This is a genomic window from Allobosea sp. TBD101, from assembly GCF_059817965.1.
The window spans coordinates 2,435,545-2,489,702 of the sequence record NZ_CM187543.1 but is presented as its reverse complement, the minus strand read 5'-3'; the positions used below and the strand labels follow the sequence as shown (position 1 = coordinate 2,489,702).

Sequence of the window (54,158 nt, the reverse complement as noted above, 5' to 3'; positions counted from 1 at the left end):
GAACCACAAGGGCCGCTTCTTCCAGGTCGAAGGCCCGCTCAACATCCAGCGATCGCCGCAGGGCCAGCCGGTGCTGTTCCAGGCCGGCGCCTCGGAAGCCGGTATCGGGCTCGCCGGGCGCCATGCCGACGCGGTCTTCGCCAACCATGTTCCGATCGAAGAGGCGCAGGCCCTCTATCGCGCGATCAAGACCAGCGCCGTCGCCCATGGCCGCAGCACCGATGACGTGAAGTTGTTCCCCGGCGCCGGCCCGATCGTCGGACGCACCGCCGCCGAGGCCGAGGAGAAGTACCAGGCGATCCGCAACCTCGTCTCGATCGAAGACGCACTCGCCTATATCGGCCGCTTCTTCGACCATCACGATTTCAGCGCCTACCCGCTGGACGCAGCCTTCCCGGAGCTCGGTGATATCGGCAAGAACAGCTTCCGCTCGACCACCGACCGCATCAAGCGCAACGCCGCTCTGAAGGGCCAGACGCTGCGCGAGGCGGCACTCGAGGCCGCCACGCCCCGCACGGACCTGATCGGCTCGGCCGAGGAGATCGCCGGCAGGCTGATCGAGCGTGTCGAGGCGCAGGCCGCCGACGGCTTCGTGCTCGGCTTCCCGGTGATCGGCCAGGGGCTCGACGATTTCGTCGAGCTGGTGATCCCGGTGCTGGAAGAGCGCGGCGTCTACGACCGCAATCTGCCCGGCACGACGCTGCGCGACCATCTCGGCCTCCCCCGCCGCACAAGCCGCTACGCCACCCCGTCGGACGCAGAGCCCGCGCGCCGCGCGAGCTGAGCCTCACGCCCGCCCCCTGTCACGGAAAGGCTCGCCCCATGGCCGATGAGTTCTTCTACACCACTCCGCTGCACCCTCTCGCCCAGCCATTGGTCGAGCAGCTCACCTGGGAATATGCCACCCGCTACGGCAGCCAATTCGGCGAGCCGCCCGGCGCCGAGATGAGCCGCTATCCGGCCGAGCTCTTCGCCCCGCCGGACGGCAATTTCGTGCTGCTGCTGCGCGATGGCCGCCCCATCGCCGGCGGCGCCTTCAAGCGATATGACGAACGCACAGCCGAGATGAAGCGGATCTGGACCCATAGCGATTTCCGCCGTCAGGGCCTGGCCCGGCGCATCGTTGCCGAGGTCGAAGCGCAGGCCGTCCGACAAGGTTACGGCAAGATCTACCTGACCACCGGCTTCCGCCAACCCGAGGCCAAGGGGCTCTATCTGGAGACCGGCTACACCCCGCTCTTCGACGTCTCGGCCGATCCTGCGTTCTACCGGAAACTGCCCTTCGAAAAAGAGCTGGTCGCCATCCCGGCTTCGGCGACCCGGCCGCCCGACGCTCACGCCGCGCGCAGCACCGCCTGACGAGCCGCTTTCCCCTTTTCCATAACAAGAAGAGCCAGCCATGACCCTCGCCAGCGATTTCGCGGGCTTGCCGACGCATGCTCAGAATCCAGCCCCGCATCGCGATTTCAGCCGTTATCGCATCGTCCCCGCCCGCTATCCTGGGCGGACCATCGGCACGGTCTTCGCCGCCATCGTGATCTTCGCGATCGTGAATTCGGTGCTCTCCAATCCGCGCTGGGGCTGGGATGTCTTCGCCGAGTGGTTCTTCGCCGAACCCGTACTGGTCGGGCTCGGCCGCACGCTGTTCCTGACGCTGCTCGGCACGGTCTTCGGCTTCCTGTTCGGTACCTTGCTGGCGCTGGCGCGGGTCTCCGGCTCGCCGCTGCTCGCCTCGCTGTCCTGGGGCTATGTCTGGCTCTTCCGCTCGATCCCGCTGATCGTGCTGCTGCTGATCCTGAACAATCTCGGCTATCTCTACAGCACGATCTGGCTCGGCATCCCCTTCACCGATATCGGCTTCGGCTCATGGTCGACCACGCAGCTGATCACGCCCTTCTTCGCGGCGGTGCTGGGTCTCACCCTCAACGCTGCCGCCTTCTCCTCGGAGATCGTGCGCGGCGGCATCCTCGCCGTCGACCAGGGCCAGCATGAGGCCGCCGCCGCGCTCGGCCTGCCGAAGCACCGCCAGGTCTCGCGGATCGTGCTGCCGCAGGCGATGCGCTCGATCCTGCCGACCGCGTTCAACGAGATCATCAGCCTCGCGAAGGGCACGAGCCAAGTCTACATCCTCGCCCTGCCGGAGCTGTTCTACACGATCCAGGTCATCTACCGGCGCAATCTCGAGGTAATCCCGCTGCTGATGGTGGCGACGGTCTGGTACCTCGTCATCCTCAGCGTCCTCTCCTTCTTCCAGCGCCATATCGAGCGGCACTATGCCCGTGGCGCCCTGCGCAACCCGCCTCCGTCGGCTATCGACACGGCCCTGCGCTGGCTCGGCCGGAATCGTGTCGCCCCGGCAACCGCCGGCGCCGGCTTCACCGCCCCGGCACAGGCCCCTGCCGCGCCGCGCACGGCCTCGCTCGCCACGCTCTCCCCGCGCAGCGGCGGCGAGATCCGCATCAGCCATGTCTCGAAGAGCTTCGGCCCGCTCAAGGTGCTGGACGATGTCAGCCTGTCGCTGCGCCCCGGCAGCGTCACCGCGATCATCGGCCAGTCCGGCTCCGGCAAATCGACCCTGCTGCGCTCGATCAACCATCTGGAGCGCGTCGACGAGGGCTTCATCGCCATCGACGGTGAATTGATCGGCTACCGGCAGGACGGCGAAACGCTCTACGAATTGAAGGAGAAGGACATCCTGGCCCGGCGCGTCGATGTCGGCATGGTCTTCCAGAACTTCAATCTCTTCCCGCATCTCACCGCGATCGAGAACATTGCCAAGGCGCCGGTCACCGTGCGCGGCCTCTCCCGCGAGCAGGCCCTGGCCGAGGCGCAGGAACTGCTCGCCCGCGTCGGCCTCGCCGAGAAGGCGAACGCCTATCCGCGCCAGCTCTCCGGCGGCCAGCAGCAGCGCGTCGCCATCGCCCGCGCCCTCGCCCTCAAGCCGAAGGTCCTGCTCTTCGACGAGCCGACCTCGGCGCTCGATCCCGAGCTCGTCGGCGAAGTCCTCGACGTCATCAAGGAGCTCGCCCGCTCCGGCACGACGCTGGTCATCGTCACCCACGAGATCGGCTTCGCCCGCGAGGTCGCCGACCACATCGTCTTCATGGAGGCAGGGCGCATCGTCGAGAGCGGCGCCCCGGCCGACGTGCTCGGCAATCCCAGTCACAGCCGCACCCGCGAATTCCTCGCCAAGGTGCTCTGAATTCCCCGCCACACCCCACAAGGAATCCGACCATGATCACGCGACGCAATTCTCTGAGCCTTCTCGTCGGCGCCGCATCGGCCGCGCTCATCCCCGCCGGCGCCTTCGCCCAGCAGGTCGTCGACCTCTCGCCAGAGCAGCCTGGCCGCCCCCGCGCCGAGCGCGATGAGGAGGCGATCAGGCTCATCGCCAAGGACGCCAAATTCGCCAAGGATGGCGTCTTCACCGTGGGCAACAACACCGGCCGCTTTCCGTTCAGCGGCTTTGCGAACGACAACAAGACGGTCATCGGCGGCGAGGCCGAGATCGCGCAACTTGTCGCGGACGCGCTGGGCCGCAAGCTGGAGGTCGTCACGACCGCCTGGGCGGACTGGCCGCTCGGCGTCGTCTCCGGCAAGTTCGACGCGGTGATCTCCAACGTCACCGTCACCGAGCAGCGCAAGGAGAAGTTCGACTTCTCGACTTATCGCAAGGACCTGCTCGGCTTCTACGTGAAGAAGGGCAACGAGATCGACATTCGCGAGCCCCGCGATGTGGCGGGCCTCAAGGTCATCGTCGGCGCCGGAACCAATCAGGAGCAGATCCTGCTGCGCTGGAACGAGGCCAATCTCAAGGCCGGGCTGAAGCCGGTCGACATCCAGTACTACGACGACGATGTCGTGCTCTATCTCGCGCTCGAATCCGGCCGTGCGGACGCCTATCTCGGCCCCAATGCGCTGCTGAGCTTCAAGGCCGCGCAGGAGGGCAAGACCCGGCTCGCCGGCAATTTCTCCGGCGGCTGGCCGGTTCTGGCCGAGATCGCTGTGACCACCCGCAAGGGCGCTGGGCTCGCCGAGGCCATCACCCAGGCGCTCAACACCCAGATCAAGAACGGCAACTACGCCAAGGTGCTGGCCCGCTGGAACCTCTCGGCCGAGGCGATCGAGGCATCGCGCACCAACCCGCCCGGCCTGCCGAAGGCGTGAAGTCTTCGAAACCGTTCGAACCCCCTCAGCCCTCGTCCTGAGGAGCGGACGAAGTCCGCGTCTCGAAGGGCGCTCCAGGTATCTCTGGAGCCTCCTGGAACATCCTTCGAGACGCCATTCCCAGGGAATGGCTCCTCAGGATGAGGGCTCTGAGAAGTCCTGACGAAGACCAACCGCATACCCTCTGAAGAACTGGAGATCATCATGATCCCGCGACGGACACTCCTGTCGCTGCTCGTCGGCGTGCTCAGCGCCACGAGCCTGCCCGCCCTCGCCCAGCAAGCGCCCTTCGACCTCGGCCCCGAGCAGCCTGGCCGCATCCGCGCCGACAAGGACCCGGCCGCCATCGCCGCCGTGCCGAAGGGTTTCAAATTCGTCGAGCCCGGCCTCTTCACCGTCGGCATCAGCCCCGGCGGGCCCCCGCTCACGACCTATGCCACGGACGCCAAGACCGTGATCGGCGCCGATCCCGACTTCGCCCAGCTCATCGCCGACAGCCTCGGCCTCAGGCTCAACCTCGTGCCGCTCGCCTGGGCCGACTGGCCGCTCGGCCTGACCTCCGGGAAGTACGACGCCGTCATCTCCAATGTCGGCGTCACCGAGCAGCGCAAGGAGAAGTTCGACTTCTCGACCTATCGCCTCGGCCTGCACGGCTTCTTCGTCAAGGCCGACAGCAAGGTCACGAGCATCAAGGAGCCGAAGGACGCAGCCGGCCTGAGCTTCAGCGTCGGCGGCGGCACCAACCAGGAACGCATCCTGCTGGAATGGAGCAAGCAGAACGTCGCAGCCGGCCTGAAGCCGCTCGAACTGCAGCTCTTCGACGACGAAGCCGCCCGGCTCGTTGCCTTGCGGGGCGGCCGCGTCGATGTCGTCGTGCAACCCCATGCCCAGCTCGTCTTCATCGCGGCCCGCGACAAGGACATCAAGCGCATAGGTACGCTCAGCGCCGGCTGGCCGCTGAAATCCGATGTCGCGATCACCACGCGCAAGGGCAGCGGCCTCGTCGATGCCCTGACGCTCGCCACCAACAACCTGATCAGGTCGGGCCAATATCGGCAGGCGCTGGCCCGCTGGGGCATCGAGGAGGAGGCGGTCGAGCGCTCCGAGACCAACCCGCCCGGCCTGCCCAAGTACTGATATCGAGAACCGGCTGACATGACTGAGCTTTCGATCCGGCACATCGCCTTCCTCACCCCCGGCAATTACGACGATGCCGATCCGCGCCGCGGGCTCGAAGACACGCTCTCGCTCTTCGAGCATGGCGAGGCCATCGGCTTCGACAGCGCCTGGATACGCCAGCGCCATCTCGAGCCCGGCGTCTCCTCGGCGGCGACCTTCCTCGCCGCCGCGACCCAGCGCACGCGCCGGATCGGGCTCGGCACGGCGGTCATCCAGATGGGTTACGAGAACCCGTTCCGGCTGGCGGAGGACCTCTCGCTGGTCGACGTACTTTCGGGCGGGCGTTTGAACATCGGCCTCAGCGCCGGACCACCGCCCTTCGGCAAACTGCTGGGCGAGCGCCTCTTCGACGGCGATCCCGCCGCGATCGATTTTTCGCATGCCCGCGTCGCCCGTCTGGCGAAGAACATCGCAGGCGAATGGCTCGGCGATGCCGATACGCGCATCACCTCGGCCGCCGGCGAACACCGCCCGCGCCTGCGTCCGCATGCGCCGGGCCTGCGGCAGCGGCTCTGGTATGGTGGCGGCTCCCTGCGCTCGGCCCGCTGGGCGGCGGAGAACGGCTTTCACCTGCTCGTCGGCAACATCAATACGGCCGAGGAGACCGACGGCTTCTTCGAAGTGCAGCGGAGCCATATCGAGACCTTCCGCGCCCACTGGAAGGGCGAAGGCCAACCGCGCATCGCCGTCGGCCGCGTCATCGTCCCGCTCGACGGTGCCGCCCCGACGACGCGCCAGCGCTATCGCGACTATGCCGCGAGCCGGCACGCCCGCACGCTTGGCCCCCAGGGCGAGCGACGGACCCAGTTCGCATCGGATCTCGTCGGGACCGCCGCCGAGCTGATCGAACGCCTCGCGGCGGACCCGATCCTGCCGCTGGTCGACACGCTGCGGCTGGAACTGCCCTATAATTTCAGCATCGACGACTACCGCCAGATCACGACCGATTTCGCGAGGCTTATCGCCCCCGCGCTCGGCTGGCGCGACAGCGTCGCGCTGAAGGGCGCGGCCTGAACGGCCAACGTCCATCAGCCCTTGATCATAGCGACTTCACACCACCCCTTGTCATTCCGGGGCTTCGCGCAGCGAAGAACCCGGAACCCACGACCGGGTGCGCCATTTGCAGCCGAGGAAGACATGTCCCACCCGGTCGTGGGTTCCGGGTTCGCGCCTACGCGCGCCCCGGAATGACAAGGGTAGTGCCGGATCAAATTGCCCGACCGCCTACCGCTCCTCGATCGCCAGCACCGCGAAACTCGCAAGCCAGTGCTCGCCCATATAGTCGCCGGCGATATGCGGCAGCCCGGTTTCGAGATGCAGCCTTGCAGCGTCCGCGATGACCGGGCGCCGCACATCCCAATCCGGCAGCGCCGCAGCCAGCGCGCTCCAGCACCAGGCGCGGCTGAGATTGAGCCCGTCGAGATGCGCGATCTTGCCGTCGGTCCGGTCGGTCACGGTCGCCGGCTTGAACAGGATCGCCGGCTGCTGCTGCGCGATCCGTGGCAGGAAACGCTCGAACCAGGGCAGGAACTGTTCGGCCGGCAGCAGGCGGCGCATGCATTCGGCCTCGATCAGCGCCGATGACTGGAAATCGTCGCCGCTGGGCTCGCCCCAGGCCGGGCAGTCCTCGTCGGCGCCATACCAGCGCAGCGCCGTCTCGCGCAGCAGCGTCAGGAAGGCGCCGTCCCCGGTCGCGTCGGCATAATCGGCCGCCATCCGCAGGCCGAACGCCGTGTTGAAATGCGTGCCGACCCGCACCGGATAGGTCGCGATCGGCAGGAAATCGCGGAAGCGCTGGGCGAAGGCCTCGGCGAGCGGTTCCAGCGCCCGGCTCCAGCGCCCGTCATCGAGCCCATTCAGCTCTGAGGCAAGCTTCAGCAGCCAGCCCCAGCCATAGGGCCGCTTGAAGCCGCGCGCCGTCGGCTGAGCGAGATAGGCGCATTCGATCGCGATCTTCTCCGGGACGAGCTGCGCATCGAACAGCGCGACGATATCGGCAGCCGCCTCCATCGTCGGATAGCGCCGCAACAAACGCGCCAGCATCCAGTAGCTGTGCACGCAGGAATGCCAGTCGTAGCTGCCATAGAACACCGGATGCAGCTGGCTCGGCGTCTGCGCGTCCTGCGGCCCGGCCAGCGTATGGTCCGGCTTGTTCGGGTATTCGCGGCGGACATGGCCGAGCGCGATGCGGGCAAAACGCTGGGCGATCTCTTCGGTCAGCTTGGGGGTGGTCATGAAGTGGCTTTCTCCGGCGTGGCCCAGCGTATCAGGAATGCGATCAGGCGGGGGGTCATGTAGATCGGAAACTGCGTTGCGGCGAAGAAAAGTGCGATGGTCGGCGAGGTCGAGGCGCCGAGCGCCGACCAGACCAGCCCGACATTGCGATTGCCCAGGATCAGGCCGATGCCGAGCCGCTCAGCTAAGGTGCCTGGCAACAGCGCCGCGCCGAGCCCCTGCAGGGCGAGATTGCAGGCGAAGGCGAGCGCGATACAGGCAAGGGCGACCATGGGCTCCGCCTCGATCTGGGCGCGCACACCCGCCATCGTCGATGTCGCGAAGATCAGGAGCGCGGCCAGGACCAGTCCGTCGATGGCATCGGCATGGCGTTTCAAGGTTCCTGCCGCGCGGCTCCTCAGGGTCAGCGCGACGCCGCCCGCTCCGGCAGTCAACACGAACAGCCGCAGCGCCAGTTCGACCGGTTCAAACGCAATCCCGGCGAACCATGACGCCAGCAGCGGTACGCTCAGTGGCGCCAGCGCCATCGACAGCAGGGTGACCGCAAGCGGGATCGTCGCATCGAGCCCCAACATGCGTGCCACGGCGGCCGTGCCACCCGATGGCGGCGCGCAGACCGCGAGCACCATGGCAAGGGCCAACTCAGGACCCACGCCTGTGAGGTGAGCGGCCATCCCGACCAAGACAGGGCAGACCAGCATCACCACGACCGGCAACAGAGCCGAGAAGCGCGGCTGCTGCAGCGTCCGCATGAAATCGGCCGCATTTACCCGGAGCAGCGTGCCGAGCACGATGACGAAGATCGACACCGCCATTGCCGGACGAACGGCTTCGGCCAGAGCCGGAAAGGCAAGCCCGGCGAGCACGCCGACGATCAGCAGGGTCGGCCCGCGCGGCATAAGGCGCAGAAGGGTACTCGTCATGCGGCGTCCGGCCCATTGATCGTGTCGGGCGTACGCTAGGTCGAGCGATTCCATTATTGAAATCGATTTTTGATATCTGCATCATTGTTCAAATGAATTTAGCCGCCATCGATCTCAACCTGCTGGTGGCCTTCGAGGCCTTGATGGAGGAGCGCCACGTCACGCGCGCGGCGAGCCGCATCGGGCTGGCGCAGCCCTCGATGAGCAGCGCACTCAGACGGCTGCGTGATCTGTTCGGCGACGAGCTCTTCCTGCGCGGCCCCGGCGGCATGCAGCCGACCGACAAGGCGCTGGCTCTGGCACAGCCGATCGGCGCGGCGCTGGAGCAGATCCGCGGCGCGCTCGCGCCCGGACAGGGCTTCGACCCGTCCACCTCGCGGCGGCGCTTCACGATTGCCGTGACGGATTATGGCGACCTCGTCATCGTTCCGGCCCTCGTCGCGCTGCTGCGCCGGGAAGCGCCGGGCGTCGATCTTGCGGTACGTCCGATCACGGACGCCGCGGCGGCTTTGGCGAAGCTTGAACGCGGCGAACTCGACGCCTTGATCGGCGGCCATCTCCCGGATTCATCGACGAGCCTGCGCCAACAGTTGTTCGAGGAGCGCTTCGTCTGCATCCGCGATCGGAACCATGCCGCCGGCTCGGCCGCTCTCGACATCGGCGAATATGCCGCCCTGCCCCACGCCTTGTTCTCGGCGGCCGGCGGTGACGGTTTGCCGAGCGCGATCGACGACAGGCTGGCGCGCCAAGGCCTGAAGCGGCGCGTGGCGGTCACGCTCCCCCATGTCGTCGCGGTGCCCTTCACTGTCGCCGGCACCGATCTCGTGGCGACCATGGCCGAACGTGTGGCCCGGCGCTTCGCGGAGAGTGCCGGGGTTGCGGTACTGCCATTGCCGTTCGAGAGTCAGGCCTTCGCCATCGATCTCGTCCACGCCCGGCGCGCGCTGGCCGACCCTGCTCTGCGCTGGCTCGTCGAAGCCATCGCGAGAGTGGCCGTCTGATCCGCCATGGAACTGCAACCCCGCCATCTCCTGCCGTCGGGTCTCCTCGCCCGTTCGGCATGATCTAACCAAGCTAGCGCGTTCCCGCAGGCTTTGGCCGGCCGGGCAGCGCCGCCAAGACAATCCGTCAAAGGGGAAACGCCGTGGATCTGCCCGCCAACGCCTTCAAAGCCGCGCTGAAGCGCGGCGAGCTTCAGATCGGATTGTGGAGCAGCCTGTGCAGCCCGATCGTCTCCGAGATCATCAGCCAGAGCGGCTTCGACTGGATTCTGGTCGATACCGAGCATTCCCCCAACGAGCCGCCCGACGTTCTCGCCCAGTTGCAGGCCCTGAAGGGCGGCACCGCGACCCCGATCGTCCGGCCCGCCTGGAACGACGCGGTTCTGTTGAAGCGCCTGCTCGACATCGGCGTGCAGGCCGTGCTCGTGCCCTTCGTCCAGAACGCCAAGGAAGCGCGCAAGGCCGTCGCCGCCTGCCGTTATCCGCCCGCCGGCATCCGCGGCATCACGGTCAGCGGCCGCGGCAGCCATTACGGGCGCGTGCCGGACTATCTCAAGCGCGCCGATGGCGAGATCTGCGTGCTGGTGCAGGTCGAGACCGGCGAGGCGCTCGCCCGCATCGAGGAGATCGCCTCGGTCGACGGCGTCGACGGCGTCTTCATCGGCCCGGCCGATCTCTCGGCCTCGCTCGGCCATATCGGCAATCCCGGCCATCCCGAGGTTCAAGCCGCGATCCAGGACGCCGTGAAGCGCCTGACCGCGATCGGCAAGCCGGCCGGCATCCTGACGCCGTCCGAGCCCGATGCGCGCCGCTATATCGAATGGGGCTATCGCTTCGTCGCCGTCGGCTCCGACCTCGGCCTCATGACCAAGCATGCCGACGCGCTGGCCAAGGCTTTCGCCGGTCAGCGCTGATCGACACGCTGGGCTGTGTGAACACCGAGCAAAAGCGTTCTCGCCCCCTTGTCATTCCGGGGCGCGCCAAAGGCGCGAACCCGGAACCCACGACTGGGCAGGGCATCGCAAAGCCGGTTGTGAAGGGCTCACCCGGTCGTGGGTTCCGGGTTCTCCGCTGCGCGAAGCCCCGGAATGACAAAGGTGGTTCTCAGCGGCCTAGGCAGGCGCCCGCCTCAGCCCTCACTCGATCTTCACATTCGCCTTCTGCGCGACCTCGGCCCAGCGCTTGGTCTCGGAGGCGATATGGGCGGCGAACTGCTCCTGGCTCGACCCGACCGGATCGACGCCGAGCTTCTTCAACTGCTCGATCACCGCCGGCTCGCGCATGATCGCCTGTGTCTCGTTCGAGAGCTTGGCGACGATCTCCTTCGGAACGCCGGACGGCGCGAAGAACCCGTGCCAGGAGCTGGCATCGTAGCCCGGAATGAACTCCGACAGGGCCGGCAGGTCAGGGGCGACCGCGAGCCGCTTCGGCGTCGCTGTGGCGAGCGCGCGGATCTTGCCAGCCTGCACATGCGGCCAGGCGATGGTGATGTTGTCGAAGGTGATCTGGATCTGGCCGGAGAGCAGGTCCTGCGTCACCTGCCCGCTCGAGCGATAGGGCACATGCACCATGTCGGTGCCGGTCGAGACCTTGAACAGCTCGGCCGCCATATGGGTCGAGGTGCCCGCCCCCGACGAGCCGAAGGAGTACTTGTTCGGATTCTTTTTCAGGAGGTCGATGAGCTCCGGCACTGTCTTCGCCGGCAGATCGATATTGACCATTAGGATGTTGGGCACACTCGCTACCTGCGAGATCGGCGCGAAATCCTTGATGTGGTCAAATGGCAGCTTCGCATAGACGGCAGGGTTGATCGCGTGGCTCGACACCGTGCCCATGGTCAGCGTGTAGCCGTCTGCCGGAGCCCGGGCGACCGCGGCGACGCCGGTATTGCCGCCCGCGCCCGGCCGGTTCTCGACGATGAACTTGCCGCCGAGACGCTGTCCCAGCCGGTCGGCCAGGACGCGCCCGAGCAGGTCGGTGGTGCCACCGGCCGCGAAGGGCACGACGATGGTGACGACCTTGCTGCCGGGATAGTCGCCCTGCGCGAAGGCGGGCCCTGCTGCAGCCAGGCAGGCGGCGGCGATGATGGTCCTGCGCGTGATGCTCATCGGTTCGTCTCCCCATCGCGGACAATTCCGCCTGCACCTCATGACGGGCGCTTACCCAAGCGATAACACAGGATCGCAGATTTGAAATCTGAAATTTCAGATTGCTGGACACGCGGCTTTATGCTGTTTGATGGCCATGGCGCATGAGCCGGCAACCGCGGTGGAGCGGCTTCGGCAACGCGCCCCCGGAAGAACCATGTTGCAGCCTGCCGTAGAACCCGTCGCGCCCGATCTCCTGCGCTCTCTGCGCGAGCATGTCCACGAGCGCCTGCGCCGTGCCATCGTCGCCGGCCGCTTCCGCAATGGCGAGCGCCTGAACGAGCGCCATCTCGCCGAGATGCTCGGCGTCAGCACGACGCCGGTGAAGGACGCGATCCGCAAGCTCGAAAGCGAGGGGCTGGTTCGGACGGAGGCGCGCCGCGGCGTCTTCGTCGAGTTCTCGCCCCGGCAGGCGCTGGAGATGGCTCTCGGCCGCGCGGCGCTCGAAAGCGTCATGGCCCACATCGCCGCCAATCATCTGACCGAGGATGGCGCAGCCGAGCTCGGTCAACTGATCGCCGAGATGGAGCAGGCGACCGAACATGGCGATCTCGAAGACCTCGTCGCGCTGAACGAGACCTATCACCGCGCGATCCATCGCATCTCCGGCTGCACCTATCTTGAGCGCCGCCTCGACGGCCAGCGCATGTACGACCATGCCCAGCGCATTGCGCTGCATTCCGAACCGGACGAGCGCCGGAGGGGCTTCGAGGAACATCGCGACATCTTCGAAGCGCTCCTGGCGCGCGATCCCGCGCGCGCCGAACTCAGGATGCGCCGTCACATCGTCCGCTCGGCGAAGGCCCATGTCAGGCTGGTTTTCGGCGCGGATGCGGAGGGACTGGATTATGACGAATGACAAGGTCCGCCGCGCGCTGCGCGGCATTTCCGGCGTCCATGTCACCGCCTGGAAGGCGGATGGCGAGGCCGATTGGGCGCTGACCGGCAGGATCGTCCGGCGCATCGCGGAAGCCGGCATCCACAACATCGTCTCGGCCGGCAATACCGGCGAGTTCTACCCGATGACGACGGCGGAGGTGGAGCGCTCGCACGCAACCGCCGCCGAAGCCGCCGCCGGCAAGGCGCTGGTCACCGCCGGCATCGGGAGGTCTTTGCGAGAAGCGGTCGCGACCGGCAAGCTCGCCGCCAAGGCCGGCTGCGATGCCGCGATGGTGCATCACCCGCTGGATCCCTTCGCCGCGCCGCAATCGCAGGCCGATTACATCCTCGCCATCGCCGAGGCGCTGACGATTCCGCTTGTCGCCTATATCCGCTCGGACGCCATCGGCGTGAAGGACCTGATCCGCGTCGCGACCCATCCGAACGTTGCCGGGGTGAAATTCGCCTCGAACAACATGATGCTGCTAGCCGACTGCGTGCGCGAGACGGAAGGCTCCTCCGCCAACTGGATCTGCGGCCTCGCCGAGGGCTGGGCGGCACCCTTCTATGCGCTGGGTGCCCGCGGCTTCACCTCCGGCCTGATCAATGTCGCGCCGGAGCGCTCGCTCGCCGTCTGGCGCGCGCTGGAAGCCGGCGACTACGAAACCGCCCGCAGCGAGGTCGATGCCATCGCCGGCTTCGAGAAGCTGCGCACCAAATACGGCAACGGCGCCAACGTCACCGTGGTGAAGGAGGCGCTCGGCCTGCTCGGCACCGATGTCGGCCCGGTCCGCCTCCCCGGCCTGCCCGAACTGAACGAGGCCGAGCGGGCAGAGCTGCGCGGCATCGTGTCGAGCTGGGGTAGCCAGCGCGTCGCGGCGGAATAACCTCTGTCATTCCGGGGCATCGCGCAGCGATGAACCCGGAACCCACGACGGGGCGAGCCCTTCACAGCAGACGGACACCGTCTGACCCAGTCATGGGTTCCGGGTTCGGCTCTTCGAGCCGCCCCGGAATGACAAACCGTCGAACCAACGAAAAATCACCGAGGAAACGCCCATGTCCGCCCGCCCCCGCAAGACGCCCGAGACCCTGCGCAGCTGGCGCTGGTTCGGGGCGAGCGACCTGCGCTCCTTCGGGCATCGTTCGCGAGCCTTGCAGATGGGCTTCGGCCACGAGGAGTTCATGGGCAAGCCGGTCATCGGCATCATCAACACCTGGTCTGAGATCAACCCCTGTCACACCCATCTGCGCGACCGCGCGGAGGCCGTGAAGCGCGCGGTCTGGGCGGCCGGCGGCTTTCCGATCGAAATCCCGGTTATGTCGGTTTCCGAGCAATATCAGAAACCTACGACCATGCTCTATCGCAACTTCCTGGCGATGGAGACCGAGGAATCGATCCGCTCCCATCCGCTCGACGGCGCCGTGCTGCTCGGCGGCTGCGACAAGTCCACACCGGCCCTGATCATGGGTGCCTGCAGTGCCGGCCTGCCCTTCATCTTCGTGCCGGCCGGGCCGATGCTGCGCGGCAACTGGGCCGGCAAGGTGCTGGGCTCGGGGGCCGATGTCTGGAAATACTGGGCCGAGAAGGAAGCCGGCAACATCACCGACGACCAGTGGAAGGACATGGAGAGCGGCATCGCCCGCTCATACGGCACCTGCATGGTGATGGGCACCGCCGCCACGATGATGAGCCATGCTGAAGTGCTCGGCCTCACTTTGCCCGGCGCCTCCGCCATCCCCGCCGCCGACGCCGCCCATCCGCGCATGGCCGCGATGGCAGGCAAGCGCATCGTCGAGATGGTCTGGGAAGACCTGACGCCCGACCGGATCCTGACCCGCAAGAGCTTCGAGAACGCGCTGACCGTGCATATGGCCGTCGCCGGCTCGACCAACGCGATCATCCATCTCGTCGCCATGGCTGGCCGCGCCGGCGTGCCGCTGACGCCGGACGATTTCGACGCCTTCTCGCGCAATGTTCCCGTCGTCGCAAACCTGCGCCCCTCCGGCGATTTCCTGATGGAGGATTTCTTCTATGCCGGCGGCCTGCCTGCCCTGCTGAAGCAGCTCGAAAGCAAGCTCCACACCGACGCGATGACAGTGACCGGCAAGCCGATCGCCGAGACCATCGCACTCGCCCAAGTCTATGACGACAACGTCATCCGCCCGCTCGACAAGCCCGTCTCGACCGCGAACGGCCTCGCCGTCCTCAAGGGCAACCTCGCGCCAGACGGTTGCGTCATCAAGCCCTCGGCCGCCGAGCCGCGCCTGCTCAAGCATTCAGGCCCGGCGCTGGTCTTCGAGCATTACGATGCGATGATGCAGGCCGTAAACGACGAGAACCTCGACGTGACCGCCGACCACATCATGGTCCTCAAGAACTGCGGCCCGGTCGGCGGCCCCGGCATGCCGGAATGGGGCATGCTGCCGATCCCGAAGAAGCTCTTGAAGCAGGGCGTGCGCGACATGCTGCGCATCTCGGATGCCCGCATGTCCGGCACCAGCTACGGCGCCTGCATCCTCCATGTCGCGCCGGAGGCCTATATCAAGGGCCCGCTCGCGGCGGTGCAGACCGGCGACATCATCAGCGTCGATGTCGAGGCGCGCAGCATCTCGGTTAACCTGACCGAAGCCGAAATCGCCGCCCGCCTCGCCGTCTGGACGCCGCCGGACCGCGACTATCCGCGCGGCTGGGGCAAGATGTCGGCGGCCCACATCCGCCAGGCCGACAAGGGCTGCGATTTCGATTATCTGGAGGGGACGGCAAAGGTGCCGGAACCCGAGATCCACTGATGCAGGATATCCGCGACATCGAGCGCGTCGCCATCATCGGCGCCGGGCTGATTGGCAGCTCATGGGCTGCGCTCGCCATGGGCCACGGCCTGAACGTCTCAGCCTATGATCCAGCCCCCGGCGCGGAGGAACGGTTCCGCCATGCCGTCGAGCGTGCCCGCGGGCAGCTCGCCGAGCTCGGCTTGGCCAATACCGGCCAATACGAGTTCACCACCGATCTCGACGAAGCTCTGCAAGGCGTTGATTTCGTTCAGGAGAATGGACCAGAAAACGAAGGCGCCAAGCGTGAACTCCTCGCCCGGCTCGATGCGGCGTTGCCGCCTGAAGTGATCATTGCCAGCAGTACCTCGGCCCTGCTGCGCAGCGCGATCGTCGCCGATTGCCGGGACAAGCGCCGGGTGATCGTCGCGCATCCCTTCAACCCGCCGCATCTCGTGCCGCTGGTCGAGATCGTCGGCGAAGACGAGGCGGTGGTCGCAAAGGCTGCCGCATTCTATCGCAGCCTCGACCGGCGCCCGGTCATCCTCCAGCGCGAGATGCCCGGCCATGTCGCCAACCGGCTGGCCTCAGCGCTCTATCGCGAGGCCGTCCATCTGGTCGAGCAGGGCGTCGCCAGCGTCGCCGAGATCGACGCCGCGCTCTGCAACGGCCCCGGCCTGCGCTGGGCGCTGATGGGTCCGCACATGACCTATCATCTCGGCGGTGGCGAAGGCGGCATCGCCGGCTATCTCGCCCATCTCGGGCCGAGCCAGGTGCGGCGCTGGCAATCGCTCGGCACGCCCTCGCTGGACGAAAACGTCCAGCACAAGATCATCGAAGGTGTTGCCGAGGAAGCGGCCGGGCGCACGATCGCACAGCTCGAGGAACGTCGCGACGAAGGGCTCCTTGCCCTGCTGCGCGCCCGCAAGCTCGTCAGCGAGTGAGCCTCACAATTCCGCGTCGAAGGTGATGGCATCGAAAGCCGCCCTCACCCGTCCGAGCGCCTGCGCGGTGACATAGGCATAGGCCCGCTCGGGCGACTGCGCGACGACGCCCCGGTCGGTGCCCTGTACATTGATCTCCAGCGAGACCGTGGCCGTCACGCTCGGCGTCGCCCGCATCGGCACCGGCAGGGCAAAGCTCTGCCGGCTCGCTGCCGCTGCGGCCTGATAGGCGTCGATCAGCACCTGCCCGTCCTGCTTCAGGTAGTAGCGCCAGCACAGCATCTGCTCGACAGAGAGCGGCCGTGCCGCCCAGTTCGTGGCAATCCGCCCACGCTCCAGCTTGATCCGTGCGAAGTTGACCGCGCCCGCGCTCGGCGAGAGCCGCACCGACAGCACGCCGGTGTCGCCCACAGCGGGCGTCAGCGTCACCGAGCGGCGCCCCACCCCCGCTGTGATCGTACCGGACTGGCTACCGATGGTGACTGCGAGGCTGCCGCCGCTGAGATCATCGACCGAGAGCGTCAACGGCAGCCCGGCGAATGAAGCGAGCCCCCAGCACGCCGGCTCGACCGGCTGGATAATGGCTCCAGAGGTCAGGGTGATCGTGAAACCACTGAGAGAGAGATTGGCGCCGCCGGTCGCCGCCTTCCAGCGATCGAAGCCGTAGACGCCGGCCGCCAGCGCACCGCCCGCAAAGCCGCGCTGGTTGATCGCCATGTCGCCATTGACCAGCAGGTCGGCTCCCGCTGCCCAGGGCGAGCCCGGCAAGGCGACGTCCCCCGACGCGCGATCGATGGCCAGCGCATCATGCCAGGCCGAGCCGTCTGCGCTGACCTTCAACCGGAAGTCGTCGTCGCCGGCGAGGCCGAACTCGGCCCGGCCCGACCAGTTGCTCTGGAACAGCAGGCTCGCGGTGTTGCCGGCCGCGTTCTTGTTGATCTTCAGGCGGTGATCGCCGCCGGCATGGTTGAACAGGCTGGCATCCGAGGACAGGGCAAGGCGATTGGTCGTATCCGCGGTCGCGTTCACGCCCCAGCGCTCGGCGCCGAGGCCGCTGAGCGGGCTGTCACGGCGCCACTCCGTGCCGGTCCAGAGATTGTGCTCGGCCTCGTCGACCACCCAGGCCTGCCAGCCGGCGCGCGGCACGAGAAAGGTCCAGCCGCCATCCTCGAACAGCGCGACCTGATTGGTACGGCCGGCGAAGGCGCCGCTGCCACCGGCCGGCACGATATAGGCCGAGAGCACGGTCGGCGAAGCCGGCGGCGCGGCCAGCGTCCGGCTATCGACCGTGAGGTGGATCAGCCCGTCCAGCCGGATCAGGGCATCGTTATGGGTGACATGTTTCTGTGCCTGCCCGGCAGCGAGCAGCGGCAGCGAAAGACGGGGCGTATCGGTCATGGGGCCTCGCGGAAGGGAACGCAGCGCTTGGCTGCCGCGAGGCGATGATGCGGCCGGTCCGGGTCACCGGGGATAAGTTGCTCGAATGCGCATCCGGCGCGGTCTACCCGCGCGACTGTCATTGCGAGCGCAGCGAAGCAATCCAGGGGGGACTGGGCCGAAGCATTCCACCCAGTCCCCCTGGATTGCTTCGTCGCTACGCTCCTCGCAATGACGGCCCGGTCAAGCCGGGAGCGTCAACCAAAGCGACGCGGCCTCAAGCCAGCGTGGAACCAGTTGATCAGCGAATAGATGTCGTGGACCGGAAGCCCGGTCGCCGCCTGCACATCGGCCGCATAGGGCGGCATGTTCGTGCATTCCAGCACGATCGCGCCGACATCGGGATGGCGGGCGACGAGATCGAGCGCCGCCTGCACCACGTCCTGCCGGGCGAGCTCGACATCCATGTCGTCCTTCTCGGCCTTGATCAGGACGCGGAAGAACTCCCTGCCGTTCTCGGTGCCTGTAACGGGGGTATCGAGCGGCACGCCGGCCGCTTCCAGATGCTTCGGCGTCAGCGTCGCCGCCGAGACCGTGACGACGCCGACGCGCTTGCCCGGCGGCAGCGTCGCCTGCACCCAGGGCACCTGCATCAGCGAGGAGGTCGCGACCGGCACGCCGACGGCGGCCGCAAGCTCGCGCTGGAACAGCGAGAGGAAGCCGCAATTGGTGGTGATCGCCTCGGCGCCGAGCCGGACGAGATCGCGCGCGGCCTCGATGAAATCCGGCAGCAGCCCGGCCGCACCCTTGAGCACCACCTTCTCGGGGCTGGCGCCGCCGACCACACGATACAGCACCGGGAACGGCCAGGTCGTGCCATTGCCCATATCGCCGGGAATCCGCGGAAACCGCGCCTCCAGCATCAGGATACCCAGCGGAACGCCATAGATCGCCTTCCCGCCACGCGCGATCCGCGCCGCCTGGGGCGCTGCGAGAATATCGGTCATCATCTCTCCCGTCTGCCGGTGCATCGCCATGCTAGCCGCAGAATCGACGCTCCGTCACCGGACAGCATGTCGGCATGGACGAAGATGAAAAGAAACTTCATCGACTTCGGTCAAAACTCTCGTTGCTGCCATTGCCTCGTCGTTTTTGCATCGCCATAAGACCGGCTTCCGTCCTGCTCTCGTGCGATTTCGCCGGCGCTGGTCCGCATCTTGCCTGCACGCCTTGCCCTTCGCCCGGAGTCCCCCTTGAAGCTGTCGCTCGAAAAGCTGCGCCGTATCGCCGTGCTGCTCGGTTGGGCCTTCGTCCTGGTGATTGCCGTCGCGACGCTCTCGCCGATCGAGGCGCGCCCGCATGTCCCGATGCTGGGCGCCAATGCCGAGCGCTTCCTGTCCTATTTCGCCGCGGGAGCGGCGCTGGCCTTCGCCTATCCCCGCCGGCGCTGGCTGGTCCTGGCCGGCATCATCGCCTTCGCGATCGGGCTGGAATGGCTCCAGACCTGGGAAGCCACGCGCCACGGCCTGCCGCGCGACGCGATGGTGAAGATCGCCGGCGCCGCGCTGGGCAGCGGCTTCTCCGTCTGGTTCGATCTGGTGATGCAGCGCTTCCGCAAGCCGGCCTGACTCAATCCGGCACAATGCCTGCCGACGCCTGTCCGCGAGGCGTCTCTTTTCCTCCCGCCGCCCCTGCCGCCGCGCCGAATTGACCCCGGCGACGCCGGCACGCGGCTTGCCACTCTGCTCCCGATGATGGTCCGGCGCCGGCGCAATGTGCCGAAACGGAACGTGCGCCAGCCGGCTGGGGGAAGAGATGAGCGTCAACGACATGAGCGGCCTGCCGCAAGCCCTGCCCGACAGCGGTTCGGGACTCTGGCGCCTCTGGCTTGGCCCTCTGACGGCAGCGAGCGATGCGGTCGTGGTCGCCGCCCTCGTCTATCTCGTCGCCTTTGCCTATTATCTCGGAGGCGGCACGGGCGCGCCGGGCATCGACCGCTCGACGCCGGAACTGGCTGCGATGCTGGCGACCCTGTTCGTCTTCGTCAATCTGATGCGTGGCCGCTATCAGATCGGGAACTATCTCTCGATCCGGGGGCAGATCGGCTCGGCCTTCGCCGTCTGGAACATCACGATGGTCGCCTTCCTGGCCGTGCTTTTCCTCGCGAAGATCGCAGACCATTATTCGCGGGCCGTCATCGTCGCGACCTATCTCTCCGGCATCCCGGTCATCGCCCTCTCCCGTTCGGCGGTCGTCAGGCTGGTCGCAGCCGGCAGCCACGCCGGCCGGATCACGGCCGAGCGCGCCTTCCTGATCGGGCGCGAGGCGAACATCATGTCCTTCGTGTCGCGTCACAAGCCCTGGCATATGGGCTTCGCTGTCACCGATGTCGCATTCCTGAAATCGTCGGGCGAAACCGGCTCGACCGCGCTGGCCGCCGATCTGGCCGCCGCCGTGGCGAATTGCCGGGCGAAGCGGCCGGATGCCGTCTTCATCGCCGTTCCCTGGGCCGAGCAGGAGACCATCTCGGCTTGCGTCGATGCCTTCATGAACCTGCCGGTCGCGATCCATCTCGCGCCGGAACCGATCATGGAACGCTTCAGCGGGACACATGTCGTCCATACCGGCACCCTGTCGAGCCTGCGCTTGACCCGCCAGCCGCTTTCCACGGCAGAGATCGCGATCAAGCGTGCCTTCGACATCGTGGCTGCCTCCTGCGGCATCGTCCTGACCCTGCCGCTTCTGCTTCTGGTCGCGGCGTTGATCCGGCTCGATTCCCCCGGTCCGGTGCTGTTTCGCCAACGACGCTACGGCTTCAACCAGCAGGCTTTCCGGATCTTCAAGTTCCGCACGATGACCACGACCGATGACGGCCAGGTCGTCATCCAGGCCAAGCGCAACGATCCCCGGATCACGCGCCTCGGCCACCTGCTGCGACGCTACAATCTCGACGAGCTGCCGCAGCTCCTGAACGTTATCGCCGGTGACATGTCGCTCGTGGGACCGCGTCCGCATGCGCTGGCACATGATATCGAGTTCGAGCGCAAGATCGCCAATTATGCCCGCCGCCACAACGTCAAGCCCGGCATCACCGGCTGGGCCCAGGTCAACGGCCTGCGCGGCGAGACCGATACCGACGACAAGATGGCCCGGCGCGTCGCCTACGATCACTGGTATATCGACAACTGGTCGTTCTGGCTGGATATCACGATCCTGTTCCGGACCGTTCTGAGCCGGAAGGCCTTTTCCAACGCGCGCTAAGGTCTGCGATCAGCGCTTGCCGCTGCGGCCCCGCGGGATCGCCGGGTCGCGCGCGGCTCGGCCCGGCGCAGGCTCTGCCCCAGGACGATACGGGCGAATTGCAGGCCGGCCTTTGCCGCAGCGCCGAACCCGCGCAGCCGCGCCGGAACGAACAGGCCGCGCAGGCTCCGCCTCGAGCCTGAGGCGAAATCGGCAAAGCTTCCCGGCAGGTTGAACCGCCTCCCGTAAATGCCCGTCACCACGCATTGCGCGCAGAACAGCCGGAAGCGCGCGTCCGGGAGATCGCTGACGATCGCATCCGCGTCCGCCGCTGCGATATGGTTGAGAACGGCGCGGTCGATCGGCCCGGCAAAGTCGGCATCGCAGATGCCGGCGATCCGCAGGCCCGGAAAGGTCGACGCGATCCGCTCCCGCAGCGCATAGACCGTGCGGCTGTCGCCGCCGAACAGGAAAATGCTGCAGTCGCGTTCGGCGCAGTCACGCAGGAGGCCGGCCATCCCGACGGCCTCGCCCGCCCGCCCGGGCGCAGCGCGATCGCCGATCTTGCCGTGAATGATGCCCGACTGCACGCTCGCCCCGAGATGGCTACGGTTGGCGTCCCGATGCGACCGAGGCGCAACGCATCAAGATGCCTGCTTCCCTCCGCAGGCACCTGGCACGATGTGACAAATTTTAACGATGCCTACCGTTGCGTCAATGCACTCCGCCGGCGGCTTCGCAGAGGCCAGCCGACGGGACCGACCCAGCCTGCGTCCGATCAGACAAAATGGCGCCAGAGCGCCCGGCCGAGCCAGAGGCTCCATCCGACGACGATGGTCACGGCCAGCAGCGACGCCCCGACGATCAGGGAACGGCCGATCAGGATGCTGGCGACGCTCTCCTCGAGGTCCGGCTTGTTGTCGTTCGCCGCCTGCAGGCGACGACCGAGGCTGGAAGCCTGAACAGGCGCCGGGAACTGTCGCACGCGCTCGGGCCGCATGGAACTCTCTCGTAAAGTTACGCAGGCATTAAACGCACGCCCTTATCAATGATCGAATTCGCAACAAAATAAAAGCACAAGATGCGAGCCCTCCCCAGCCTGGAGAGGCCATCACCGCGACGGCCCGTACCCTAGCCGCCATATTGCGTGTCGGAGACCTGTTCCATCCAGTCGACGACCTTGCCGTCCTGAACCTCCTGGATCGCGATATGCGTCATCGCCGTGGCCGGAGAAGCGCCGTGCCAGTGCTTCTCCCCAGGCGGGAACCAGACGACGTCGCCCGGCCGGATCTCCATGATCGGCCCGCCCCAGCATTGCGCGCGGCCGAGGCCGGCCGTCACGATCACCGTTTGGCCGAGCGGATGCGTATGCCAGGCCGTGCGGGCGCCGGGCTCGAAGGTGACACTCGCACCCTGAACGCGTTCGGCCGCATGGGGATTGCAGAGCGGGTCGATTCGGACGGCTCCGGTAAACCAGTCCGACGGCCCCTTCCCGGAAGGCCGTGATCCGGCGCGCGTGATATCCAAGGGAACTCTCCTCGCTTCTGTTCGAGCTTTCGGAAAGCATGCCGCCGCGGAGGCCGGGAATCCAGTGCGTTACCCTTGCCCCACGCCTGCGTCGACCGACCTTCCTGCTCGAGGCGCAGGGTCGGCCGCAGGGACGTCGAGCCGCGCCCGCGCCGAAAGCGACAATCCCCGGCGCGAAGGACGACCTCCCAGGGCGAGCATGCCCGCCGCTTCCTGCGTCTCGCCGATGTCGGGTTGGTCGCCTGTGCTCCCTGAGAGCGCATCCGTGGCATCGCCATGCATCCTCGTCGCTGCTTCGGCAGGGCGACGCAAAGCCGCAGATCCAGGCCGGCAAGTACGCGCGACAATGGCTGAAACAGGCTTGACCTTACCATGGAGGGAAGGTGCAGGCTGCGCTCATCGACAGTCAGGAACGACACGCCATGTGCTCTTGCCAACAGCATGCGACCACCACCTCGACGGAGGCCCAGCCCTCCGCCGATACCGTCAGCCTCCGGGTCGACGACATGACCTGCGGCCATTGCGCCGGCAGGATCGAACAGGCCATCAAGGGCGCGTTTCCGGGCGCGACCGTCAGCGCGGATCCGGCTTCGAAGCTGGTCACGGTGCAGGGGGGCGGCGATTTTGCCAGTATCGGCACAGTCATCGCCGCCGCCGGCTATACGCCCGCTGCGGTCCCGGCCCGCTGAGATCACGACCCAGGAGGTCATTTTGACAACTGAACGCTTCCTCTCCCGCCGCAAGCTCATCGCGGGAGCCGCGCAAGCCGCGACGGCGTTCGCCCTCGCGCCGTCGGCGCTGGCCGCCGAGACGTTCCCGAAGATGATCGTCACGCGCGACCCGAACTGCGGCTGCTGCGGCAGCTGGGTCACGCATGCGAGGGCGGCGGGCTTTGCAGTCGAGGTGGTCGAGGTGCCCGATGTCGCGCCGCTGAAGGCGCGGCTCGGCGTGCCTGATCCGCTGGCCTCCTGCCACACGGCCGAAATCGGCGGCTATGTCGTGGAAGGCCATGTTCCGGCCGAAGCGATCAAGCGCCTGCTCGCCGAGCGCCCCAAGGCGACGGGTCTCGCGGTCGCCGGCATGCCCGTCGGCTCGCCCGGCATGGAAGTGGCCGGGCAGCAGCCCGACACCTATGACGTCATAATCTTCTCGGCCGGCCGGCAGAACGTCTTCGCGCGCTATCGCGGGCTGCAGCAGGTCTGAACCTGCCGCAGCGCGGCTCACTCAGGCCGGGCGCGGATGGCTTCCGCGCCCATCCGGCGAGACTCCGGGAAAGCGCCCGAGCTTCGCGACGTGCTTCTGGACAAGCGTCTCGCCGAAAGCGGTCGGCCGCATGGCCGGTGCGCGGTCGTGGATCGCGATGCCCGCCCGCGCGCCGAAGACGCGCTTGCCGTAGCAGATCAGACTCTCCAGCGACTGCATGATGAAGACGACAGCCGGCAGCGCGTCGCGATAGGCGAGATCGGCCGCCGCCTCGTCCCCAGCCTTGAAGCTCTCATAGGCGTGGACCATGAAGTCGATGACGTCGGGCGCCAGGATCATGCCGACGCAGCCGGCGCGCAGGTTCTCGATCAATTCCAGCCCGCCGCGCCCGTTCATGATCGGCAGCCGGTTCTCGGTCGTCTCGATCAGTTGCGCGATATCCGTCGCCGGCCCCTCGCCCTTCACAAGCGCGATGTTGGGATGCTGCGCGACGAGATCGCGGATATCGCCCGCCGACAGGCCCCGCCCCATATAGGCCGGCGCGTTCTGGATCGCGACGGGCAGGCTCGTGGCCTCGGCCACCCGCCCGAAGAAGCGGATGTATTCGGCCGCGCCGAAGCTGCCGACCATCGGCGGCTGGAGGATGACCCAGTCGGCCTTCACGGCCTCGGCCGCCCGCACCTGCTCGATCTGCTCGCCAACGGATGAGCCGTAGATCGTGAAGGCCAGCGGCCTGCGCCCGGCGACATCCTCCGAGGCCCATTCCATCACGGTCCGCCGCTCAGTGACGGTGAGTTTCGAGACCTCGGTCGCGAGCCCGAGCGCTGCAATGCCGTGAACGCCGAGCCCAAGGCAGACCTCCACCTGTCGCCGCATGGCCTGCCGGTCCAGACGCTCCCCGGCGTCGAACAGCGCGTAGAGAATCGCATGGATCCCGGTGAAGGCCGTCGTCATGGTCGCTTTCCCCAGCGTCTCAATGATCTGATGTTAAACATCAGATGAATGGTTGCACGCAAGCGGCGACCGTGACAATCTTGTCGTCGCGGAAGGGCGCGAAACATGCAGAAGCGCAGCAAACCTGGAAAGATCGGAGCGATGGTCCAGGCTCTCGGAGCCGCGATCGTGCGCGGCGAGATCGCCTCGGGAACCGTGCTGCCGCCGGAATTCGAGCTGGCGGAGCGCTATGGCGCCGGCCGCAGCGTCGTCCGCGAAGCCGTGAAGATTCTGACGGCCAAGGGCCTCCTGAGCGTACGGCCGCGCCATGGCACACAGGTGCGCCCGCTCCACGAATGGACCCTGCTCGATCCCGACGTGCTCGGCTGGATGCGCAGCGAGGACGGGCTCGACCACAACCTCCTGCTCGCACTCGAAGAGACCCGCGCGATCATCGAGCCCGAGGCTGCGGCGCTGGCGGCCGTGCGTGCGACGCCCGACGATCTCGCCCGCATTCGCGCCGCCCTGACCGCGATGGAAGCGGACCAGAACAGCCCGCAGGCTGCGATCGCCGCCGACAAGCGCTTCCATCTCGCGATCCTCGACGCGACCAACAACCCGATCCTGCGCAGCTTCCGCGGCGCGATCGAAGCGATCCTCAGCGCCATGTTCGACTTCACCGTCGATGTCTTCGCCGGAAACCTGGCGAACCACTCAGCCGTGCTCGACGCGATCGCGGCCGGCGAGGCCGACCGGGCGCGTGAGGCGATGCGGCAGGTGCTCGGCTACACGCGCGGCCACATGCTTTCCAGCCCGATGCTCGCGGGCGGAGAAAAACCAAGAAAATCAGAACCGGGAGAAACGTCATGAAGATCAGAACGATGCTGCTTGCCGCCACCGTTGCGGCTCTCGCCTTCCCCGCTTCCGCCGCTTGGCCCGAGCGGCCGCTGACCCTGGTCGTGCCCTGGGCTGCCGGCGGCGGCACGGATGCGGTCGCGCGCATCCTGGCGGCGGGTCTTGAGAAGGAGCTCGGCAAGCCGGTGAACGTCGTCAACCGGACGGGCGGCGGCGGCGTTGTCGGCCATACCGAGATGGTCAATGCCAAGCCCGACGGCTACACGATCGGCCTCGCGACGGCCGAGGTCACGACCTATTACTGGTCGAACACCGCGCCCTTCACCTACGAGAAGCTGACCCCGCTCGCGCTGGTGAATTTCGACTCGGCTGCCTTCAACGTCGCTGCCAATTCGCCCTGGGGCGACCTGCGTGCCGCGCTGGACGACATCAAGAAGCAGCCCGTCGGCCACTACAAGCTCTCGGGCATGGCTGCGGGTGCCGCCTATCACCTCGCCTTCGCCGGCCTGCTCCAGCTCGAGGGCATCAACCCCAAGAGCGTCGCGGTCGTCCCGAGCCAGGGCGCGGCGCCCGGCTTCCAGGAGCTGGCCTCGGGCGGCGTGCAGATCGTCCCATCCTCGCTGCCGGAAGGCAAGGCGATGTTCGATGCCGGCCGCGTCAAGGCGCTCGCCGTGATGTCGAAGGAGGTGATCTCGGCCTTCCCGAAGGTGCCGACCGTCAAGCAGGCGATCGGCAAGGAATACGAGGGCGGCACCTGGCGCGGCCTCGCGGCTCCCGCCGGCCTGCCGGCAGACATCACCGCTCGCCTCGTCGAGGCGACGGACAAGGTCGCCAATTCCGACGCCTACAAGAACTTCCTCGCCGAGCGCGGCTTCGGTTACGCCTTCGCCAAGGGCCCGGCCTTCGGCACCTTCCTCGCGACCCAGCACAAGAACAACGGCGAGATCATGGGCGCGCTCGGCCTGCGCCTGCGCCAGTAGACGCAAGCCGATCACCGCCTGATCGGGGCGCGGCGGCCGCCGCCGCGCCCGCCATCGCCGCAACACCGGACGCATCATGAAGTTCAACGATCTCTTCGCGGGGCTCGTCGTCCTCGCCTTGTCAGGCCTCGTGGCCTTCGCCTCGTGGAACCTGCCCAACCCCTCCGAGCAGCCGCTCGGCCCCTCGGCCTTTCCGCTGATCCTCGCGGGATTGCTGGCGCTCTGCGCCGCGATCCTCGCTGTCAACGGCGCTCGCGCGACCAATGCCGGCCCTCTGGTCGGCCTCGCCGACTGGGCCCGCAGCGGCACGGCGGTGCTGCGCCTGCTGCTCGTTCCGGCCGCGGTGATCTTCTACATGCTCTGCGCCGAGCCGCTCGGCTTCCTGATGGCGGCGGCGGCGATCCTGGTCGTGCTCTTCGTCGTCGGCGGCACGAAGCCGCTCCAGGCGATCGGCTTCGCGCTTGCGACCGCGCTCGCCATCCACTCGATCTTCTATCTCGGCCTCGGCGTGCAATTGCCCTGGGGACCGCTCGAACCCTTCCGCTGGTGACCCGCCATGCTTGACGCCTATGTCACCGCGCTCGGGATGGTGCTCGATCCCTATGTTCTCTTCGTCATCACCGCCTCGGCGATCTATGGCCTCGTCGTCGGCTGTATCCCCGGCCTCTCCGCCACCATGGCGACCGCCCTGCTGGTGCCGCTGACCTTCTTCATGCCGCCGGTTCCGGCCATCGCCGCCATCGTCACCACCTCGACCATGGCGATCTTCTCCGGCGACATCCCAGGCTGCCTGCTGCGCATCCCCGGCACGCCGGCCTCGGCGGCCTATGTCGATGATTCCTACAAGATGACGCTGCAGGGCAAGCCTGAGCTCGCGCTCGGCATCGGCCTATGGTTCTCGGTGCTGGGCGGCTTGTTCGGCACGGCGGTGATGATGGTCGCCTCCCCCGCCATCGCCGATTTCGCATTGGGCTTCGGCTCGGTCGAGTTCTTCTGGATCGTCATGCTCGGTTTGGGCGGCGCCGTCTTCATCGGCTCGTCGACACCGTTGAAAGCCTGCATCTCGCTGCTCATCGGCCTGATGATCGCGATGATCGGCATGAACAACCCGGCCGGCCAGCCGCGTTTCACCTTCGATTCCACCGAGATGCTCGGCGGCGTCTCGCTGATCCCGATGATGGTCGGCATGTTCGCCTGCTCGGAGGTGATGCGCCACATGATCTCGGACAGCAGCGCACCGCAGGTCGTGGTCAAGAAGATCGGCCCGATCTTCGCCAATATGTGGCGGCTGACCAAGCAATATCCCTGGCAGCTCATCCGCGGCAGCGCGCTCGGCACGGTCATCGGCATCCAGCCGGGCAGCGGCGCCGACATGGCGGCCTGGATGTCCTATGCGATGAGCAAGCGCTTCTCGAAGGAGCCGGAGAAATTCGGCACCGGCCATCCCGAGGGGCTGATCGAGGCCGGCGCCTCCAACAACTCCTCGCTGGCAGGCGCCTGGATTCCGGCGCTGGTCTTCGGCATCCCCGGCGACTCGATCACCGCCATCGCCATCGGCGTGCTGATGATGAAGAACATGGCGCCGGGGCCGACGATCTTCGTCAACGCCCCCGAGAACGTCTATGCGCTCTTCCTGGTCTTCGTGATCGCGAACCTGCTGATGCTGCCGCTCGGCTGGGCGATCATCAAGATCGCGACGCGGGTGCTCTCCGTGCCCCGGCGCGTGCTGATGCCGATCATCCTCGTCTTCGCGATCGTCGGCTCCTACGCGATCAACAACGCGCTCTTCGACGTCGGCGTCATGCTCGCCTTCGGCTTGCTGGCCTTCGTGCTGGAGGAGAACGACTTCCCGGTCGCGCCGGTGATCCTCGGCGTCGTGCTGGGCCCGTTGCTGGAGGAATACTTCATCAACTCGATGATCAAGTCCGACGGCCGATTGATCGGGCTGGTCGACCGGCCGATCGCCGCGGTGCTGGCGGCGATCACGATCGGCATCATCGGCTGGACGGTCATCGCTTCGATGCGGGCGGGCAAGCACGACAAGGAAACGGCGCGGAGCTGAACCGGCCCGCCGGATCAGGCCGCGGCCACCTTGGGCGCGGTGCCGAGTGCCGCTTCCGGCTGGCGCATCTCGTTCGCAGCCCGGACGGCGGCCAGCACGCGTCAGCTACCGCTTCTGAACAGCGGGATCTGATCGATCTTCCAGAAAGGGCGGAATCGCTAGGGGCTCCGCCCTTTCCGCGTTCGGCAGGCGTCATCGGTCGAATGGAGGAAGCCGGACATCAGCCGTCGCGGGCGGAACCGCCCTGCCGGTCGGCCGTGCATCCGGACCGATAAGTGGTTTACGGCCCGGCCGAACTCAAGCAAGGGTGTGGCAGCCGTTTCGAACGAGGATAGCACTCAGCCATGTCGAGTGAGGCGCCGAAGATCACGATCGATTTCCTGATCGGGATGCTCAAGCAGGTCATCGAGGAGAACCCCTCGCGCGACCAGGGCAAGGCTGTCGATGCCACCTGGGGGCCGGAGACCTTGCTGGAGGATACCGGCTTCAATTCCTATGATTTCGTCGAGATCATCTTCAAGCTGGAAGATCATTTCGGCATCGAGATCGACTACAATGCGAATAACAGCATCAACGACGTGAAGACGATCGGCGAGCTCTGCAACGAGATCGCCAAACTGCTGGCCAAGAAGCAGGTGGCATGACGCGGATCGTCGTTTCGGGCCTCGGCATCGTCTCCCCGATCGGCAGCGATACCCAGAGCTTCTGGCAGGCCTTGCTGGCTGGTCACAGCATTTTCGGGCATGCCTCCGTCTTGCCGGAAAAGGGCGTCCGCGTGGCGGAAGTCCACGACCAGGGCTTCATGGAAGGACTGGGCCTTTCACCATCGGCCTGTGACCGAAACGCCCTGTTTGCGGTTGCGGCCGCGCGCCAGGCTTTGTCGGCCGCCGGTCTCGGCGCCGGCCTGCCGCACCCTGAGCGCGTCGGCGTCATCCTCGGGAACTCCGCCGGCGGACAATGCAGCACCGACGACCAGTATTCCCGGCTCTACACCCAGAACAAGCGCCCCCATCCGATGACCGTGGCCAAGGTCATGGTGAGCTCCTCGGCCAGCTGGGTGTCGATCGCCACGGGCGCGACCGGCCCCTGCTTCGTGACCTCGAGCGCCTGCGCTTCCTCCAGCCACGCCATCGGTACCGCCATGCAGTTCCTGCGTGCCGGCCTCGCCGACATCGTCATCGCGGGAGGCACGGAAGCCCCGCTCTCGGCCGGGACACTGCTCGCCTGGGACGCGATGAGGATCATGTCGCGCACCGCCTGTCGGCCTTTCGCCGCCGGGCGCGACGGCCTGATGCTGGCCGAAGGCGCCGGCGTGATCGTCCTGGAGACCGAGGCGCATGCGCGCAGCCGCGGGCTGGAGCCCACGATCGAGGCGGCGGGCTTCGGCTTCAGCGCCGATGCGGGCGACATCGTCGCTCCCAATGTCGACGGCATGACGCGGGCCATGGCCCTCGCGCTGGCCGATGCCGGCCTGGATGCGGGCGATCTCGCCTATATCAACGCCCACGGCACCGGCACGCGCGCCAATGACCGGGCCGAGACACAGGCCCTGAAGCGGCTCTTCGGCGACCGGCCCGTGCCACCAGCCTCGTCGATCAAGGGCGCGACAGGCCACGCACTCGGCGCCGCCGGCGCCTTCGAGGCGATCGCGACGATCATGGCCATCGAGAACCGCATCGCCCCGCCGACAGCCAATTTCGACGCTCCGGACCCGGAATGCGACATCGACTGCGTACCGAACCAGGCCCGGCCGATGCCGATACCAGCCGCCATGTCGAATTCATTCGCGTTCGGCGGCCTGAATACAACGCTGATCTTCAAAGCACTGAAATAACGCGAACCCTAAATGCTAATACTATTGGAATTGCGTTAGGATCTCAAAGAAATTGATCTGAAATCACAAAGCCCCTCGCTTGACAGCCTAAAACCTCAATGTTTTGTTATTATGGCCTATATGTCATAATAACGGAATAAAACGGCAATGAGGAAATTCCTGGTTCTCGTGGGGGTCGCCGCGTCGATCTCGTTTTCGTCCGTCTCGCCGGGCCAGGCCCAGCAGGCCGGCAGCATCGTCAATGTCGCGGTTATCGGCGAGCCCGCCTCGCTTGACCCCGGCATCGCCGCGACCGACCTCGTCGGCATGATCTCGCAGCATGTCTTCGAGACGCTGTTCACCTTCGACGGCAAGTGGAACGTCACGCCGCTCCTGGCCGAGGCGATGCCGAACGTCAGCGCCGACGGTACGGTCTACAAGATCGCCCTGCGGCAGGGCATCAAGTTCCATAACGGCCGCAACATGACCGCCGAGGACGTCGTCGCCTCGCTGAAGCGCTGGATGGAAGTCGCCTCGCGCGGCAAGCAGACCGCGCTTTACCTCAAGTCGGTCGCCGCGACCGGGCCGAACGAGGTCACCCTGACCCTCAGCCAGCCCTATGCACCGCTGCTCTCGCTGCTCGCCTTCAACAACTCCGCCGCCGCGATCATGCCGGCCGAGGCTCTGGCGACGCCGCTCAAGGAAGTGATCGGCACCGGCCCCTACAAGCTCAAGGAGCACAAGCCGGACCAGTATGTTCAGCTCGTCCGTTTCGACGGCTACAAGCCGCGCAGCGAGAAGGCCGACGGCTTCGGTGGCGCCCGTGTCGCCAAGTTCGACGAGATCCGCTTCGTCCCGGTGCCGGACGCCAATACCCGCGTCGAGGCCGCCATCGCCGGCCAGTTCGACTATGTCGACTCCCTGCCCGTCGAAGCCTTCGCACGGCTGGAGAAGGGCAAGGCGAAGCCCGCCCTGCTGAACAATTTCGGCTGGCCGATCTTCGTGATGAACAACAAGGAAGGCCCGCTCAAGAACGAGAAGATCCGCAAGGCGGTTCAGGCGGCCCTCAGCGAGACGGACATGCTGGCAGCCGGCTTCGGCGACCAGAAATTCTACGCCGTCGACGGCGCGATGTATCCGGAAGGCTATGCCTGGCGCAGCGATGTCGGCGTCAAGGGCAACTACAACATCGCCGACGACAAGAAGGCCGCGGCGCTGCTCAAGGAGGCCGGGTACAAGGGCGAGCCGATCCGCATCCTGACCAGCCGCCAATACGAGTTCCACTACAAGATGGCGCAGGTCGCGCAGGTCTATCTGGAACAGGCCGGCTTCAAGGTCGATCTCCAGGTCAGCGACTGGGCGACCATGATCCAGCGCAACAAGAAGCCGGAGCTCTGGGAGGTCTTCATTACCCACAGCCCCTTCCTGCCGGAACCCGCGCTGAACTTCATCCTGTCGAAGACGGCCGGCGGCTGGTGGGATACGCCGGAAAAGGAAAAGGTGCTCAACGCCTTCAACAGCGCGACCAGCCAGGACGCCCGCGTCAAGCACTGGGTCGAACTGCAGAAGCTGATCTTCGAGCAGGCCCCGATCGTCAAGATCGGCAATTTCAGCGCGCTTTCGGCCGTCTCGCCGGGTCTCACGGGCTTCACCCCGTCGCCCTGGCCAGCGTTCTGGAACGTCGAGATCAAGCGCTAAGCCTCGAGCGCCGCGTTTCCCGGGAAGCGCGGCGCTTTCACATCAGCCTCCAGCCTAAAAAGCCTGCCATGCCCCGCGCCTCGCTTACCCTCGATCCCGCCACGGTCGCCGCCCGCATCGCCCCGCATGTCGCGGCCTGGAACAGCCAGACCTCGCCGGGAATGCTGATCGCCGTCCTCTCCGGCGGCGAGGTCGTGCATGAGGCCGCCTATGGCATGGCCGATCTCGCCAACGGCATCCCGCTCTCCAGCCGCTCCGTGGTGCGCATCGCCTCGCAGAGCAAGCAGTTCACCACCTGGCTGCTGCTGGCGCTGGAGCGCGAGGGCCGCCTGTCCCTGCAGGACGACGTCCGCACTCACCTGCCCTGGCTGCCCGATTACGGCCGGACGATCACCCTGCACCATCTCGCCTCGAATACATCGGGCCTGCGCGACATCCTGGAGATGATGACGATCGGCGGCGTGCCGATCCTCGCGCCCTCCTCGCGCCAATACGCCTGCGACGTCGTCGGCCGGCAGAGCGAGCTCAATTTCGAGCCGGGCTACGATCTGCTCTACAGCAACAGCAACTTCCTGCTGCTCTCCGAAATCCTGGAGAAGGTCTCGGGGCTCAGCTTCAACGACCTCCTGAAGGAACGGATCACCGGCCCGCTCGGCATGCACGACACGGCCTTGATGCCGCGCGACGACGTGATCCTGCCGCGGCTCGCCGGGCATCACCGCCGCGGGCCGGACGGCGCGTGGCTCAAGGCCGCCTGGGGCATCGCCATCGGCGGCGAAGGCGGCATGGTCTCGACCCTGCACGACATGATCATCTGGCAGCAGAACCTGCGGCAGCCGAAGATCGGCGACGCCCGGATGATCGCGCGCATGGAAGATGCCGGCGTGACGATCAACGGCGTCCCCTCGCCCTATGGCTACGGACTGGTGCGCGACAATGGCGACCTCGGCGAAGCGGCCGGCCATGGCGGCTGGATCGCCGGTGCTCGCTCGGAGTCGGTGCGCTTCAAGGATACCGATCTCGGCATCGTCCTCCTCGCCAATCATGACGATTGTGCGCCCTATGTCCTCGCCCGCTCGATCGCGCGCGACCTGCTCGGCGCCGTCAGCGAAGGGCGGAAGCAGGAATTCGACCTTCCCGCCGGCACCTATCGCGACGAGGCCGGCGACGATGCGTTCCAGATCGAGCTGCGCCAGGATCAGCCCTATCTGGTGATGAACATGGGCGGCGCCCCGCTCCTCCCCGTCGGCGATGACGGCTGGCAGCCGCAGGCCTCGATTCCGGCGTTCGCTCTGAAGCGAGAGGCCGGCGGCACGCTCTCGGCAACGCGCTTCGGCCGGACCCGCCGTTTCATTCCGATCACCCCGACCGCAACCCCGGTCGACCGCTTTGCCGGCAGGCGCTTCGCGGCACAGTCCGGCGCCTTCCATGGCGAGACCCGCAAGGCCGGCTCGGAGCTGCATCTCACCCTGTCCTCGCCCGAGGGCAGCCAGCGCGTGAAGCTCGTCGCCCATGGCGATGATTTCTTCTTCGCCCATCCGGTCAGCACCGAGGTTCATGACCAGTGGCGCGTCTGTCCCTGGGTGCTGCCCTGGCTCTTCACCGTCCGCATCACGACCGATCGCCTGATCATCAACAGCGATCGTACCAAGCGGCTGGTACTGAGCGAGCTTGGCCGGTAGGCGCCAGAACCACCCTTGTCATTCCGGGGCTTCGCGTAAGCGAAGAACCCGGAATCCACGACCGGGCGAGCCGCCAGCAACCGAACACCCAATATCTCTCACCCCGTCGTGGGTTCCGGGTTCGCGCCTGCGGCGCGCCCCGGAATGACAAAGCTCCTTCTTAAGAGCAGCCCATTCTCCCCAGCCGCTGCCCGCTTACCGCACTCACAACACCCCGGAGTGAAGTTCGGATTGCTCTGAATTGGCAATGCGGGTTGGCGCGCGGGGGGCTCCCGTCACACCTATCCCACCGTGAGCACCCATTTGCGCGTTGCGATGAACGCAACTCCTGCTGGCGTTGCGAATCGCGATGATGGGGCCAGATTGGCCGCATCGGGTGTTCGCGGGTCGCGAACAACCCGTTCCTGAATCGTCACCTACCATGGCAAGCTGGCGTCCCGATATCTGGCGGCAGAAACCAGAAAGGGACGATCATGGCTCTTCAACTCCGCGGCATCCATCACCTGACGGCGATCACCGCCGACGCGCCCGGTAACAAGCGGTTCTACACCGACACGCTCGGCCTGCGCCTCGTCAAGAAGACCGTCAACCAGGACGACACCTCGGCCTATCACCTGTTCTACGCGGATGGGCAGGCGAGCCCTGGCACCGACATCACCTTCTTCGACTGGCCGACAGCGCCGGAGCGGCGCGGCACGCACTCGATCTCGCGCACCGCGCTGCGGATCGCGGGCGAGAATGGCCTGAACTGGTGGCACGAGCGCCTGTCGACCAGCGGCCATGCCAAGTCTCCTGTCGCGCTTCTGGATGGCAGGGCCTCCTTCGACGCCGAAGACCCGGAAGGCCAGCGCCTGCGCTTCGTCGACGACGGGGGCAGCGGCGAGGCTCATGCCTGGTCAGGCAGCCCTGTTCCGGCCGAACACCAGATCCGGGGCCTCGGCCCGATCACGATCAGCGTCCCCGACCTCTCCCCGACGGAAGCGGTACTGACGCGGATCATGAACATGCGGCGCGAACGCAGCTACGCCTCGCCTGACGGCAAGGGCGAGGTGCATGTCTTCGCGATGGGCGCAGGTGGCCCTGCGGCCGAGTTGCATGTCGCGGTCCAGCCCGGCTTGCCGATCGCACGCCAGGGAGCCGGCGGCGTCCACCACGTCGCCTTCCGGACCCCGGATCTCGAAGGCATGACGGGCTGGGCGCGCCGTCTGGCGGAGAACCGGATTCCGTCCAGTGGCGAGGTCGAGCGCTACTATTTCCGCTCGCTCTACTTCCGCGAGCCCGGCGGCAACCTGTTCGAGATCGCGACCGATGGTCCGGGCTTCGCAGTCGACGAGCCGCTGGAGACGCTCGGCGAGCGGCTGGCCCTGCCGCCCTTCCTCGAGGGGCGGCGTGCGCAGATCGAGGCTGGCCTCAAGCCGCTGGCCTAGGACGGCGGGCTGCAGGGCGGGCATGCCTTGGTCAGCCCTATATCGCCTAGCCGCCGTTGGCGGCGAGGCAACTGCACGGGGCGAGGGCCTTGCCTTCGCCCCGAAACGCATTCAGGCCGTCAGCTCGGTCGACTTGATCATGTATTTGAACGCATCGGGGTCCAGACAGTCGAGCAGCGCTCCCGCGACCTCCGCCTGCGGATACATCAGGAAGCCGACCTTATGCTTTGAGCCCGGCAAGACGAGGTCGTGCGCGACATTGTAGCCGAGCCAGTTGCCCTCCCAGGCGCCGAACAGCACCCGCCGCGCCGCGACGACCTTCGGATCATCGACTGTGTTGTTTCCCGGGGGCTCCTCAAGGACGACCTTGCGGACATCCGCAGGATCGGTCGCCACCCAGCCATAGCCGTCGAGCCAGATCTCCGCCCGACAATGCTGGGCCTTGGTGATGACGTCCGAACCCGTGCCGAGGCTCTTGTAGCCGAACTTCGAGGAGGCGACGCGGATGCCGTAGATGTCTCGGGCCGGTATGCCGACACTGCGGACCAGCGCGACATAGAGCGCGTTCAGATCGGCGCATTTGCCGCTCAGATTGCCGGTCCGTAGCATCGAGCCGACGTCGCCTGTGCCACAGCCCCGGGTCTTGGCGTCGCGAAAGGTGTTTGCCACGACCCATTCATAGATCGCCCGCGCCCTGTCGAGGTCGCCAACCTTGCCGGCGGCTGCTTTCTCCGCGGTCTCTCGAACGATGCCGTCAGTCGGCATCAGTTCCGTCGCCTCGAGATAGAGCTTGCGGTCGGCCTCTCCCAACGCTGGCACGGCAGATTTCGTCGCAAGCTCCTCGGCCCGATCGCGCAATGAGAAGCCACTGCGGACCTCGACGCGCGGGGCGGTCTCGCCATCCTTGAAGACGAGGTGCAGAAGCTCGGCCCCGTATTTCTGATCACGGACGATCTCGGCGGACAGCGCATTGGTCTCCCAAGCGTTCTTGCCGGGCTTGATCCACTCATCCTCGCGCATCGAGGGCAGTGGAATCCAGGCCTGTGCCTTGCCGTTTGCCGGCAGATCGAGACGCGTCGCCACCTCGAAATCACGCCAGGCCCCAGGCTCGGGCGCGAAGGCCGCCACCTGCGCGCCGGCAGGGCCAGGGAGAGCCAAAGCGGCTGCAGCACAAGCACCGGTCTTCAACATGTCGCGACGGCTGATCATGGCGGCGTCTCCTTTTCCCCTCGGTTGTTTTTCGGTGGCGTGGAAGGCAAGGCCGCGAGCACTGCCGCAACCGACGGGCTCGTCCAATCGAGCGGCTCGGCAGCTTTGAACGCAGGCCTGAGACCGCGATCGAGCACGAAGCTCGTCGGCAAGCCCTCGACCTGCCAGGTCTTCATCGCGCCGCGGTCGCGATCGAGCAGGATCGGAAAGGCGACGGGGCGATCACGGAAGAAGTTGCGCACCCGCGCATCGACCTCGCCGACACTGACCGCGAGGATGGCCGGGCTGCCTTTCCCCACGGCGGCAAGAGCGTTCAGCGAAGCCATCTCCTCGATGCAGGGCGCGCACCAGGCGGCGAAGAAATGAACGATGACGGGCGCGCCGCGAAATTCAGCGAGATCGATGCCGGGGCCGTCAAGCTGGCTGAGCGCGAGCACCGGCACCGTCTCGGCGGGCCAAGGACGAAGTTCGTCGGCCGCACAAGGTGCACTGGCGATCACAAGCGAGACGGCGGCCAGCAGAATTCGCCGGAGCAGCTCCAGCCTGCAACCCAGTCGATGAGCGCCCCGAAACTCGGGAGCCTTGACGGCAGCCACAGCGCATCTTGCGGGCAAGCTTCAGGAAACGTCAATTTCTACTTTTGATGAGGCGAACGCGGGCAGAGCGGCAGCAGCGGAGCCGAGAGGTCGTGGCATGCCTGTCCGCCTGCTGCGGGTTGCCGAGCGGGAAAGCCTCGCCATGTGTTGGTTTCGGATCGCGGCCGGGCTTCGGCGTGCCGGCGAATTCTACGACGCCAAGATCGCTTCCGCACGTCTCGCATCTGGCCGGCGCCTCGCCTCCCTGATCGCAAGGCAGCCTGACCATCGACGACGAGTTCGACGACAGCCCGCTTGTCTTCGATACTCCCCGCTCTGCGTCGCCTGCGATCACGCCCGTCCCGACAGCAAGAGCAAGCCGGCGCAACTCGCGCCGCCAATCGTGGCGCATCCGACGCTCAGCTTGACGCCATCTTCGGCTGGAGCGGTCGCGGGATGGCCGCTCTGTACACAAGAAGGCGAACCGGACGTGGCTTGCTCAAGAGGTTGCCACGCTCCTGATCCCGGAAGCGAAATCGAACGTCTATTCCCGCCCCCCGTCATCAGGCGCGGGGAGCGCAGCTAAAAATGCAGGTAAATCAAATCATTAGAAAAGAGGTGGTGGGGGAAGCAGGACTCGAACCTGCGAAGGCATAGCCAGCGGATTTACAGTCCGCCCCCTTTGCCGCTCGGGACATTCCCCCGCCTGCGCCCTTGATCGGCTCTGTGAGCCCAGGGCCACCGACATGTCACTTTCGCGACGACCGGTAGGCGCGGCCGGACTTATGGTGACCGGGCCGCGCCCTGTCAACGGCAAAAAGACCGATCAGGCGAATTCGTTGTGAAGGCAAGGCAAGCCACCTGGAAAATCGGTCAATCCGCAGCCGACATGCGGCCCAGTACGAAGCTCACGCGCTCCGCGACGCTCACGCGGGGCAATTCGACGAGTGCGTAGCCGTAGCGGGGATAGGTTTCTGCCATGACCGCGCAGGTCCGCTCCGACTCGGCGAAATCCTGCTTGCGCTCGGCATCCTGCGAGAAGATCCCGCGCCAGGGCGGAGCGATGAAGACCGTCCGGCGGTAACGCAGTTCCCGCGCGGCCCGCTCGACAGGGCCGGGAACCGGCAGGCCGCAAAGCGCCAGATATCCCGCGATATCGGGGAGCCCCCGGTCGAAGAAGACACGCTCCCCGCCGGCACGAGCCTCGGCATGGCTGCGCAGATCGGCCGCCAGCATCAATTCGGCGAACAGCGCCGGATCGATCCAGGGCAGCCCCCGGCCACCGTTCGCCTGCTGCTCCCTGATGATCGCGCGTCCCGCCTCGGGGCGCACGACATGGCCATGGGCCGCCAGCGCCTCGATCAGGCTCGTCTTGCCCGAACCCGGACCGCCGGTAATCACGATCAGCCTGTCCGTTTCCTGTGGCATCTTGGCTCCTTTTCTCGTGGGATATGTCGGCAAAAGATGGTTCGCGCTGGCCAAGCGGCCCGTGCCGTGGCACGGCAATCCGGTAATCACTGGAGAGAGCGATGGCTCCGCCGTTCCGCCCGAAATATGCCAGGCCCGCAGGGGGCAGACAGGGCGCCCGCCGCCCCGACGGGCCGCCGCCGCACCGGCCGGGCGACATCGACGAGGCCGTGCTCTATGGCGTGCATCCGGTCGTCGAGGCGCTGAAGAATCCGCAGCGGCGCCACCGGCGCCTGCTCGCCACGGAGAATGGGCTGCGCCGCCTGCAGGAGCAAATCGACCCTCTGCCGCTCCAGGCCGAGATCGTGCGCCCTTCCGAGATCGACCGGCTGCTCACCCCCGATTCGGTGCATCAGGGCCTCTATCTCGTCTGCGATCCCCTGCCCTCGCCCGATCTCGACAGCCTGCCGGACGATGCCGTCGTGCTGGCGCTCGACCAGGTCACCGACCCGCATAATGTCGGCGCCATCCTGCGCTCGGCCGCAGCCTTCGCCGCGGCTGCCGTGATCGTCACGATCCGGCATTCCCCGGCGGCGACCGGCGTGCTGGCGAAATCCGCCTCCGGCGCGCTGGAACATGTGCCGCTGATCGCCGTGCGCAATCTCGGCGATGCGCTGGACACGCTGGGCAAGCGCGGCTTCCTGCGCGTCGGCTTCGATTCGGACGGTGACGTTTCGCTGGACGATGTCGCGCTGCGCCGCCCGCTCGTGATGGTGATGGGCGCCGAGGGCAAGGGCCTGCGCCAGCGCTCGCGCGAACTCTGCGACCATGTCGCGCGGCTCGAAGTGCCCGGCACGATCACCAGCCTCAACGTCTCCAACGCGACCGCGATCGCGCTCTACGCGGCCAGCCGGCGCCGCTGAGCGGCAGGCTCCCGGCGCCAGAAAAAGAGGCGCTTTCTGCGGTTTCCGGCCCGCAAAATCTCCCTCGCCGTTAGTCTCATAGACGAACGGTGCAAGACCAAGTGCCTGATTGCCCCTGCGACAATCCGCGCGCAATCCTCTGAAGCGAGCTGGAGTGACGGGACTCACCCGTCTTCCGGCCGCGCGGCCACCGTCACTGAGAACGTGAACCGCGCGAAACGAGGTTGCCGGGCTTAAGCCCCGGCTTCAGGGCTTCACCAGGGGAGACAAACGCCATGAGCATGGCATCGCAAGCATCGGGAACGAGGGCCACGCCCCGCCCGATGACCAAGGAGGAAAAGAAGGTCATTCTGGCCTCGTCGCTCGGCACGGTGTTCGAGTGGTACGACTTCTATCTCTACGGCTCGCTCGCCGCGATGATCGGCGCGCATTTCTTCTCGGCCTTCGACCCCAACACCCGCGCGATCTTCGCGCTGCTGGCGTTTGCGGCGGGCTTCCTCGTCCGGCCGTTCGGCGCGCTGTTCTTCGGCCGCCTGGGTGACCTCATCGGCCGCAAGTATACCTTCCTCGTCACCATCGTGATCATGGGCGCCTCGACCTTCCTGGTCGGCCTCCTTCCCAGCTACGCCACGATCGGCTGGATCGCGCCGGTGGTCCTGATCGCCCTGCGCATGCTCCAGGGCCTGGCGCTCGGCGGCGAGTATGGCGGTGCGGCGGTCTATGTCGCCGAGCACGCCCCCGTCGGCCGTCGCGGCTTCTATACCTCGTGGATCCAGACCACGGCGACGCTCGGCCTGCTGCTCTCGCTGATCGTCATCCTCGGCATCCGCACCACCATGGGCGAGGCGGAGTTCGCCGCCTGGGGCTGGCGCATTCCCTTCCTCGCCTCGATCTTCCTGCTCGCGATCTCGGTCTGGATTCGCCTCCAGATGCAGGAATCGCCGGCCTTCAAGAAGATGAAGGAAGAGGGCACGGGCTCGAAGGCGCCGCTCTCGGAGGCGTTCGGCCAGTGGAAGAACGCCAAGATCGCGCTGCTCGCACTGTTCGGCCTCACCGCCGGCCAGGCCGTCGTCTGGTACACCGGCCAGTTCTACGCGCTGTTCTTCATCCAGAGCATCCTCAAGGTCGATCTCTACTCGGCCAACGTGCTGATCGCCTGGTCGCTCATCCTCGGCACCGGCGGCTTCATCGTCTTCGGCGCGCTGTCGGACAAGATCGGCCGCAAGCCGATCATCCTGGCCGGCTGCCTGATCGCGGCGCTGACCTATTTCCCGCTGTTCAGCGCCCTCACCAAGGCCGCCAACCCGGGCCTCGCCGCTGCGCATGAGAACGTCAAGGTCCAGGTCGTCGCCGATCCCGCCACCTGCGGCTCGGTCTTCGATCCGGTCGGCGTGCGCACCTTCACCCAGCCCTGCGACATCGCCCGCCGCACGCTGGCGACCCAGGCGATCGTCTACACGCAGACCCCGGCCCCGGCCGGCACTCCCGCCAAGGTGACGGTCAACGGCAAGGATCTCGCGATCGACGCGACCTTCGCGGCGAACCTCGCCAAGGAAGCGGTTGCAGCCGGTTATCCGGCGGCGGGCGATGCCCGCATCGTCAAGACCGGCTTCGTCAACGCCCTGTTCAATGCGCAGTCGCTGACGATCATCGCGGTCCTGACCGTGCTCGTCATCTATGTGACGATGGTCTACGGCCCGATCGCTGCCGCGCTGGTCGAGCTCTTCCCGACCCGCATCCGCTACACCGGCATGTCGCTGCCCTATCACATCGGCAACGGCTGGTTCGGCGGTCTCCTGCCCGCCACCTCCTTCGCGATGGTGGCCGGTACCGGCGACATCTACTACGGCCTCTGGTACCCGATCGTGATCGCGCTCATGACCTTCGTGATCGGCATGCTCTTCGTGCCGGAGACCAAGGATCGCGACATCATGACCTACGAGAACAACTGAGCCTGAACGGCCAGCATCGTCGACGAGCCCCGCCTGGTCAGGCGGGGCTTTTCCTTTACCCAGGCACGCCCGCCCGTTCCCGCCGTGCCCTGCCGTGTTATTCTGCCCGCCAAGGCCCGGCATTGAGCCAAAGCCTACCCGCACCAGCGGTGACGATGAGCCGCCGTCAGATGCTTCCGACAAACAGGCCGGGCCGGTCTCAGGGAGTGGCGCGATGACAACCTACATCATGCTTGCCAATTGGACCGATCAGGGCGCCCGCAACGTCAAGGCCTCGCCGAGCCGCCTCGATGCGGCGAAGCAGGCGCTCAAGGAAATGGGCGGAGACATCAAGACGTTCTTCATGACCATGGGTAAGTACGACATGGTGATCGTCTGCGAGGCGCCCGACGATGCGGTCCAGGCGCGATTCTGCCTGCAGCTCGTGATGATGGGCAACGTCCGTGCCGAGACCCTCAAGGCCTTTCCTGAAGCGGCCTATCGCGAGATCATCCGCTCCGTGAGCTGAAATGCCCGCCGGGCGACGCAGCCAGGCCGATACGCGAACAGTCCTCGTGACGCCATCGCCCGTGCATGCCGCACCATGGCCGCCTTGTGGCCATGGCCGAGGCGCTTGCTCTGGCGGCCATCGGCTGGTAACCGCTACGACATCGCCGCCGAGGAGAAGATCTCGTCGGCGGCCTTCTGGCCAACCAGCCAGCAGCGCCGGCGTAGCACAGCGGTAGTGCAGCGGTTTTGTAAACCGAAGGTCGGGAGTTCGATCCTCTCCGCCGGCACCATCTCCCTCCCCCACACCGGGTGGATGGCCCCTCCTCGGTTTCTGTTCAGGGCCCCGGCATCGACGGGCAGTCCTGCGCGCGCGACCTGCTCCTACGGGGCAGGCTTCGCCGACGGCATCGAGATCACCTTGCCGTCGGGCATGATGATGTCGCCGGGCTTCTGGCCGGTCGCGCATTCGCCGAGGCGCTTCGCCTCGACCACGAGCTTGCGCTCCACCGGAGCGGATTGTCCGGGCATGCCGCTGATCTTCGTCGTCCCTTCGGTCCGGACGGTCGTCTGGAAATCGCCGGTGATGACGCTGGTGCCGGAAGCCTTGATCTGGCCGACAGTGCATTCCGTCTCGACGGCGTAGCCCGTGGCTGTCTTGGTCACCAGCATCTTCGAGCAGGCGCCGGCAGCCAGGCCTCCGACGGCCGACTGGTCGGTTCCTGGCCCGACGCATTGCTTGGCGGTGGTTTCACCGTCATTGCCCGTCGATTTGGTTTCCCACAGCCCGGGCTTGCGCTCCGGCAGCTGCTGCTGTTGTGCCGCCACGGGCAGCGCGATGAGGGAGCCGAGCACGGCGATCAACGCTAGTTTCATGGACGGTGCCTTCCAGAATGAATCGGCTAGCGCCGAGACAAGACGGGCGCCAAGGCCAGAATGAGGCGGTGCCATGCGCCGAATGGCACCGCCGCACCGAGGAGCTGCCTTGACAGATCGACCGCTCCGGGAACGTTTGGCGAGCCGCACGGTTATGTGTCTGGCTCAGCTCGGGAGGCTTCCATGAAAGCCATCGTCCTCACGTTAGCCCTTCTGCTTCCCGCGGGAATCGCGGCGGCGCAAACGCGCCCCTCGACCGTTTCGAGGCCCTGCGCGGCGAGCCAGCGCGATGTCCAGGTCAACGGCGCGATCGTTCTCGGGACGGGGGGCTATACCTATGATCGCTTCGTGCGCGATCGCGGCTTCTGCTTGGTGAATCAAGGAACCGAGCCGGCCTTCGTGCCGAGTGCCGATACCCAGGCCTGTTTTGTCGGCTACCGCTGCAAAGACAAGATGAGGTTCGACGACTGAGGTCGTCGTCGAGCGGAACCCCGCGCGCCGCACCACGTTTCTTCGTGGGGCGAAACCCCGGTTGAATCCAGGGAGGTTCGCATGCGTCGTCTTCTTCTCGTCACGGCTTCCGTTACACCGCTGCTTCTGGCCACCGGCCTTTCGGCATCGGCCCAACGCCAATTCGGCGGCGCCGGCTTCCGGCATGGCGGCTTCCATGCGCGCGGCATCGGCATGAGGCCGTACGGGATGCGGCCGTACGGGATGCGGCCGGCATTTCCCGCCTATCGACCACATATCCGCGCCGGCTGGTATGGCGGCGGCTGGGGCTGACGTTACGCAGGACGTTATCCCTATCGCGGCTATCGTGGCAGCTATCCCTATTGGGGCGCAGCCACGGACCTGGCTGCGGCAGCAACGCTCGGTGCGATCGCGACCTATCCGGCCTACCCCGTCTACCCCAGCTACCCCGTCTATCCGGCCTATGAGGTGGTGCCGGCCGTGGACGGAGGAATGTGCGGCACGCCGGTCAAGACCTGCACGCTCTATGAGCCTGCACCGCTCGGAATCGGCTGCTCCTGCCGCGTGCCGGGCGGCCATGCCCGAGGCGTCGTCATCGGCCCTTGAGCTGTCTCGTCGGCCGCACGCCATTCCATGGCTGGCGGGCAGGCGCGATCATGGCTAGAAGTCGCAGCTCGCGATGCCGGCATGCCGCGCACCGACCCCTTCGCTGGACCGACGAACCGGAATGGACGACCGGACACAACTTCTTGCGCTCGCGGCCCGCTGCGAGGCTTCCAGCAAGCCTGATCGCGAGCTCGACGCCGATATCTACGAGGCACTGGGCTTCGTCGTCAGGCGCAAGCCGGCGCAGCTGGTCAACCGGCGCACGCCGGCCGGCGGCATCTACCAGCACGGCTCGTTCTGGAAGACGCTCGGCACCGTCAGCGCCGATATCGACATCGCCGTCTCGCTGTTGCGGCAGAAGGCGCCCGGCTGGAGCTGGAGCCTGCAATGCCTTGCGAACGAGGAGACCCTGGCCTTCCAGGCGCTCGTCGCAGACTGCTCCGGCCAGGGCGTCATGGGCTCGCTCGCGCTCTGCGCCGCGATGCTGCGCGCGCTGGCGCGGCGCGATCCGGCTGCCCCGGATTCCGGCCTCACGGAAACTTGACCTTCCGGCAAGCCCTCGCGGTTGAAAGCAGGATGACCGTCGCTAGTCTGCCTGCCACCCGAGGGGAGAACAGACCATGCAGGATATAGAATTCTCGCGCCGTGCCGCCCTTGTTGGCGCCGGCGCGCTCGTTGCGGCTGCGACACTCGATCTGCCCGGCGTCAGCCCGGCCCAGGCACAAGGCGTCCCCGTGAATCAGGCTCCCGGTTTCTATCGCTACAAGATCGGCGACATCACGCTGACTGCGATCAATGACGGCTTCGGCAGGCGCCCGCTCGAAGGCTTCGTTCGCAATGCCGAACTCGCCGACGTCAAGAAGGCGATGGAGCAGGCCTTCCTGCCGCAGGACGCGCTCAACATCACCTTCACCACGCTGGCAATCCAGCATGGCGGCAAGCTCACCCTGGTCGACACCGGCAACGGCGATTCCGGCGCGCCGACCTCCGGCACCTGGATGGCAAACTTCAAGGCCGCCGGCTTCGATCCGAAGGACGTCTCCAGCGTCGTCTTCAGCCATTTCCACGGCGACCATATCAACGGCTTCCGCCTGAAGGACGGCACGGCCGTATTCCCCAACGCCGAGGTGATGGTGCCGGCGGCCGAATGGGCCTTCTGGATGGACGACGCTCGGATGAATGCCGCTCCCGAGGGCATGAAGGGCGCCTTCGCCGGCGTGCGCCGCGTCTTCGCACCCGTAGCCAAGGACGTGAAGCAGTTCGAGCCGGGCAAGGAGCTCCTGCCCGGCCTGACCCCGGTCGCGGCCCCCGGCCACACGCCCGGCCACACGGTCTTCGCGCTGAGCTCCGGCAACGGCAAGCTGATGATCATGTCGGACACGACCAACCATCCCGCCCTTTTCGTGCGCAATCCCGACTGGTCGGCCGTGTTCGACATGGACGGACCGCAGGCGGCAGCGACGCGGCGCAAGCTGCTCGACATGGTCTCGGCCGAGCGCATGCAGGTCGCCTTCTATCACGCGCCCTTCCCGGCAACGGGCCATATCGCCAAGGCTGGCAACGGCTTCGAGCTGGCGCCGGTGCAGTGGAGCACGGCGATCTGACCAGCCGTCCGGATTGTTTCGCATCGAGGCCGGGCATGTCGCCCGGCCTTTTTCTTGGACGTTCGGCCTCGCGGCCGGCGGTCCGGTCATGGTAAGCCTGCCCCGACACCGCAGGGCCTGCCGTTTCAGGACACGCTATGACCGAACGATTCGGCGCGATCTCCTTCGTCGCCAGCGACACTCCTGAAGCGCAGGCAGCGCTCGACAAGCTCGTCGAGCGCTACGGCAATGCCGATCCGGCCGCAGCCGATGTCGTGGTCGCGCTCGGCGGCGACGGGTTGATGCTGCAGACGCTCCATCGCTTCCTCGGCACCGGCAAGCCGATCTACGGCATGAACCGTGGCTCGGTCGGCTTCCTGATGAACGAGTTCAAGGAGCGCGGCCTGACCAAGCGGCTGGACGCAGCCCAGCGCAGCATCGTGCATCCCTTGTCGATGCAGGCCATCGACCGCAACGGCGCGACCGTGCAAGCCAAGGCGATCAACGAAGTCTCGCTGCTGCGTCGCTCCTATCAGGCCGCGAAGCTGCGCATCTCGGTCGATGGCCAGGTGCGCCTGTCCGAGCTCACCGCCGATGGCCTCCTGCTGGCGACTCCGGCCGGCTCGACTGCCTATAATCTCTCGGCCAACGGCCCGATCCTGCCGCTCGACGCGCCACTGCTCGCGCTGACGCCGATCTCGGCCTTCCGGCCGCGGCGCTGGCGCGGCGCCCTGCTGCCGGACCACGCCAAGGTCTTCATCGAGGTGCTGGAAGCCGACAAGCGCCCCGTCAGCGCCGTCGCCGATCACACCCAGATCGACGAGGTCAGCTCCGTCTCGATCGAGATCGATCGCAATGTCGATCTGGTCATGCTGCACGATCCCGGCCACAGCCTGGACGAGCGCATCCTGCGCGAGCAGTTCGGCTACTGAGGGCCGGGCTGCAAATGCAGCCCTCATCCTGAGGAGCCGCGGCACGCGGCGTCTCGAAGGATGATCCAGAGGTCTCGGGAGCCTCCTGAAGCATCCTTCGAGACGCGATCCTCACGGATCGCTCCTCAGGATGAGGGCTCGCAGGGTATCGCCAAACCGGCTTCTGCGGCTGTTTCGGCCGCTCAGGCCGCGTCGCGCAGATCGCTCTCGGCGAGTTCGATCAGGAAGGACGGATCCGCCTCGACCAGCAGCGCGAGCGCGGCATCGTCGGCCAGAGAATCCGCCAGGCTGCGCGCCTCCTCGCGGGCAGCCTCCGCATCCATACGGCGCAACAGGCCCATCAGCCCGTCGACCTCCGGTCCTTCCAGCCGCTCGCAGGCGATCAGCACCGCGCGCAGAAGCCCGCGGTCGATGCCGTTACTGGCCCCGCCGCGGTCGAAGCCGCGCGCATTGAGGGCAAGGATGGCGGCGGAAAAGGCCGGCTCCAGCGAAGCCGGCAGCCCGGCCTTGCGGCAGAGCGCCTTGAGTCCCGCGCCGCGCTTGTCGCGCAGCAAGGCCGCGACGCGCTCTTCCGGCAAGCCGGACAGCGAAACGAAAGCAGCCTCGGCCAAAGCCGGCTCGCCGCAGAGCAGGGAGCGCAGGATCAAACCTGAGGTCAGCCGGCCGGTGACCCTGAGCACCTCGACGATGGCCGGCGCATCGCTCGCCTCGCCGCCGGCCGCGAGCGCGACCGCGACCCGTTCGGTCGATTCACGCGCCAGCCGGGCACTGCGTTCCGGCGTCAGCCAGCCGCAGCCCGTGATGAAGCTCGCCAATGTGTCGGAAACCCTGGCCGCGATCGTCTGCCGCAGGCCGCCCGGCAGATCGACGCGCTCGAGCAGCGCCTCGCGCAGCGCGCCGCTGTCGCCATGGCGCTCGATCATCCGTTCCAGTGAGAAGTCGGGAATTTCGGCGGTGCGGTTGCCCGCGAGCGTGACGAGCGCCTCCTCGCAGCCGACTTCGGCCAACGCCGCACAGACGCTGACCGGCAGGCAGCGGCGCATGGCGATGGCCTTCTGGGCGAGCATGTCGCCGACAGCGGCGGCATCGACCAGATCGGCCTCGGTCAACACCGGCGAATGTGCCAGGACCAGCGCTGCGACATCGCTCTGCTCGGCGATCAGGCAAAGCGCGAGATTGCGCGGCGTGCGCATCGAGGGCGCCATTTCCTCGGCGATCGCGCGGCGCACCAGCGGCGAGGGATCGTCGATCAGCGCCATCAGCGCGGTCTCGGCCTCATGGCGGTCCTCGTCGGACATGCCGGAACGCAGATAAGCTCCGGCCAGCGCGGCGGCCCCGCTTGCACGGGCCTCGGCAGGCGCGGTCCGGGCCCAGAGCAGGAAGCGCCGAACGATCATGTTCCGCTCCGCTGGATCATGAAGGAAGACAGGTCGAGCGGCCCGTTGCGGCGCTTGCCTGCCGGCTGTGCGGCCGCGAGGTCGGGCTGGGACAGGTCACTCGGGCGCGACGGCGGCAGCGGCGCGTTGACCGCCTTGGCCGGAGAACTGACGATCGATCCGCTCGCCGCGGGGCTCGCGTCGGACATCGTGCCCTCACTCTGCCCGCTGCGCGGGAAATAGCGCTCGCCGCCTTCGAGCGAAGCCATGCGCGTGCCACCCCGAGGCGGTGTCGTCCAGAGATTGGCGACCGCCTTCGAGACGGGGTCGCGCGAGCCGCCGGTCGAGAACAGACCGACGAGCCCCTTGGCGCGCTCGGGCCGCAGCGCCGCCGCGATCTCGGCGACCGGAATATCGCCCTGCCCCGCCTGCGCGTTCGGCGCCACTTTGGCGGCAACCTGCGTGCTGGCATGGCTGGCCGCCAGCACGCCATAGACCTCCTGCACGCTGCGCGCGCGGCCGGCCTTGTCGTAGAAGATGCCGCGGTTGGCGGCGGCGGCCTCCGGGAAATCCCGCGCCGCGACGCGGCTGGGATCGCTCGCGGCAGCGCGGATCAGATCGGAAGCGCCGCGCGCGCCGAGCACATGCGCCATATAGAGCTCGCCGGCCTGCGGCTGGCGGCCGAGGCTGCCAGCAAGCTGGTCGCGATTCTTCTGGGTCAGCGCGCCGGCCATCACGGCCGCGACCTGCGGATCGTTGCGCAATTGCAGAATCTTCTCGCGCGCAGCCGGGTCGGAGACGCTGAGGCGCCCGCCGCTCTCGGTGATCGCGTCGGCATATTGCGAGAGGCCCTGCTTCGGCCCCTCCTGCTTGACCATGGCGAGCCAGGTCTGCTCGATGAACTGGAAGAGCCCCGTGGCGCTCGATGTGCTCGCCTTGGCCGTCGGCTCCAGCGAGGATTCCCGCTGCGCCGTCTTGAGCAGATAGTCGAACCCCGCCCCCGTCCGCGCCGCACCTTGGCGGATGGCGCTGACGACCGGGTTCGCAGGCTGCGTTTCGCGGCTCTGGCTCTGCGGCGTGGTGAAGAGGAACATCGAGACCTTCGGTAGCGGCCCGCGCGCAGTGCTCGGGCACGCTTAAGAAACTCCTCCATTATGGTAAGCGAACCGTTAAGATCGGCCCCGCACAGGGGCGCGCTCGCGCTTTCCGCTTCCCTCCCGACGGAGGTCACACTACGACTTCTGGTTCCGGCTCAGCAGCCAGCATGAAGAAGGCGGAGGCGTCTATGGCGGATGTGGTGCGTCACAAGCGTGGCGGGATCTATTTCGAGGATTTCCAGGTCGGCGCGGTCATCGAGCACGGCCTGACCCGCACCGTCACGCAGATGGACAACATGCTGTTCTCCAACATGACGTTGAACCCGCAACCCCTTCATATCGATGCGCATTTCTGTGCGACCGAGACCGAATGGGGCAAACCGCTGATGAACTCGCTGTTCACGCTCGGCCTGATGATCGGCATCTCCGTCAACGACACCACGGTCGGCACCACCATCGGCAATCTCGGCATGACCGACGTGCTCTTCCCGGCGCCGCTCTTCGAGGGCGACACCATCAACTGCACCACCGAGATCGCGGCCAAGCGCGAGTCGCGCTCGCGGCCCGATGCCGGCATCGTCGAGTTCGTGCACAAGGCCTACAAGCAGGACGGCACCTTGGTCGCCCAGTGCCGCCGCCAGGCCTTCATGCGCAAACGTCCGAGCCCCGAGACGGTCGCGGTCTGATCGATGCGCTCGCTCCTGTTCGTGCCGGGCGACAGCCCGAAGAAGCAGCAGAAGGGCCTGGATTGCGGCGCTGATGCGCTGATCCTGGACCTTGAGGATTCCGTCGCGCTCGACGGCAAGCCGCAGGCGCGCGAGGTCACCCGCGCCTTTCTCGAATCCACCCGCGCCTTGCCGAAGCGCCCCCTGCTGATCGTCCGCATCAACGGCCTGACGACCGGCATGAGCGACGCCGATCTCGACGCGGTCATGCCGGGCGCGCCCGACGCGATCATGCTGCCGAAATCGGAAGGCGGCACCGATGTCGGCCACCTCGCCGCCAAGATCGCGGTGCGCGAGGCCGAATCCGACCTGCCGGACGGCATGACGCGCATCCTTCCGATCGGCACAGAAACCGGCAAGGCCATTTTCGGGCTCGGCAGCTATAGCCGCTCCTCGCACCGCCTGATGGCGCTGACATGGGGAGCGGAAGACCTCTCGGCCGATCTCGGCGCCGAAACCAACCGGCTGGAGGACGGCTCCTATGCCGACCCCTATCGCCTGGCGCGTGCGTTGACGCTCTTCGCGGCGACGGCGGCGCAGGTCGACGCGATCGACACCGTCTTCACCAATTTCCGCGACGATGCCGGCTTCCGGGCCGAATGCCTCGCCGCGCGCCGCGACGGCTTCACCGGCAAGATGGCGATCCATCCGGCGCAGGTGCCGATCATCAACGAGATCTTCGCGCCCTCGCCGGCGGCCCTCGCCAAGGCCCAGCAGATCATCGCGCTGTTCGAGGCCAATCCCGGCGCCGGCGTCATCGGGCTCGATGGCGAAATGCTGGATCGCCCCCATCTGATCAAGGCACAGCGGCTCGTCGCGCGAGCTCGCAAACTGGCTGAATGAACCGCCGGAGGCGATTCGAATGACTCAGGTTTTCGAGGTTTCAGGCATGCATTGCGGCGGCTGCGCCTCGCGCGTCCAGCGTGCCGCGACGGCATTGGCTCCCGGCGCGACCGTGACGCTCGACCCGCCGCGCCTCACCTTGCCGGACGGGGCCAAGCTAGATGCGGAGGCGATCAACAAGGCACTGGCAGAGCTCGGTGATTATCGCGCCAAGCCGTTGGCAGGTTGAAGTTGACCACTAACCCGCGACTTCTTCGTCATGGTCGGGCTTGTCCCGACCATCCACGTCTTCCCTCGTCGAAGATCGTGGTCAAGACGTGGATGCTCGCCACAAGGGCGAGCATGACGGTGTTTGACTACCCTACCCACCGGCCGGACGGGTGATCGAGAACAGGCTCGTCACTTCGGCATAATCGGCATAGCCGCAGCGCGCGATCGGGTTGGCGCCGGCCGTGTCGAAGCGCCCGTCCTTGACGAAGGCGTCGTCGATGAAGATGCCGACGACCTGCCCCAACACCATCCAACGCGGCACGGCCTGCCCATCGATATCGTGCAACTGCTGCACCGAAAGCAGCTTGCATTCGAGCGCGGCCGGCGTGCCGGCGACGCGCGGCGGCTTGACGAAGCGCGACGGCGCCATTTCCAGCCCGGCATGCGCGTACTCGCTCTCGCCGCGCGGCAGCGGCGCCGAGGTCATGTTCATTGGCTGCGCCAGTGCCTTGGTCACCAGCGAGCAGGTGAACTCGCCGGTTTCCTCGACGAAGGCGACGGCGTCCTTCTTGTTCTCCGAGGAGAACATCACGATGTTCGGCCGCGACGAGATCGCGTTGAAGAAGCTGTAGGGCGAGAGATTGACCTCGCCCTTGGCGCTCAGCGCGGTGATCCAGCCGATCGGCCGCGGCGCGACGATCGCCTTGAACGGATCATGCGCGAAGCCGAGATCCGCCTTCGTAGCCGAATAGATCATCGCGTCAGGTCCCGTAATAGCTGACGATATCGGCCATCACCGGCCGGTCGCGATCGGTGATCGGCGCCGTCGGGGTGCCCAGGTGCACGAAGCCGGCCATCCGCTCGTCATCAGCCAGCCCGAAGGCGCTCAGCACCTGCCGGTCGAAGGAGAACCAGTTGGTCAGCCAGGAGCCGGCATAGCCCATGGCATAGGCGGCGACGAGCATGTTCATGCAGACCGCGCCGGCCGAAAGTTCCTGCTCCCAGAGCGGGATCTTGGCGTGCTCGCGTGCCCGCGAAACCACGGCGACGATGACCGGTGCGTGCAGCAGGCGCTTGCGCTCGAACTCGACCTGATCCTCGCTCGCCTGCGGGTTCTTCTCGCGGAAGATGCGCGCGACGGTTCCCGCCGCCTCCTCACGGGCTTCGCCCTTGAACACGATGAAGCGCCAGGGCGCCAGCTTGCCATGGTCGGGCACGCGCGCGGCGATGGCGAGCAATTCGTCGAGCTGGGCGCCGTCGGGGCCGGGAGCCGTGAGGAATTGGGGCGGCACGGAGCGACGCAGCTTGAGCAGCGAGAGCGTATCGGTCATGAAACATCCTGACAGTGGCTTTGGAATTGACCTATTCCTTCGCCATGATGGGGACAAGCGGGCCTGCTCATACATCGCTGCAGAGCCGCCGAGGACGAAAAGCATGCTTGAATTGGAGCATTTTCAAGCGAAGTGGACACCGGTTCGCGTGAAGAAAATGCGACAGACTAAAAAGGCGGAGGATTTTCGCGTTTTATGGAAACGCGAAAATGCTTCAAATGGTTTTGAAGCTGGCCGCCGCCTTGCCAGGGTCGTCTTCGCCATGGCCGTCCTGCTTGCGCCTGCCCTCGCCGGTGCCCAGGCTGTCGATCCCGGCCCCGGCGCCGATGCTCCGGCCCCCGCGCCGCTGCAAGGCCAGCCGGTTGCGCCGAACGGCCTGGCGCGCCTCTCCGTCTCCGCCCAGTTCGCCGCCGACCGCAAGCCGATCCGTTCCGGGCTGAACTGGCGGGTCCTCAGCGAAAGCGCTGACGGCACCTCGTCCCGGATCGTCGCGCGCTCCTCCGAGCCGGAGCCGGCCTTCTCGCTGCCATCAGGCAATTACGTCATCCATGCCGGCTATGGCTTCGCCAGCGGCACCAAGCGCGTCAGCCTCGGTCAGCAGGGCCTGCGCGATCAGGTTCAGATCAGCGCAGGCGCGCTCTCGCTCGCCGGCTCGATCGGCGATGCCCCGATCCCGGCTCCCCTGCTCTCCTTCTCGGTCTTCGTGCCCCTGCAGGGCAACTCCGAAGGCCGGTTGATCACCAGCGGCGCCAAGGCGGGCGAAATCATCCGCCTGCCGGAGGGCACCTATCACGTCGTCTCGACCTATGGCGATTCCAACGCGATCCAGCGTGCCGACGTAAAGGTCGAGACTGGCAAGGTCACGGATGCGACGCTGCATCATCGCGCCGCTAAGGTAACGCTGAAGCTCGTCGCCAGTGCCGGCGGCGAGGCCTTCGCCGGCACCGCCTTCAGCGTGCTGACGCCGGGCGGCGACGTGATCCGCGAGGCGATCGGCGCCTTCCCGCAGGTCATCCTGGCGGAAGGCGACTATGTCCTGATCGCCCGGCAGGAGGGGCAGGTCTACTCGCGCGACTTCAAGGTCGAGTCGGGCAGCGACCGCGATATCGAGGTTCTCGCGAAGTAAGCCTGCAGCCGCTTCGCACGCCCGTTGTCATTCCGGGGCGCGCCACAGGCGCGAACCCGGAACCCACGACTGGGTGGGACATCCGATACGCAGTTGCCAGCGGCTCACCCAGTCGTGGGTTCCGGGTTCTTCGCTACGCGAAGCCCCGGAATGACAAGGGCCGTCAATTCGTCGGCTTCGCGGCTCCGGCCGACTCGATCCTGACCGGGCCGATCCCGGCGACGATCCCGTCGGCCAGCCGCAGCGCGAGGCAGCGATAGCCGGCATCGACCAGATGCAGGCCATCCATGCCGACGAGTTCCTCCGACGTGAACTGGCGGGAATTCGACCAGCCCTTCATCATCGCATAGCGCGGGAACAGCGAGATGCCCTGGTCCTGCGCCGTCTTCGTCAGCACGGCGCGGTAATCGTCGTAATGCGGGTAGCGCCCTTCGCGCGGCAGCCAGGGCAGATCCATCAGGATCATCTCGATCCCGGCCGAGCGGGCCTTGCTCACGCCCTTGCGCAGAATCTTCCCGAGCTTGTCCTCGCCGATATCGCGGATGGCATCGTTGATGACGGTCTGCCAGATCACGATGGCGGGCTTCTCGTCGATCACATCGGTCTGCATGCGCAGCAGCATGTCATAGGCCGACTGGCCGCCGACGCCCTTGTTGACGACCCGAACCTCGGCACCCGGCAGGCGCCGGCGCAACTCGGCCTGAAGGACGGCAGGATAGCTCTTGTCGTCGGCACTCGCGCCGGAGCCGGCCGTGGCCGAGGAGCCCAGCGCCACAATGGTCAGGCGGCCGCTTTCCTGAAGCGCCTTGCGGGCAAGGGGCAAGCTTGGCTGGAAGGCAGTCTTGGCCGCTTCCGTACGGCAGCGCGCATCGAGTGGCGGCGGCAGCGGCGCCGCGCTCGATACCGAATTCAGCGCGAGGAGAAGAAAGGCCGCGGCGACGGTGCGCCACGGGCCGGGGCAGACTCGGCGCTTGCGCCGCGTTTCGTGATCGAACAGTACCACGACAGGAAAATCCCTAACCCTGTCAGGATTGTAGCGCCACCGGCGCATATCAGCAACTGAACGCCCAGATCGAAGGATGTTTCCGCGAGCAGGATCTGCCCGATGATCGAGAGCACGATGCCCGCGCAGAAGACATGCAGCGAATTTTGCCCAGCATGCCCAAGGATGCGGCCGGGCGCGACCTTCGCCATGGCGCCTCCCGCCGGCAGCCAGCGGATCGCCAGCCAGGCCAGCGCGCCGATATGCAGGATGCGCGTCCAGGCGAGATTGGTCTTGTCCGAGCCGAGCTGCACGGAATCGAACCAGTCATTCAACGCTGCGATGCCGGTCGGGTTGCCGCTGGAGGTCTTCACCACCCAGGCGAAGACGATGAAGGCGAGCGC

Annotated in this window: 56 protein-coding genes and 2 tRNA genes (2 of these 58 only partly in view); 38 read left to right on the top strand and 20 right to left on the bottom strand. The window is 66.8% G+C overall.

All coding sequences use genetic code 11. From position 1 onward, the window contains the following. From AC6RIC_RS12160 to AC6RIC_RS12135, 6 genes are all read left to right on the top strand, one after another. On the top strand, window positions 1-784 hold the 3' portion of the coding sequence (locus AC6RIC_RS12160; protein WP_499736358.1) for an LLM class flavin-dependent oxidoreductase. It extends 560 nt beyond the left edge of the window; 784 of the gene's 1,344 nt are visible here — the last part of the coding sequence; the start codon falls outside the window, past its left edge; its stop codon occupies window positions 782-784. Between the two features lie 38 nt (window positions 785-822). Then, window positions 823-1,359 (top strand): GNAT family N-acetyltransferase, encoded by a 537-nt coding sequence (locus tag AC6RIC_RS12155; protein WP_499736357.1) that lies wholly within the window; start codon window positions 823-825, stop codon window positions 1,357-1,359. 40 nt (window positions 1,360-1,399) lie between these two features. Beyond that, window positions 1,400-3,202: an amino acid ABC transporter permease/ATP-binding protein gene (locus AC6RIC_RS12150; protein ID WP_499736356.1), complete on the top strand. Its 1,803-nt coding sequence runs from the start codon at window positions 1,400-1,402 to the stop codon at window positions 3,200-3,202. Window positions 3,203-3,234: 32 nt separating this feature from the next. Then, on the top strand, window positions 3,235-4,167 hold the full coding sequence (locus AC6RIC_RS12145; protein ID WP_499736355.1) for an ABC transporter substrate-binding protein: 933 nt from the start codon (window positions 3,235-3,237) through the stop codon (window positions 4,165-4,167). A 204-nt stretch (window positions 4,168-4,371) separates the two neighbouring features. Next, window positions 4,372-5,304: an ABC transporter substrate-binding protein gene (locus AC6RIC_RS12140; RefSeq protein WP_499736354.1), complete on the top strand. Its 933-nt coding sequence runs from the start codon at window positions 4,372-4,374 to the stop codon at window positions 5,302-5,304. An 18-nt stretch (window positions 5,305-5,322) separates the two neighbouring features. Beyond that, entirely contained in the window at window positions 5,323-6,360 is a 1,038-nt protein-coding gene (locus AC6RIC_RS12135) for an LLM class flavin-dependent oxidoreductase (RefSeq protein ID WP_499736353.1), read from the top strand. Window positions 6,361-6,570: 210 nt separating this feature from the next. Here the strand turns inward: AC6RIC_RS12135 and AC6RIC_RS12130 are convergent, their stop codons facing one another. Both AC6RIC_RS12130 and AC6RIC_RS12125 read right to left on the bottom strand, forming a co-directional pair. Then, window positions 6,571-7,581 carry a DUF2891 domain-containing protein gene (locus tag AC6RIC_RS12130; protein WP_499736352.1) on the bottom strand — a complete coding sequence of 337 codons (1,011 nt, stop codon included), beginning with the start codon at window positions 7,579-7,581 and terminating at the stop codon, window positions 6,571-6,573. Then, window positions 7,578-8,558 (bottom strand): hypothetical protein, encoded by a 981-nt coding sequence (locus AC6RIC_RS12125; RefSeq protein ID WP_499736351.1) that lies wholly within the window; start codon window positions 8,556-8,558, stop codon window positions 7,578-7,580. The genes AC6RIC_RS12130 and AC6RIC_RS12125 overlap by 4 nt, the downstream gene beginning before the upstream one ends. 38 nt (window positions 8,559-8,596) lie before the next feature. On the opposite strand from AC6RIC_RS12125, the gene AC6RIC_RS12120 reads away from it, so the two are divergent. After that, a complete protein-coding gene (locus AC6RIC_RS12120; protein WP_499736350.1) occupies window positions 8,597-9,505 on the top strand; it encodes a LysR family transcriptional regulator in 909 nt (302 codons plus the stop codon). Between the two features lie 143 nt (window positions 9,506-9,648). Then, the gene (locus AC6RIC_RS12115) at window positions 9,649-10,419 is read left to right on the top strand and encodes an HpcH/HpaI aldolase family protein (RefSeq protein ID WP_499736349.1); all 771 of its coding nucleotides are present in this window, start codon (window positions 9,649-9,651) and stop codon (window positions 10,417-10,419) included. 222 nt (window positions 10,420-10,641) lie between these two features. Here the strand turns inward: AC6RIC_RS12115 and AC6RIC_RS12110 are convergent, their stop codons facing one another. Next, window positions 10,642-11,613 (bottom strand): Bug family tripartite tricarboxylate transporter substrate binding protein, encoded by a 972-nt coding sequence (locus tag AC6RIC_RS12110; RefSeq protein WP_499736348.1) that lies wholly within the window; start codon window positions 11,611-11,613, stop codon window positions 10,642-10,644. Window positions 11,614-11,809: 196 nt separating this feature from the next. Between AC6RIC_RS12110 and AC6RIC_RS12105 the strand changes: the two genes are divergently transcribed. The 4 genes from AC6RIC_RS12105 (at window position 11,810) to AC6RIC_RS12090 (ending at window position 16,247) form a co-directional block, all read left to right on the top strand. Continuing rightward, window positions 11,810-12,511 carry a GntR family transcriptional regulator gene (locus AC6RIC_RS12105; protein WP_499736347.1) on the top strand — a complete coding sequence of 234 codons (702 nt, stop codon included), beginning with the start codon at window positions 11,810-11,812 and terminating at the stop codon, window positions 12,509-12,511. Continuing rightward, window positions 12,501-13,418 carry a dihydrodipicolinate synthase family protein gene (locus AC6RIC_RS12100; RefSeq protein ID WP_499736346.1) on the top strand — a complete coding sequence of 306 codons (918 nt, stop codon included), beginning with the start codon at window positions 12,501-12,503 and terminating at the stop codon, window positions 13,416-13,418. The genes AC6RIC_RS12105 and AC6RIC_RS12100 overlap by 11 nt, the downstream gene beginning before the upstream one ends. A 172-nt stretch (window positions 13,419-13,590) precedes the next feature. Then, window positions 13,591-15,324 (top strand): L-arabinonate dehydratase, encoded by a 1,734-nt coding sequence (gene araD, locus AC6RIC_RS12095; protein WP_499736345.1) that lies wholly within the window; start codon window positions 13,591-13,593, stop codon window positions 15,322-15,324. Next, window positions 15,324-16,247: a 3-hydroxyacyl-CoA dehydrogenase NAD-binding domain-containing protein gene (locus tag AC6RIC_RS12090; protein ID WP_499736344.1), complete on the top strand. Its 924-nt coding sequence runs from the start codon at window positions 15,324-15,326 to the stop codon at window positions 16,245-16,247. The genes araD and AC6RIC_RS12090 overlap by 1 nt, the downstream gene beginning before the upstream one ends. Before the next feature lie 3 nt (window positions 16,248-16,250). Here the strand turns inward: AC6RIC_RS12090 and AC6RIC_RS12085 are convergent, their stop codons facing one another. Both AC6RIC_RS12085 and AC6RIC_RS12080 read right to left on the bottom strand, forming a co-directional pair. Then, on the bottom strand, window positions 16,251-17,645 hold the full coding sequence (locus AC6RIC_RS12085) for a DUF2793 domain-containing protein (RefSeq protein ID WP_499736343.1): 1,395 nt from the start codon (window positions 17,643-17,645) through the stop codon (window positions 16,251-16,253). Window positions 17,646-17,881: 236 nt separating this feature from the next. Further along, window positions 17,882-18,631 (bottom strand): aspartate/glutamate racemase family protein, encoded by a 750-nt coding sequence (locus AC6RIC_RS12080; protein ID WP_454656513.1) that lies wholly within the window; start codon window positions 18,629-18,631, stop codon window positions 17,882-17,884. A 246-nt stretch (window positions 18,632-18,877) separates the two neighbouring features. On the opposite strand from AC6RIC_RS12080, the gene AC6RIC_RS12075 reads away from it, so the two are divergent. Beyond that, window positions 18,878-19,252 (top strand): VanZ family protein, encoded by a 375-nt coding sequence (locus AC6RIC_RS12075; RefSeq protein ID WP_499736342.1) that lies wholly within the window; start codon window positions 18,878-18,880, stop codon window positions 19,250-19,252. A 187-nt stretch (window positions 19,253-19,439) separates the two neighbouring features. After that, complete coding sequence (locus AC6RIC_RS12070) at window positions 19,440-20,885, top strand: undecaprenyl-phosphate glucose phosphotransferase (RefSeq protein ID WP_499736341.1); 1,446 nt, start codon at window positions 19,440-19,442, stop codon at window positions 20,883-20,885. Here the strand turns inward: AC6RIC_RS12070 and AC6RIC_RS12065 are convergent. The 3 genes from AC6RIC_RS12065 to AC6RIC_RS12055 form a co-directional block, all read right to left on the bottom strand. After that, a complete protein-coding gene (locus tag AC6RIC_RS12065) occupies window positions 20,882-21,454 on the bottom strand; it encodes a WecB/TagA/CpsF family glycosyltransferase (protein WP_454656510.1) in 573 nt (190 codons plus the stop codon). The genes AC6RIC_RS12070 and AC6RIC_RS12065 overlap by 4 nt on opposite strands. Window positions 21,455-21,642: 188 nt before the next feature. After that, on the bottom strand, window positions 21,643-21,864 hold the full coding sequence (locus AC6RIC_RS12060; protein WP_499736340.1) for a hypothetical protein: 222 nt from the start codon (window positions 21,862-21,864) through the stop codon (window positions 21,643-21,645). A 131-nt stretch (window positions 21,865-21,995) separates the two neighbouring features. After that, complete coding sequence (locus tag AC6RIC_RS12055; protein WP_454656508.1) at window positions 21,996-22,391, bottom strand: (R)-mandelonitrile lyase; 396 nt, start codon at window positions 22,389-22,391, stop codon at window positions 21,996-21,998. A gap of 383 nt (window positions 22,392-22,774) precedes the next feature. Here AC6RIC_RS12055 and AC6RIC_RS12050 point away from each other — a divergent pair, with 383 nt between their 5' ends. Together AC6RIC_RS12050 and AC6RIC_RS12045 are read left to right on the top strand one after the other, a co-directional pair. Then, window positions 22,775-23,080, top strand: coding sequence for a heavy-metal-associated domain-containing protein (locus AC6RIC_RS12050; RefSeq protein ID WP_454656507.1), 306 nt, complete (start codon window positions 22,775-22,777; stop codon window positions 23,078-23,080). 22 nt (window positions 23,081-23,102) lie between these two features. Further along, window positions 23,103-23,594, top strand: coding sequence for a DUF411 domain-containing protein (locus AC6RIC_RS12045; protein WP_454656506.1), 492 nt, complete (start codon window positions 23,103-23,105; stop codon window positions 23,592-23,594). A 21-nt stretch (window positions 23,595-23,615) separates the two neighbouring features. Here the strand turns inward: AC6RIC_RS12045 and AC6RIC_RS12040 are convergent, their stop codons facing one another. After that, window positions 23,616-24,548, bottom strand: coding sequence for a dihydrodipicolinate synthase family protein (locus AC6RIC_RS12040; RefSeq protein ID WP_499736339.1), 933 nt, complete (start codon window positions 24,546-24,548; stop codon window positions 23,616-23,618). Window positions 24,549-24,689: 141 nt separating this feature from the next. Here AC6RIC_RS12040 and AC6RIC_RS12035 point away from each other — a divergent pair, with 141 nt between their 5' ends. The 9 genes from AC6RIC_RS12035 to AC6RIC_RS11995 all read left to right on the top strand — a co-directional run bounded on the left by AC6RIC_RS12035 (window position 24,690) and on the right by AC6RIC_RS11995 (window position 35,044). Continuing rightward, a complete protein-coding gene (locus tag AC6RIC_RS12035; protein WP_499736338.1) occupies window positions 24,690-25,397 on the top strand; it encodes a FadR/GntR family transcriptional regulator in 708 nt (235 codons plus the stop codon). Next, a complete protein-coding gene (locus AC6RIC_RS12030; RefSeq protein ID WP_499736337.1) occupies window positions 25,394-26,362 on the top strand; it encodes a tripartite tricarboxylate transporter substrate binding protein in 969 nt (322 codons plus the stop codon). The genes AC6RIC_RS12035 and AC6RIC_RS12030 overlap by 4 nt, the downstream gene beginning before the upstream one ends. 76 nt (window positions 26,363-26,438) lie before the next feature. After that, a complete protein-coding gene (locus tag AC6RIC_RS12025) occupies window positions 26,439-26,912 on the top strand; it encodes a tripartite tricarboxylate transporter TctB family protein (RefSeq protein ID WP_499736336.1) in 474 nt (157 codons plus the stop codon). Window positions 26,913-26,918: 6 nt separating this feature from the next. Continuing rightward, the gene (locus AC6RIC_RS12020) at window positions 26,919-28,424 is read left to right on the top strand and encodes a tripartite tricarboxylate transporter permease (protein WP_499736335.1); all 1,506 of its coding nucleotides are present in this window, start codon (window positions 26,919-26,921) and stop codon (window positions 28,422-28,424) included. 344 nt (window positions 28,425-28,768) lie between these two features. Next, window positions 28,769-29,068 carry an acyl carrier protein gene (locus AC6RIC_RS12015; protein ID WP_499736334.1) on the top strand — a complete coding sequence of 100 codons (300 nt, stop codon included), beginning with the start codon at window positions 28,769-28,771 and terminating at the stop codon, window positions 29,066-29,068. Further along, window positions 29,065-30,258 (top strand): beta-ketoacyl-[acyl-carrier-protein] synthase family protein, encoded by a 1,194-nt coding sequence (locus tag AC6RIC_RS12010; RefSeq protein ID WP_499736333.1) that lies wholly within the window; start codon window positions 29,065-29,067, stop codon window positions 30,256-30,258. Before AC6RIC_RS12015 ends, AC6RIC_RS12010 begins: the two co-directional genes overlap by 4 nt. A 147-nt stretch (window positions 30,259-30,405) precedes the next feature. Continuing rightward, the gene (locus AC6RIC_RS12005; RefSeq protein ID WP_499736332.1) at window positions 30,406-31,935 is read left to right on the top strand and encodes an ABC transporter substrate-binding protein; all 1,530 of its coding nucleotides are present in this window, start codon (window positions 30,406-30,408) and stop codon (window positions 31,933-31,935) included. Between the two features lie 68 nt (window positions 31,936-32,003). Then, complete coding sequence (locus tag AC6RIC_RS12000) at window positions 32,004-33,617, top strand: serine hydrolase domain-containing protein (RefSeq protein ID WP_499736331.1); 1,614 nt, start codon at window positions 32,004-32,006, stop codon at window positions 33,615-33,617. Window positions 33,618-34,090: 473 nt separating this feature from the next. Continuing rightward, window positions 34,091-35,044, top strand: coding sequence for a ring-cleaving dioxygenase (locus AC6RIC_RS11995; RefSeq protein ID WP_499736330.1), 954 nt, complete (start codon window positions 34,091-34,093; stop codon window positions 35,042-35,044). 111 nt (window positions 35,045-35,155) lie between these two features. Here AC6RIC_RS11995 and AC6RIC_RS11990 read toward each other — a convergent pair whose 3' ends face one another. From AC6RIC_RS11990 to AC6RIC_RS11975, 4 genes are all read right to left on the bottom strand, one after another. Continuing rightward, window positions 35,156-36,253 carry a transglutaminase-like domain-containing protein gene (locus tag AC6RIC_RS11990; RefSeq protein ID WP_499736329.1) on the bottom strand — a complete coding sequence of 366 codons (1,098 nt, stop codon included), beginning with the start codon at window positions 36,251-36,253 and terminating at the stop codon, window positions 35,156-35,158. Beyond that, window positions 36,250-36,849 (bottom strand): TlpA disulfide reductase family protein, encoded by a 600-nt coding sequence (locus tag AC6RIC_RS11985; protein WP_499736328.1) that lies wholly within the window; start codon window positions 36,847-36,849, stop codon window positions 36,250-36,252. Before AC6RIC_RS11985 ends, AC6RIC_RS11990 begins: the two co-directional genes overlap by 4 nt. Window positions 36,850-37,447: 598 nt before the next feature. Then, window positions 37,448-37,532, bottom strand: a tRNA-Tyr gene (locus AC6RIC_RS11980). 169 nt (window positions 37,533-37,701) lie between these two features. Then, a complete protein-coding gene (locus AC6RIC_RS11975) occupies window positions 37,702-38,256 on the bottom strand; it encodes an AAA family ATPase (protein WP_499736327.1) in 555 nt (184 codons plus the stop codon). A gap of 101 nt (window positions 38,257-38,357) precedes the next feature. Here AC6RIC_RS11975 and rlmB point away from each other — a divergent pair, with 101 nt between their 5' ends. The 4 genes from rlmB to AC6RIC_RS11955 all read left to right on the top strand — a co-directional run bounded on the left by rlmB (window position 38,358) and on the right by AC6RIC_RS11955 (window position 41,889). Beyond that, window positions 38,358-39,158 carry a 23S rRNA (guanosine(2251)-2'-O)-methyltransferase RlmB gene (gene rlmB / locus AC6RIC_RS11970; RefSeq protein WP_499736326.1) on the top strand — a complete coding sequence of 267 codons (801 nt, stop codon included), beginning with the start codon at window positions 38,358-38,360 and terminating at the stop codon, window positions 39,156-39,158. A 323-nt stretch (window positions 39,159-39,481) separates the two neighbouring features. Beyond that, window positions 39,482-41,110 (top strand): MFS transporter, encoded by a 1,629-nt coding sequence (locus AC6RIC_RS11965; protein ID WP_499736325.1) that lies wholly within the window; start codon window positions 39,482-39,484, stop codon window positions 41,108-41,110. 214 nt (window positions 41,111-41,324) lie between these two features. Further along, a complete protein-coding gene (locus AC6RIC_RS11960) occupies window positions 41,325-41,618 on the top strand; it encodes a GYD domain-containing protein (protein WP_499736324.1) in 294 nt (97 codons plus the stop codon). A 196-nt stretch (window positions 41,619-41,814) separates the two neighbouring features. After that, window positions 41,815-41,889: transfer RNA gene (locus AC6RIC_RS11955), tRNA-Thr, on the top strand. Between the two features lie 91 nt (window positions 41,890-41,980). Here the strand turns inward: AC6RIC_RS11955 and AC6RIC_RS11950 are convergent. Beyond that, window positions 41,981-42,472, bottom strand: coding sequence for a DUF3617 domain-containing protein (locus AC6RIC_RS11950; protein ID WP_454656489.1), 492 nt, complete (start codon window positions 42,470-42,472; stop codon window positions 41,981-41,983). Between the two features lie 183 nt (window positions 42,473-42,655). On the opposite strand from AC6RIC_RS11950, the gene AC6RIC_RS11945 reads away from it, so the two are divergent. The 5 genes from AC6RIC_RS11945 to AC6RIC_RS11925 all read left to right on the top strand — a co-directional run bounded on the left by AC6RIC_RS11945 (window position 42,656) and on the right by AC6RIC_RS11925 (window position 46,064). Beyond that, entirely contained in the window at window positions 42,656-42,943 is a 288-nt protein-coding gene (locus AC6RIC_RS11945; RefSeq protein ID WP_454656488.1) for a hypothetical protein, read from the top strand. Between the two features lie 81 nt (window positions 42,944-43,024). Next, complete coding sequence (locus AC6RIC_RS11940; RefSeq protein WP_499736323.1) at window positions 43,025-43,255, top strand: hypothetical protein; 231 nt, start codon at window positions 43,025-43,027, stop codon at window positions 43,253-43,255. 415 nt (window positions 43,256-43,670) lie between these two features. Next, window positions 43,671-44,093: a hypothetical protein gene (locus AC6RIC_RS11935; RefSeq protein ID WP_454656486.1), complete on the top strand. Its 423-nt coding sequence runs from the start codon at window positions 43,671-43,673 to the stop codon at window positions 44,091-44,093. 76 nt (window positions 44,094-44,169) lie between these two features. After that, window positions 44,170-45,153, top strand: a complete 984-nt coding sequence (locus tag AC6RIC_RS11930; protein ID WP_499736322.1) for an MBL fold metallo-hydrolase — start codon at window positions 44,170-44,172, stop codon at window positions 45,151-45,153. A gap of 137 nt (window positions 45,154-45,290) precedes the next feature. Then, a complete protein-coding gene (locus tag AC6RIC_RS11925; RefSeq protein WP_454656484.1) occupies window positions 45,291-46,064 on the top strand; it encodes an NAD kinase in 774 nt (257 codons plus the stop codon). A gap of 182 nt (window positions 46,065-46,246) precedes the next feature. Here the strand turns inward: AC6RIC_RS11925 and AC6RIC_RS11920 are convergent, their stop codons facing one another. Further along, window positions 46,247-47,461, bottom strand: a complete 1,215-nt coding sequence (locus AC6RIC_RS11920; protein ID WP_499736321.1) for a DUF2336 domain-containing protein — start codon at window positions 47,459-47,461, stop codon at window positions 46,247-46,249. Beyond that, complete coding sequence (locus AC6RIC_RS11915) at window positions 47,458-48,534, bottom strand: lytic transglycosylase domain-containing protein (protein WP_499736320.1); 1,077 nt, start codon at window positions 48,532-48,534, stop codon at window positions 47,458-47,460. Before AC6RIC_RS11915 ends, AC6RIC_RS11920 begins: the two co-directional genes overlap by 4 nt. Window positions 48,535-48,704: 170 nt before the next feature. On the opposite strand from AC6RIC_RS11915, the gene AC6RIC_RS11910 reads away from it, so the two are divergent. The 3 genes from AC6RIC_RS11910 to AC6RIC_RS11900 are packed head-to-tail and all read left to right on the top strand — an operon-like array spanning window position 48,705 to window position 50,334. After that, window positions 48,705-49,223 carry a MaoC family dehydratase gene (locus tag AC6RIC_RS11910; protein WP_499736319.1) on the top strand — a complete coding sequence of 173 codons (519 nt, stop codon included), beginning with the start codon at window positions 48,705-48,707 and terminating at the stop codon, window positions 49,221-49,223. Between the two features lie 3 nt (window positions 49,224-49,226). Beyond that, window positions 49,227-50,105, top strand: coding sequence for an HpcH/HpaI aldolase/citrate lyase family protein (locus AC6RIC_RS11905; protein ID WP_499736318.1), 879 nt, complete (start codon window positions 49,227-49,229; stop codon window positions 50,103-50,105). A gap of 19 nt (window positions 50,106-50,124) precedes the next feature. Beyond that, entirely contained in the window at window positions 50,125-50,334 is a 210-nt protein-coding gene (locus AC6RIC_RS11900) for a heavy-metal-associated domain-containing protein (RefSeq protein ID WP_454656479.1), read from the top strand. A gap of 132 nt (window positions 50,335-50,466) precedes the next feature. Here the strand turns inward: AC6RIC_RS11900 and AC6RIC_RS11895 are convergent, their stop codons facing one another. Both AC6RIC_RS11895 and AC6RIC_RS11890 read right to left on the bottom strand, forming a co-directional pair. Next, entirely contained in the window at window positions 50,467-51,072 is a 606-nt protein-coding gene (locus tag AC6RIC_RS11895) for a flavin reductase family protein (protein WP_454656478.1), read from the bottom strand. Window positions 51,073-51,076: 4 nt separating this feature from the next. Next, a complete protein-coding gene (locus tag AC6RIC_RS11890; protein WP_454656477.1) occupies window positions 51,077-51,646 on the bottom strand; it encodes a nitroreductase family protein in 570 nt (189 codons plus the stop codon). 262 nt (window positions 51,647-51,908) lie between these two features. Here AC6RIC_RS11890 and AC6RIC_RS11885 point away from each other — a divergent pair, with 262 nt between their 5' ends. Then, on the top strand, window positions 51,909-52,772 hold the full coding sequence (locus AC6RIC_RS11885) for an RgsD C-terminal domain-containing protein (protein WP_454656476.1): 864 nt from the start codon (window positions 51,909-51,911) through the stop codon (window positions 52,770-52,772). A 163-nt stretch (window positions 52,773-52,935) separates the two neighbouring features. On the opposite strand, the gene AC6RIC_RS11880 is transcribed toward AC6RIC_RS11885, so the two are convergent. Further along, complete coding sequence (locus AC6RIC_RS11880) at window positions 52,936-53,595, bottom strand: SGNH/GDSL hydrolase family protein (RefSeq protein WP_499736317.1); 660 nt, start codon at window positions 53,593-53,595, stop codon at window positions 52,936-52,938. 86 nt (window positions 53,596-53,681) lie between these two features. Continuing rightward, window positions 53,682-54,158, bottom strand: the 3' end of a protein-coding gene (locus AC6RIC_RS11875) for an OpgC family protein (protein WP_499736316.1). It continues 750 nt past the right edge of the window; 477 of the gene's 1,227 nt are visible here — the last part of the coding sequence; its start codon lies off the right edge, out of view; the stop codon is at window positions 53,682-53,684.

Coding starts and splice junctions, on each gene's coding strand:
- AC6RIC_RS12155 (WP_499736357.1), top strand. CDS start 823: ATGGCCGATGAGTTCTTCTACACCACTCCGCTGCACCCTCTCGCCCAG.
- AC6RIC_RS12150 (WP_499736356.1), top strand. CDS start 1,400: ATGACCCTCGCCAGCGATTTCGCGGGCTTGCCGACGCATGCTCAGAAT.
- AC6RIC_RS12145 (WP_499736355.1), top strand. CDS start 3,235: ATGATCACGCGACGCAATTCTCTGAGCCTTCTCGTCGGCGCCGCATCG.
- AC6RIC_RS12140 (WP_499736354.1), top strand. CDS start 4,372: ATGATCCCGCGACGGACACTCCTGTCGCTGCTCGTCGGCGTGCTCAGC.
- AC6RIC_RS12135 (WP_499736353.1), top strand. CDS start 5,323: ATGACTGAGCTTTCGATCCGGCACATCGCCTTCCTCACCCCCGGCAAT.
- AC6RIC_RS12130 (WP_499736352.1), bottom strand. CDS start 7,581: ATGACCACCCCCAAGCTGACCGAAGAGATCGCCCAGCGTTTTGCCCGC.
- AC6RIC_RS12125 (WP_499736351.1), bottom strand. CDS start 8,558: ATGGAATCGCTCGACCTAGCGTACGCCCGACACGATCAATGGGCCGGA.
- AC6RIC_RS12120 (WP_499736350.1), top strand. CDS start 8,597: ATGAATTTAGCCGCCATCGATCTCAACCTGCTGGTGGCCTTCGAGGCC.
- AC6RIC_RS12110 (WP_499736348.1), bottom strand. CDS start 11,613: ATGAGCATCACGCGCAGGACCATCATCGCCGCCGCCTGCCTGGCTGCA.
- AC6RIC_RS12105 (WP_499736347.1), top strand. CDS start 11,810: ATGTTGCAGCCTGCCGTAGAACCCGTCGCGCCCGATCTCCTGCGCTCT.
- AC6RIC_RS12100 (WP_499736346.1), top strand. CDS start 12,501: ATGACGAATGACAAGGTCCGCCGCGCGCTGCGCGGCATTTCCGGCGTC.
- araD (WP_499736345.1), top strand. CDS start 13,591: ATGTCCGCCCGCCCCCGCAAGACGCCCGAGACCCTGCGCAGCTGGCGC.
- AC6RIC_RS12090 (WP_499736344.1), top strand. CDS start 15,324: ATGCAGGATATCCGCGACATCGAGCGCGTCGCCATCATCGGCGCCGGG.
- AC6RIC_RS12085 (WP_499736343.1), bottom strand. CDS start 17,645: ATGACCGATACGCCCCGTCTTTCGCTGCCGCTGCTCGCTGCCGGGCAG.
- AC6RIC_RS12080 (WP_454656513.1), bottom strand. CDS start 18,631: ATGACCGATATTCTCGCAGCGCCCCAGGCGGCGCGGATCGCGCGTGGC.
- AC6RIC_RS12070 (WP_499736341.1), top strand. CDS start 19,440: ATGAGCGTCAACGACATGAGCGGCCTGCCGCAAGCCCTGCCCGACAGC.
- AC6RIC_RS12060 (WP_499736340.1), bottom strand. CDS start 21,864: ATGCGGCCCGAGCGCGTGCGACAGTTCCCGGCGCCTGTTCAGGCTTCC.
- AC6RIC_RS12040 (WP_499736339.1), bottom strand. CDS start 24,548: ATGACGACGGCCTTCACCGGGATCCATGCGATTCTCTACGCGCTGTTC.
- AC6RIC_RS12035 (WP_499736338.1), top strand. CDS start 24,690: ATGGTCCAGGCTCTCGGAGCCGCGATCGTGCGCGGCGAGATCGCCTCG.
- AC6RIC_RS12030 (WP_499736337.1), top strand. CDS start 25,394: ATGAAGATCAGAACGATGCTGCTTGCCGCCACCGTTGCGGCTCTCGCC.
- AC6RIC_RS12025 (WP_499736336.1), top strand. CDS start 26,439: ATGAAGTTCAACGATCTCTTCGCGGGGCTCGTCGTCCTCGCCTTGTCA.
- AC6RIC_RS12020 (WP_499736335.1), top strand. CDS start 26,919: ATGCTTGACGCCTATGTCACCGCGCTCGGGATGGTGCTCGATCCCTAT.
- AC6RIC_RS12015 (WP_499736334.1), top strand. CDS start 28,769: ATGTCGAGTGAGGCGCCGAAGATCACGATCGATTTCCTGATCGGGATG.
- AC6RIC_RS12010 (WP_499736333.1), top strand. CDS start 29,065: ATGACGCGGATCGTCGTTTCGGGCCTCGGCATCGTCTCCCCGATCGGC.
- AC6RIC_RS12005 (WP_499736332.1), top strand. CDS start 30,406: ATGAGGAAATTCCTGGTTCTCGTGGGGGTCGCCGCGTCGATCTCGTTT.
- AC6RIC_RS12000 (WP_499736331.1), top strand. CDS start 32,004: ATGCCCCGCGCCTCGCTTACCCTCGATCCCGCCACGGTCGCCGCCCGC.
- AC6RIC_RS11995 (WP_499736330.1), top strand. CDS start 34,091: ATGGCTCTTCAACTCCGCGGCATCCATCACCTGACGGCGATCACCGCC.
- AC6RIC_RS11990 (WP_499736329.1), bottom strand. CDS start 36,253: ATGATCAGCCGTCGCGACATGTTGAAGACCGGTGCTTGTGCTGCAGCC.
- AC6RIC_RS11975 (WP_499736327.1), bottom strand. CDS start 38,256: ATGCCACAGGAAACGGACAGGCTGATCGTGATTACCGGCGGTCCGGGT.
- rlmB (WP_499736326.1), top strand. CDS start 38,358: ATGGCTCCGCCGTTCCGCCCGAAATATGCCAGGCCCGCAGGGGGCAGA.
- AC6RIC_RS11965 (WP_499736325.1), top strand. CDS start 39,482: ATGACCAAGGAGGAAAAGAAGGTCATTCTGGCCTCGTCGCTCGGCACG.
- AC6RIC_RS11960 (WP_499736324.1), top strand. CDS start 41,325: ATGACAACCTACATCATGCTTGCCAATTGGACCGATCAGGGCGCCCGC.
- AC6RIC_RS11950 (WP_454656489.1), bottom strand. CDS start 42,472: ATGAAACTAGCGTTGATCGCCGTGCTCGGCTCCCTCATCGCGCTGCCC.
- AC6RIC_RS11945 (WP_454656488.1), top strand. CDS start 42,656: ATGAAAGCCATCGTCCTCACGTTAGCCCTTCTGCTTCCCGCGGGAATC.
- AC6RIC_RS11940 (WP_499736323.1), top strand. CDS start 43,025: ATGCGTCGTCTTCTTCTCGTCACGGCTTCCGTTACACCGCTGCTTCTG.
- AC6RIC_RS11935 (WP_454656486.1), top strand. CDS start 43,671: ATGGACGACCGGACACAACTTCTTGCGCTCGCGGCCCGCTGCGAGGCT.
- AC6RIC_RS11930 (WP_499736322.1), top strand. CDS start 44,170: ATGCAGGATATAGAATTCTCGCGCCGTGCCGCCCTTGTTGGCGCCGGC.
- AC6RIC_RS11925 (WP_454656484.1), top strand. CDS start 45,291: ATGACCGAACGATTCGGCGCGATCTCCTTCGTCGCCAGCGACACTCCT.
- AC6RIC_RS11920 (WP_499736321.1), bottom strand. CDS start 47,461: ATGATCGTTCGGCGCTTCCTGCTCTGGGCCCGGACCGCGCCTGCCGAG.
- AC6RIC_RS11915 (WP_499736320.1), bottom strand. CDS start 48,534: ATGTTCCTCTTCACCACGCCGCAGAGCCAGAGCCGCGAAACGCAGCCT.
- AC6RIC_RS11910 (WP_499736319.1), top strand. CDS start 48,705: ATGAAGAAGGCGGAGGCGTCTATGGCGGATGTGGTGCGTCACAAGCGT.
- AC6RIC_RS11905 (WP_499736318.1), top strand. CDS start 49,227: ATGCGCTCGCTCCTGTTCGTGCCGGGCGACAGCCCGAAGAAGCAGCAG.
- AC6RIC_RS11900 (WP_454656479.1), top strand. CDS start 50,125: ATGACTCAGGTTTTCGAGGTTTCAGGCATGCATTGCGGCGGCTGCGCC.
- AC6RIC_RS11895 (WP_454656478.1), bottom strand. CDS start 51,072: ATGATCTATTCGGCTACGAAGGCGGATCTCGGCTTCGCGCATGATCCG.
- AC6RIC_RS11890 (WP_454656477.1), bottom strand. CDS start 51,646: ATGACCGATACGCTCTCGCTGCTCAAGCTGCGTCGCTCCGTGCCGCCC.
- AC6RIC_RS11885 (WP_454656476.1), top strand. CDS start 51,909: ATGGCCGTCCTGCTTGCGCCTGCCCTCGCCGGTGCCCAGGCTGTCGAT.